Source organism: Sorangium sp. So ce1335 (assembly GCF_051521615.1).
In the GTDB taxonomy this organism is placed as follows: domain Bacteria; phylum Myxococcota_A; class Polyangia; order Polyangiales; family Polyangiaceae; genus Sorangium.
Genome location: NZ_CP150363.1, coordinates 1,957,712 through 2,014,213, shown reverse-complemented (window position 1 = coordinate 2,014,213; position 56,502 = coordinate 1,957,712). Strand labels below are relative to the sequence as shown.

General features: G+C 72.3%; 49 protein-coding genes (2 of these 49 only partly in view). 22 read left to right on the top strand and 27 right to left on the bottom strand.

What is annotated here, in order from left to right; all coding sequences use genetic code 11:
• On the top strand, positions 1–220 hold the 3' end of the coding sequence (locus WMF24_RS07435; RefSeq protein WP_437735665.1) for a YeiH family protein. Its footprint begins 1,115 nt before the window's first position; only the last 220 of its 1,335 coding nucleotides appear in the window; its start codon lies beyond the left edge, outside the window; the stop codon is at positions 218–220.
• 233 nt (positions 221–453) lie between these two features.
• On the opposite strand, the gene WMF24_RS07430 is transcribed toward WMF24_RS07435, so the two are convergent.
• The 6 genes from WMF24_RS07430 to WMF24_RS07405 form a co-directional block, all read right to left on the bottom strand.
• A complete protein-coding gene (locus WMF24_RS07430; RefSeq protein WP_437735664.1) occupies positions 454–1,614 on the bottom strand; it encodes a hypothetical protein in 1,161 nt (386 codons plus the stop codon).
• Positions 1,615–2,005: 391 nt separating this feature from the next.
• Positions 2,006–2,446, bottom strand: a complete 441-nt coding sequence (locus tag WMF24_RS07425; RefSeq protein WP_437735663.1) for a hypothetical protein — start codon at positions 2,444–2,446, stop codon at positions 2,006–2,008.
• 297 nt (positions 2,447–2,743) lie between these two features.
• Entirely contained in the window at positions 2,744–3,211 is a 468-nt protein-coding gene (locus WMF24_RS07420; protein ID WP_437735662.1) for a hypothetical protein, read from the bottom strand.
• Between the two features lie 89 nt (positions 3,212–3,300).
• Positions 3,301–4,500 carry an MFS transporter gene (locus WMF24_RS07415; RefSeq protein WP_437735661.1) on the bottom strand — a complete coding sequence of 400 codons (1,200 nt, stop codon included), beginning with the start codon at positions 4,498–4,500 and terminating at the stop codon, positions 3,301–3,303.
• Positions 4,501–4,573: 73 nt separating this feature from the next.
• Positions 4,574–5,689: a hypothetical protein gene (locus WMF24_RS07410; protein ID WP_437735660.1), complete on the bottom strand. Its 1,116-nt coding sequence runs from the start codon at positions 5,687–5,689 to the stop codon at positions 4,574–4,576.
• A gap of 451 nt (positions 5,690–6,140) precedes the next feature.
• Positions 6,141–6,686: a dihydrofolate reductase family protein gene (locus tag WMF24_RS07405; protein WP_437735659.1), complete on the bottom strand. Its 546-nt coding sequence runs from the start codon at positions 6,684–6,686 to the stop codon at positions 6,141–6,143.
• A 153-nt stretch (positions 6,687–6,839) separates the two neighbouring features.
• Between WMF24_RS07405 and WMF24_RS07400 the strand changes: the two genes are divergently transcribed.
• Positions 6,840–7,865 (top strand): NADP-dependent oxidoreductase, encoded by a 1,026-nt coding sequence (locus WMF24_RS07400; protein WP_437735658.1) that lies wholly within the window; start codon positions 6,840–6,842, stop codon positions 7,863–7,865.
• Positions 7,866–7,881: 16 nt separating this feature from the next.
• Here WMF24_RS07400 and WMF24_RS07395 read toward each other — a convergent pair whose 3' ends face one another.
• From WMF24_RS07395 to WMF24_RS07385, 3 genes are all read right to left on the bottom strand, one after another.
• Complete coding sequence (locus tag WMF24_RS07395) at positions 7,882–9,138, bottom strand: outer membrane protein assembly factor BamB family protein (RefSeq protein ID WP_437735657.1); 1,257 nt, start codon at positions 9,136–9,138, stop codon at positions 7,882–7,884.
• 73 nt (positions 9,139–9,211) lie between these two features.
• A complete protein-coding gene (locus WMF24_RS07390; protein WP_437735656.1) occupies positions 9,212–10,492 on the bottom strand; it encodes a DNA polymerase IV in 1,281 nt (426 codons plus the stop codon).
• A gap of 95 nt (positions 10,493–10,587) precedes the next feature.
• Entirely contained in the window at positions 10,588–11,406 is an 819-nt protein-coding gene (locus tag WMF24_RS07385; RefSeq protein WP_437735655.1) for an alpha/beta hydrolase family esterase, read from the bottom strand.
• Positions 11,407–12,431: 1,025 nt separating this feature from the next.
• On the opposite strand from WMF24_RS07385, the gene WMF24_RS07380 reads away from it, so the two are divergent.
• Positions 12,432–14,678, top strand: a complete 2,247-nt coding sequence (locus WMF24_RS07380; protein WP_437735654.1) for a family 43 glycosylhydrolase — start codon at positions 12,432–12,434, stop codon at positions 14,676–14,678.
• Here WMF24_RS07380 and WMF24_RS07375 read toward each other — a convergent pair.
• Positions 14,606–14,941: a hypothetical protein gene (locus tag WMF24_RS07375; protein ID WP_437735653.1), complete on the bottom strand. Its 336-nt coding sequence runs from the start codon at positions 14,939–14,941 to the stop codon at positions 14,606–14,608. The genes WMF24_RS07380 and WMF24_RS07375 overlap by 73 nt on opposite strands.
• Positions 14,942–15,128: 187 nt before the next feature.
• Here WMF24_RS07375 and WMF24_RS07370 point away from each other — a divergent pair, with 187 nt between their 5' ends.
• Positions 15,129–16,457: an AAA family ATPase gene (locus WMF24_RS07370; protein ID WP_437735652.1), complete on the top strand. Its 1,329-nt coding sequence runs from the start codon at positions 15,129–15,131 to the stop codon at positions 16,455–16,457.
• Between the two features lie 167 nt (positions 16,458–16,624).
• A complete protein-coding gene (locus WMF24_RS07365; RefSeq protein ID WP_437735651.1) occupies positions 16,625–17,242 on the top strand; it encodes a hypothetical protein in 618 nt (205 codons plus the stop codon).
• Between the two features lie 28 nt (positions 17,243–17,270).
• Here the strand turns inward: WMF24_RS07365 and WMF24_RS07360 are convergent, their stop codons facing one another.
• Both WMF24_RS07360 and WMF24_RS07355 read right to left on the bottom strand, forming a co-directional pair.
• On the bottom strand, positions 17,271–17,540 hold the full coding sequence (locus WMF24_RS07360; RefSeq protein ID WP_437735650.1) for a hypothetical protein: 270 nt from the start codon (positions 17,538–17,540) through the stop codon (positions 17,271–17,273).
• A 16-nt stretch (positions 17,541–17,556) separates the two neighbouring features.
• The gene (locus WMF24_RS07355; RefSeq protein ID WP_437735649.1) at positions 17,557–18,270 is read right to left on the bottom strand and encodes a YcnI family copper-binding membrane protein; all 714 of its coding nucleotides are present in this window, start codon (positions 18,268–18,270) and stop codon (positions 17,557–17,559) included.
• Positions 18,271–18,464: 194 nt separating this feature from the next.
• Here WMF24_RS07355 and WMF24_RS07350 point away from each other — a divergent pair, with 194 nt between their 5' ends.
• Entirely contained in the window at positions 18,465–19,565 is a 1,101-nt protein-coding gene (locus tag WMF24_RS07350) for a sulfite oxidase (RefSeq protein ID WP_437735648.1), read from the top strand.
• A 105-nt stretch (positions 19,566–19,670) separates the two neighbouring features.
• On the opposite strand, the gene WMF24_RS07345 is transcribed toward WMF24_RS07350, so the two are convergent.
• From WMF24_RS07345 to WMF24_RS07335, 3 genes are all read right to left on the bottom strand, one after another.
• A complete protein-coding gene (locus tag WMF24_RS07345) occupies positions 19,671–20,747 on the bottom strand; it encodes an FG-GAP repeat domain-containing protein (RefSeq protein WP_437735647.1) in 1,077 nt (358 codons plus the stop codon).
• Between the two features lie 100 nt (positions 20,748–20,847).
• Positions 20,848–21,828, bottom strand: coding sequence for an FG-GAP repeat domain-containing protein (locus tag WMF24_RS07340; RefSeq protein ID WP_437735646.1), 981 nt, complete (start codon positions 21,826–21,828; stop codon positions 20,848–20,850).
• Positions 21,829–21,997: 169 nt separating this feature from the next.
• Positions 21,998–23,074: an FG-GAP repeat domain-containing protein gene (locus tag WMF24_RS07335; protein ID WP_437735645.1), complete on the bottom strand. Its 1,077-nt coding sequence runs from the start codon at positions 23,072–23,074 to the stop codon at positions 21,998–22,000.
• 456 nt (positions 23,075–23,530) lie between these two features.
• Here WMF24_RS07335 and WMF24_RS07330 point away from each other — a divergent pair, with 456 nt between their 5' ends.
• Positions 23,531–24,751, top strand: coding sequence for a hypothetical protein (locus WMF24_RS07330; protein ID WP_437735644.1), 1,221 nt, complete (start codon positions 23,531–23,533; stop codon positions 24,749–24,751).
• 75 nt (positions 24,752–24,826) lie between these two features.
• Here WMF24_RS07330 and WMF24_RS07325 read toward each other — a convergent pair whose 3' ends face one another.
• Positions 24,827–25,453, bottom strand: coding sequence for a hypothetical protein (locus tag WMF24_RS07325; protein WP_437735643.1), 627 nt, complete (start codon positions 25,451–25,453; stop codon positions 24,827–24,829).
• A 251-nt stretch (positions 25,454–25,704) separates the two neighbouring features.
• Here WMF24_RS07325 and WMF24_RS07320 point away from each other — a divergent pair, with 251 nt between their 5' ends.
• Entirely contained in the window at positions 25,705–26,535 is an 831-nt protein-coding gene (locus tag WMF24_RS07320; RefSeq protein ID WP_437735642.1) for a GNAT family N-acetyltransferase, read from the top strand.
• Positions 26,536–26,583: 48 nt separating this feature from the next.
• Here the strand turns inward: WMF24_RS07320 and WMF24_RS07315 are convergent, their stop codons facing one another.
• Positions 26,584–28,272 carry a hypothetical protein gene (locus WMF24_RS07315; protein ID WP_437735641.1) on the bottom strand — a complete coding sequence of 563 codons (1,689 nt, stop codon included), beginning with the start codon at positions 28,270–28,272 and terminating at the stop codon, positions 26,584–26,586.
• A gap of 831 nt (positions 28,273–29,103) precedes the next feature.
• Entirely contained in the window at positions 29,104–30,306 is a 1,203-nt protein-coding gene (locus WMF24_RS07310; protein ID WP_437735640.1) for a hypothetical protein, read from the bottom strand.
• A 202-nt stretch (positions 30,307–30,508) separates the two neighbouring features.
• Here WMF24_RS07310 and WMF24_RS07305 point away from each other — a divergent pair, with 202 nt between their 5' ends.
• Genes WMF24_RS07305 through WMF24_RS07290 form a run of 4 tightly spaced genes read left to right on the top strand, consistent with a single transcriptional unit; the run spans position 30,509 to position 34,381 of the window.
• Complete coding sequence (locus WMF24_RS07305; RefSeq protein WP_437735639.1) at positions 30,509–31,687, top strand: glycoside hydrolase family protein; 1,179 nt, start codon at positions 30,509–30,511, stop codon at positions 31,685–31,687.
• The gene (locus WMF24_RS07300) at positions 31,684–32,310 is read left to right on the top strand and encodes an RNA polymerase sigma factor (RefSeq protein ID WP_437735638.1); all 627 of its coding nucleotides are present in this window, start codon (positions 31,684–31,686) and stop codon (positions 32,308–32,310) included. The genes WMF24_RS07305 and WMF24_RS07300 overlap by 4 nt, the downstream gene beginning before the upstream one ends.
• Positions 32,303–33,262: a hypothetical protein gene (locus WMF24_RS07295; protein ID WP_437735637.1), complete on the top strand. Its 960-nt coding sequence runs from the start codon at positions 32,303–32,305 to the stop codon at positions 33,260–33,262. Before WMF24_RS07300 ends, WMF24_RS07295 begins: the two co-directional genes overlap by 8 nt.
• A 9-nt stretch (positions 33,263–33,271) precedes the next feature.
• The gene (locus WMF24_RS07290; protein WP_437735636.1) at positions 33,272–34,381 is read left to right on the top strand and encodes a hypothetical protein; all 1,110 of its coding nucleotides are present in this window, start codon (positions 33,272–33,274) and stop codon (positions 34,379–34,381) included.
• Positions 34,382–34,384: 3 nt separating this feature from the next.
• Here the strand turns inward: WMF24_RS07290 and WMF24_RS07285 are convergent, their stop codons facing one another.
• Entirely contained in the window at positions 34,385–35,227 is an 843-nt protein-coding gene (locus tag WMF24_RS07285) for a LamG domain-containing protein (protein WP_437738775.1), read from the bottom strand.
• A 126-nt stretch (positions 35,228–35,353) separates the two neighbouring features.
• Between WMF24_RS07285 and WMF24_RS07280 the strand changes: the two genes are divergently transcribed.
• From WMF24_RS07280 to WMF24_RS07270, 3 genes are all read left to right on the top strand, one after another.
• Entirely contained in the window at positions 35,354–36,970 is a 1,617-nt protein-coding gene (locus WMF24_RS07280) for a DUF1592 domain-containing protein (RefSeq protein ID WP_437735635.1), read from the top strand.
• 64 nt (positions 36,971–37,034) lie between these two features.
• Positions 37,035–38,597 (top strand): DUF1552 domain-containing protein, encoded by a 1,563-nt coding sequence (locus WMF24_RS07275; RefSeq protein ID WP_437735634.1) that lies wholly within the window; start codon positions 37,035–37,037, stop codon positions 38,595–38,597.
• A 51-nt stretch (positions 38,598–38,648) separates the two neighbouring features.
• Positions 38,649–40,964, top strand: a complete 2,316-nt coding sequence (locus tag WMF24_RS07270; protein ID WP_437735633.1) for a di-heme oxidoredictase family protein — start codon at positions 38,649–38,651, stop codon at positions 40,962–40,964.
• Positions 40,965–40,996: 32 nt separating this feature from the next.
• Here WMF24_RS07270 and WMF24_RS07265 read toward each other — a convergent pair whose 3' ends face one another.
• Positions 40,997–41,782 carry an SDR family NAD(P)-dependent oxidoreductase gene (locus WMF24_RS07265; RefSeq protein WP_437735632.1) on the bottom strand — a complete coding sequence of 262 codons (786 nt, stop codon included), beginning with the start codon at positions 41,780–41,782 and terminating at the stop codon, positions 40,997–40,999.
• Positions 41,783–41,815: 33 nt separating this feature from the next.
• Here WMF24_RS07265 and WMF24_RS07260 point away from each other — a divergent pair, with 33 nt between their 5' ends.
• From WMF24_RS07260 to WMF24_RS07240, 5 genes are all read left to right on the top strand, one after another.
• Entirely contained in the window at positions 41,816–44,224 is a 2,409-nt protein-coding gene (locus WMF24_RS07260) for a lysyl oxidase family protein (protein ID WP_437735631.1), read from the top strand.
• Positions 44,225–44,333: 109 nt separating this feature from the next.
• A complete protein-coding gene (locus WMF24_RS07255) occupies positions 44,334–46,112 on the top strand; it encodes a M16 family metallopeptidase (protein ID WP_437735630.1) in 1,779 nt (592 codons plus the stop codon).
• A 3-nt stretch (positions 46,113–46,115) separates the two neighbouring features.
• Positions 46,116–47,816, top strand: a complete 1,701-nt coding sequence (locus WMF24_RS07250; protein ID WP_437735629.1) for a M16 family metallopeptidase — start codon at positions 46,116–46,118, stop codon at positions 47,814–47,816.
• Entirely contained in the window at positions 47,813–48,616 is an 804-nt protein-coding gene (locus WMF24_RS07245) for a phosphatase PAP2 family protein (protein ID WP_437735628.1), read from the top strand. Before WMF24_RS07250 ends, WMF24_RS07245 begins: the two co-directional genes overlap by 4 nt.
• A 173-nt stretch (positions 48,617–48,789) precedes the next feature.
• Positions 48,790–49,248, top strand: a complete 459-nt coding sequence (locus WMF24_RS07240) for an SRPBCC family protein (RefSeq protein ID WP_437735627.1) — start codon at positions 48,790–48,792, stop codon at positions 49,246–49,248.
• A 76-nt stretch (positions 49,249–49,324) separates the two neighbouring features.
• On the opposite strand, the gene WMF24_RS07235 is transcribed toward WMF24_RS07240, so the two are convergent.
• The gene (locus tag WMF24_RS07235; protein WP_437735626.1) at positions 49,325–49,585 is read right to left on the bottom strand and encodes a hypothetical protein; all 261 of its coding nucleotides are present in this window, start codon (positions 49,583–49,585) and stop codon (positions 49,325–49,327) included.
• Between the two features lie 115 nt (positions 49,586–49,700).
• Here WMF24_RS07235 and WMF24_RS07230 point away from each other — a divergent pair, with 115 nt between their 5' ends.
• Positions 49,701–50,159: a thioredoxin family protein gene (locus WMF24_RS07230; RefSeq protein WP_437735625.1), complete on the top strand. Its 459-nt coding sequence runs from the start codon at positions 49,701–49,703 to the stop codon at positions 50,157–50,159.
• A 236-nt stretch (positions 50,160–50,395) separates the two neighbouring features.
• Positions 50,396–50,806, top strand: coding sequence for a hypothetical protein (locus tag WMF24_RS07225; protein WP_437735624.1), 411 nt, complete (start codon positions 50,396–50,398; stop codon positions 50,804–50,806).
• 206 nt (positions 50,807–51,012) lie between these two features.
• Here the strand turns inward: WMF24_RS07225 and WMF24_RS07220 are convergent, their stop codons facing one another.
• From WMF24_RS07220 to WMF24_RS07195, 6 genes are all read right to left on the bottom strand, one after another.
• Positions 51,013–52,191: a sigma-54 interaction domain-containing protein gene (locus tag WMF24_RS07220; protein ID WP_437738774.1), complete on the bottom strand. Its 1,179-nt coding sequence runs from the start codon at positions 52,189–52,191 to the stop codon at positions 51,013–51,015.
• 125 nt (positions 52,192–52,316) lie between these two features.
• Complete coding sequence (locus WMF24_RS07215; RefSeq protein ID WP_437735623.1) at positions 52,317–53,072, bottom strand: ABC transporter ATP-binding protein; 756 nt, start codon at positions 53,070–53,072, stop codon at positions 52,317–52,319.
• Between the two features lie 26 nt (positions 53,073–53,098).
• Positions 53,099–53,881 (bottom strand): ABC transporter permease, encoded by a 783-nt coding sequence (locus WMF24_RS07210; RefSeq protein WP_437735622.1) that lies wholly within the window; start codon positions 53,879–53,881, stop codon positions 53,099–53,101.
• A 20-nt stretch (positions 53,882–53,901) separates the two neighbouring features.
• Positions 53,902–54,762 carry an ABC transporter permease gene (locus WMF24_RS07205; RefSeq protein ID WP_437735621.1) on the bottom strand — a complete coding sequence of 287 codons (861 nt, stop codon included), beginning with the start codon at positions 54,760–54,762 and terminating at the stop codon, positions 53,902–53,904.
• Positions 54,763–54,848: 86 nt separating this feature from the next.
• Positions 54,849–55,931 (bottom strand): ABC transporter substrate-binding protein, encoded by a 1,083-nt coding sequence (locus WMF24_RS07200; RefSeq protein WP_437735620.1) that lies wholly within the window; start codon positions 55,929–55,931, stop codon positions 54,849–54,851.
• 24 nt (positions 55,932–55,955) lie between these two features.
• Positions 55,956–56,502, bottom strand: partial view of a hypothetical protein gene (locus WMF24_RS07195; RefSeq protein ID WP_437735619.1) — the 3' portion only. 1,040 nt of this gene lie beyond the right edge of the window; only the last 547 of its 1,587 coding nucleotides appear in the window; its start codon lies beyond the right edge, outside the window; its stop codon occupies positions 55,956–55,958.

Below are 56,502 nucleotides of genomic sequence, written 5' to 3'. Positions count from 1 at the left end.
GGACACGAAGGCGCCCCTCGGCGGCCTGCGCACCGCGTGGTTCGCCCTCGCGTTCACCTCGATCGGCCTGGAGACGCGCTTCGGCTCGCTGCTGAAGATGGACGGCGGCCGCCCGGCGCTCGCCTTCGTGGCCGCGCAGGTGGTCAACCTGATCTGGACGCTGCTGATCGCGTATCTGCTCTTCGGCGGGCTCCTCTTCGAGCCGCCGCCGATCCGCTAGAACAGCGATCACGTTGAGCGAGCGAGAAATGAACCGCCAAGACGCCGAGGACGCCAAGAAGACGACAATATCTTGGCGTCCTTGGCGCCTTGGCGGTTCGAAATTCTGCTCGTTTCAGGCGGGTTCAACCCGTTTGTCGCTCTGGCCAGTCGCCGCCGCGCGCGGGCCCGACGGCGGGCCGGGCGCTCGCTCCGCGCAGCCGCGCGAGAACGAGCGCCGCAGGCCCTCCTGGCTCACTCGCCGAGGTGATCCAGCCGCGATCCCACCACCGGCAGGTAGTCGCCGAGCAGGAATCCATCCAGGCCGTCCGTGAACAGGAACGGGCCGACCACATGGTCCACCTCGCCGCTCGCGCCGCCGGCGCCGCCCTCGCCGCCGCTCGTGCCGCCCGCGCCGCCCTCGCCGCCGCTCGTGCCGCCCGCGCCGCCGTCGCCGCTCGTGCCGCCCGCGCCGCCCGTGCCGGTCGCGCCGCCCTCGCCGCTCGTGCCGCCAGCGCCGCCCTCGCCGGTGGCGCCGCCCGTGCCGGTCGCGCCGCCCTCGCCGCTCGCGCCGCCGGCGCCGCCCTCACCGGTGGCGCCGCCCGTGCCGGTCGCGCCGCCCTCGCCGCTCGCGCCACCGGCTCCGCCGTCACCGGGCGCGCCGCCCGTGCCGGTCGCGCCGCCCGCGCCGCCCTCGCCGCTCGTGCCGCCGGACCTCGTGACGGTGATGGAGTCGACGTAGACGACGGTCGGGTTGGCCCAGGGCCCCGCCGTACCAGCGTCGACCTTGATGCCGATGCGCCTCACCGCCGAGCTCACGAACGCCGCGTCCCCCGCAGCGGCGGTGTCGACGTCGATGGTGAGGTCCGTCCACTTGCCGAGTTCGCTGAGGTCCGTCCACGCCCAGGGGACGCCGACCCAGTTCTGATCACCGCCGTTCTGCACGTACGTCTGCACGCCACCGCCGGTGGCAGCGTGAGCCTTCACACGGAACGTGACGGTGGCGCCGGTCAGGTCGACGAGCTCCGGGAAGTCGAACTGGAACAGCGTCCCTGTGCCGGCCTCGGTGAGCGGCACGGCCAGCCGGGCGCAACCGGAGCAGCTCTCGTCCTCGCCGGGGCCGATGTCCGGCGGGGTCGTATCGCCCCCGCCGCCGCCTTCGTTCGTGCTGCCGCCGCCGCCCAGGCCGCCCTCGCCGCCCTGGCCGCCCTCGCCGCCTTGACCGCCCTCGCCGCCGGACCCCGTGGTGGCCGAGCTGGTCGTCGAGCTCGGCGACGTGCTGGAGCTGGAGGAGGTGCTCCCGCCGCCGGTTCCACCGGCGCCGCCGCTGCCGCCGCCGTCGTCGTCGCCGCAACCCGCCATGGCGAACGCGCCGACCAGCAATCCATACATCGCCAAAGAAAGAACTGATCTCATCGCATCCTCTCTATCTGTCCCACGAAGGGTCGCGCGGCTGAGATTGCCGTTCGCCGTACCTGCTCTTGTCGTACCGGAGCTCTCTCCGAACCCGCCGCGCGGGCGCGACGTTATCCCGAAGCCGGAACTTTCTCAACGGTGCAGGTGAATGTTTCCACGAGGCGCCCGGCGCACCGGGCGATCATCGTTCGTCGGCCCCGCTGCCAGCGTGGGAGAGCGGCTGAAGCACCGGCGCAGGAGGACAGATCGGGATTCAGGGCCCGGGCGTCGCGCGGCAGGGCGCGCAGGTCGAGCTGCGCGGGAGAGCGAGCGCGCAGACCTGCGCGGGAGAGCGAGCGCGCAGACCTGCGCGGGAGAGCGAGCGCGCAGGCCTGCGCAAGGGGGCGAGCGCTCAGAGCTGCTCGACGTTCTGCATCGGGCCGCCGGCGGGACCGGCCCCGACGTCGACGGCCCCGGCGATCCCGGCGGCGGGCGCGGAGAAGGCGCCGCGCTGCGCGGCGGGCTGGCCGGGCGGCGCCGCGCCGATGTCCCCGCCGACAACGCCGATCTCCGCGTCGAGCGCGGCGTCCCGCTGCGCCTCCCGCTGCCGATCGCGCGAGACGACCACCTCCGCGACCGTCCCGACCAGGGTGCCGATCACCGAGCCGGCGACGGCCCCGGGCGGGCCGGCGATCGCGCCCACCGCCGCGCCCGCCGCGGCCCCTGCGAGGGCTCCCGCAGCGGCCTTGGCGAGGCCGGAGGCGTGCGGGGGGACGCCCGCGGGCAGCGGCGCGTCGCCACGGCGGCGCGGATGGAGGTCGTTCTCGACAGCATCAAAACCGATGTCGTGCATGGCAATCACCCTCGCTGAGACCGAAGCCTCCCGCGCGGCGGGGGCGGCTCGCGGTTGTCCATCAACTCAGTGGCTCACGGTCTCATCGAATCAAAGCACGCACCGTGCCGGCTGGACCTCGCCGGGAACCGCGCGCCCCGCGCGGTGCGTCCTGCGCCCATCGCGCCGCCGCGGGGCGCGCGCGTGGCGCATTTCGCCTCAGGCAAGCGCCTGCCCGAGAGGCTGTTCCGCCGAGGCCGACGCGGCCGCCGAAGCCGGCGCCGTGCCGTGCGTCGGGCCTCGATCGCGGTCCCCAGCTCAGCGGCCGCCGGACGACGGCGCCGCCGTGGGGTCGAGCAGCATCATGGCGATCGCGACAACATAGAACGACAGGCCCACCAGCAAGAACGCGATGGCGACGCGGTAAATCGTGGTCTTGCGGTCGCGGTAGGCGAGCGAGACGAGGAGCCATTCCCGCATGTCGCCGCCCGGCTGCTGGGTGAGCCAGCGGATATGCTGCACCCCCCACACGATCAAGGTGGCGGAGAATAGCACGATCGCGACGCCGGCGATGATCAACCCCTGCGCGGCGCGGCTGGTGCCCGCGATGAGGCGGCCCGAGAAGCCGGTCGTCGTGATGACGATGCCGCAGAGGCCAATCAGCACCTGAGCGCGGTTATGGAGGACGGCGAACTGCCGCTCCAGGACGCCGTGCATGACATCCCAGGATCCGCCGACGAACTGGAGGATCCGGTCCGCCTCTTCCTCCCGCGCAACCTTCTTCATGGCCGACGCCGTAGCATTCCGCCCCGCCCCGCGCGATGCACGACGGCCCCGCAGGCCGCCCGGTGCGCCCGGCCCGCGGCCGGCCCCGGTCATGCCGTGTCGGCCTGGGTCGACGCGCGCGCCGCGTGGGCGCGGAAGAGGCCGAGCGAGAGGAGCGTGAGCGCCACCATGAGCGCGCCGGCGACCCACAGCACGGGGCGGTGCCCGTGGCGGTCGACGCCCATGCCCACCACCGGCCCGAGCAGCACGAAGGCGATGCGGAACAGGAAGCTGCGCAGCGAGACGCAGCTCGCGCGGTCGTCGTCGGGCGCGAGGCGCTGCTCCTCGTGGTGGAGCAGCGGCATGTGCAGCCCCCGCACGAACGTGAGCAGGAAATAGAACGCGAACCCGAGCGCGTGATGGGAGAGCGCGAGGCCGAGGTATCCGGCCGCCACGAGGGCGAGGCACGCGACGAGCGTCCCCGTCATGCCGAGGCGGCGGCCGGCGGCCTCGCTCACCATGGCGCCGAGCGCGGTGGTGATGCTCGCGATCGCCCACATGGGGCCGATCCACGCGACGTCGGCGCCGGCCTCTGTCGCGTACAGCGCCATGAGCCAGGTCGGCAGGTACGCCGCGAGCGCGAACGCCACGCCGAGCAGCAGGACGGCGCGCAGGTCGGCGCGCCGGAGCAGCGCGTCGCGCACGATGGCGCGCATGCGGCCGAGGTGGTCGTCGACCCGCGGCGGCGCGCGCCGGGTCTCGCCGAAGCGCAGGGCGATCCCGAGCGCGATCGCCCAGCAGCCGATCTCCATCACGAACGGCAGGCGCGACCAGCGCGCGTAGAGAAAGCCCGCGAGCAGCGCGGCGGCCGCCGAGGAGATCTGCGCCGCGGACCGCATGCGGCCGTACCAGCGGGCGAACTCGTCCTCCCTGCCCTGCTCGCGCAGCGAGTCGTAGAGCAGCGCGGCGTCCGCCCCCGAGATGAGCGAGTACCCCACGCCGAGCACGAGCTCCGCCGCCAGCACCGACAAGAGCCCGCGCGCGAGCGCGTAGAGAACCCAGCCGACCAGGATGGCGCCGCTGCCGAGCACGAGCGCGCGGCGATGGCCGAGGCGATCGGCGATGTAGCCCGAGGGGAACTCGAACAGCGCGATGCTCAGGCTGAAGAACGCCTGAACGCTCATCATCGTGGCCACGCTCATCCCGATGTCCCTCGTCCAGAACAGCGGGAAGACCGCCGTCGGGAACATCGTCGAGTGCACGCCGTAGTAGGCGCAGATGAGCCAGGGATTCCGCTTGACCGACGACATGACGAGGGCGCGCGAGTCTACGCGATCCCGGGTCGACGCGAGCCCGGGCGCAGCATCCTCGCGCGCCCCGGGATCACTCGGGGATGTGGAGCAGCGTCGAGCCTGACACGGGCATGTAGAAGATGTTGATCACCATCGGCTCCACGCTGGTGGTGAACTCGAACGGTCCCACCACGTCAACCACGTCGACGCTGGAGCCGCCGCCTTCGCCGCCGCCCGCGCCGCCGTCGCCGCCGCCCGCGCCGCCTCCGCCGGTCGCGTCGCCGCCCGCGCCGCCTCCGCCGGTCGCGTCGCCGCCCGCGCCGCCTCCGCCGGTCGCGTCGCCGCCCGCGCCGCCTCCGCCGGTCGCGTCGCCGCCCGCGCCGCCTCCGCCGGTCGCGTCGCCGCCCGCGCCGCCTCCGGTGCCATCGCCGCCTGTTCCTCCGGCGCCGCCTGCGCCGCCCTCGCCGCTCGTTCCCCCGGCGCCGCCCGCGCCGCCTGTTCCTCCGGCGCCGCCCGCGCCGCCTTCGCCGCTCGTGCCGCCGGCGCCGCCGTCTCCGAAGTTGCTGGTCGTGCCCCCGGCCTTGCGAGCGCCGCTCGCGCCGGCGGGCCTCGTGACGGTGATGGAGTCGACGTGGATGACGGTCGGGTTGGTCCAGGGCCCCGTCTCACCCGCCGTGACCTGAACCCCGATGAACTTCACCACCGTGCGGTCGAAGTTGGGAGACGCCGCGGCCGCGGTATCGACGTCGATCGTGAGGTCCGTCCACCCGTCGAGGTCGGCGATCGGATTCCGTGTGAAACCGATGTTCGCCCACGTCAGCTCGGCCCCGTTTTGCACGAACGGCTCGACGTTGCCGCCCGTGCCGGCGTAGTTCCTCACGCGGAACGTGACGGTGGCGCCGGTCAGGTCGACCGGCTCGGCGAACTCGATGAAGTACTGCGTCAACTGGCCCGCTGTCGTGAACGGGATGGAGAGCCGCGCGCAACCAGGGCACGTCTCGCCCGGGTCCACGACGCCTCCGCCCGTGCCGCCGCCGGCAGACCCCGTGCTCGTCGAGCTTCCGGTCCCGCCTGCCAAGCCCGACGACGTGCTGGAGCTGGAGGCGCCCCCGCCGCCGCTGCCGGAGCTGTCATCGCCACCACAACCCGTCAGGGCGAACACGCCGGTCAAGAGCCCGTACACCGCCAGTGAATGAACTGTTCTCATGCCAGCCCCTCCTTCGATAAGCTCCGCGGGGCCGCGCACCGCAGCCGCCGTTCGCCGTGGCGGCGCCCACCGTGCCCGAGTTCCTCGGCGCCAGCCCCACACGCACGACGTTATCCTGGACAGAGGAGCTTCTCAACAGCCTGGGCACGCGAATCTGTCTTCAGTAGCTCAGCGCACCTGGCGAACACCGACGCTGGCGCCACTACACGTGCACCAGCCACATCGGACCACCTGTGGAGATGAGCCGGGTGCGGCGCGCCTGCCGGCGCCAGCGCCCGAGCGTCAGGGAGGCTCGATCATGGCGCGATGACGCCGCGACCGCGGCGGCGTCGTTCAACGAGATCGCGCGGCGGCGCGGGGCTCAGCGCCCGCCGACGAGGGCGCCGTGGTGGGGTCGAGTCGCATCAAGGGCGGGTCGAGCTCGCCCTCGAACACCACGGCGTGCGGTCGCTCACGCCGCGCCCCCGTACTTCACGTCATACTTGAGGAGGACCACGCCGTTCGCGTAGGGCCTCGACTCCAGGAGCGCGAGCGCGACCTTCCTGGTGCTGCCGCCGAAGAGCCGCACCCCATGGCCGAAGACGATGGGGTTCAGCTTGAGGACGACCTGGTCGACGAGCCCGTTGTCAAGGAGGAAGCCGGCGAGCGCGCCGCCCCCGCAGAGATAGATGTCCGCCCCGTCGCGCTCCTTGAGCTGCTTGACGACCGCGAGCTCGTCGCGATCGACGACGTGGACCTCCGCGCCCTCGTCGAAGCGAAGGCTCCGCGAGAAGATGTGGTGTTCCATGTGCGGGTACGCTCGCTTCCCCGCGACGAGGCCGTGGTCATAGCCCCACGTGTACGTCTTTCTCCCCATCAAGACGGTGTCGTAGCCCTTGAGGCGCTCGACGTAGTCCGTGGCGTGATCACCTTGCATCATGAAGCCGTCCACCGAGCCGTCCTCATGCGATATGAAGTTGTCGAGCGTCACGGCGACTTCATAGACGATCTTTCTCATACGAACCGCTTCAGCGAGGCGTGCTCAGGGGCGACGCGGGTGAGGTGTCGGGTTCGACCCTAGCACGCGCCCGCGCGCTTGCCTACGGCCTCGGCAGGTTGCCCTGCTCGGTATGCGCTGGTACCGTCGTCGCCCCCCCGAGGAGAAGACATCATGAAGAGCGACGTGAATCGGTGCTGGCGGCTTGCCAGTCGGCCTGTCGGCCTGATCAAGGACAGCGATTTCACGTTCGGCGAGGAGCCCATCCCGGAGCCGAAGGCGGATGGCGAGATCCTCGTCCGCACGCTGTACCTGTCGGTCGATCCAACGCAGCGGATCTGGCTCGACCGTGACTCGTACATGCCGGCGATCCCGATCGGCGATGTCGTCCGCGCCTTCGGTGTCGGCAAGGTGGTGCGCTCGAACAACCCCGAGTTCGCCCCGGGCGACCTCGTCCAGGGCATGCTCGGCTGGCAGGACCACGCGGTGGTGGCGTCGGGCAAGGCCGCCCTGGTCCCGGCGGTGAAGCTGCCGCCCGGCCTCTCGCCCGAGCTGGCGCTCAGCGTCTTCGGCGTCACGGGGCTGACCGCCTACTTCGGCCTTCTCGACGTCGGCCGCGTCCAGCAGGGAGAGACGGTCGTCGTCTCCGGCGCCGCCGGGGCGACCGGGATGATGGTGGGTCAGATCGCGAAGCTCAAGGGCTGCCGGACGATCGGGATCGCGGGCGGCCCCGAGAAGTGCGCGTGGCTGACGCGTGAGCTCGGCTTCGACGCCGCCATCGACTACCGGTCGGAGGACGTCGCGGCCCGGCTCCACGCGCTCTGCCCTTCGGCCATCGACGTCTACTTCGATAACGTGGGCGGCGCGATCCTGGACGCCGCGCTCGCCGAGCTCGCGATGCGCGGGAGGGTCGTCCTCTGCGGCGCCATCGGCGACTACAACGCATCCGAGCTGCCGGCGGGCCCAAGGAACTACCTGAACCTGCTCGTCCGGCGCGGCCGGATGGAGGGGTTCATCGTCAGCGATTACTTCGATCGCCTCGGCGGGGCGATCTCCGATCTCGGCGCCTGGGTGAGCTCGGGCAAGATCAAGAATCGCGTCGATGTCCAGGAGGGCCTCGAGAAGGCGCCGGCGACGCTCAACCGCCTGTTCACCAGCGCCAACGTGGGCAAGCAGCTCCTGAAGGTCGCCGACCCGTGAGCGCGCCGCGCGGCGCTCAGAACTCGGTGCCGATCATGTACCTGAGCTCCCCCGTCCTCAGCGAGAACACGTAGAGCGCCGTCCACGTGGCGTAGAAGACGTCGTTCGCCGACGTCGATATCCCGTGCGAGACCTGCGATCGCTTGTGGATCTGCACGTCCCAGAGCCGCTTGCCGGTGGCGCCGTCGAAGCAGGCGAGGCGCGTGCCTTCGCCGTGGTCCTTCATGTCGTAAGGGACGACGAGGTGCCCGCCCTCGTAGGCGGCCTCGTCGACACCCGAGGTGCTCGTCGTGAGCGGGTCGACGCCGGGCACCACCGTCTTCCACAGGACCTTTGTCTTCTCCACCGCGGCCGCCATGCCGACCTGGCTGCCCTTGCTGCGGCTGCCGAGCAGGAACCGCGGCCCGGGCCCGTTCGGGACGAGCGCGTGGTGCGCCGTCATGCCCTCGACCCCCCCGTACACGCGGGGCAGCCCGAGCGCGTCGAACCTGGACGAGTTGACGAGCTGATAGCCGGGCGCTTCCCCCTCGTTCGAGCTCGGGACCGGCTTGCACGCCGCGTCCTTCGCGAGCGCGCGCCGCGCGCCGCTCGCCGGGTCCAGCCCGTGCTTCGCGTCGTCGACCGTCTCGACGACGACGACGCCGTCGCCCTGGCACACCCGCTTTGCCTTCTCCCCGAGCGGCACCGACCACGACGGCTTCCCGGTGCGCAGATCGTAGGCCTGCGCCTTGCCCAGCGCGTCGACCGAGACCACCCGGTCGAGGACCACCGCGCGCCGCGCCTCGGGCGTCGTCGCGTCCTTGGCGAGGGCCGCCGTCTTCCAGATGGGCTTCCCATCGCGGCCGTCGTAGGCCCCGATCCACGCCTCGCGCCCGGGTATGCTGCTCTTGCCGATCACGTCCGGCGCCCCGTCGCCGTTCACGTCCGCGATCATCGGCCGATCGTCGAAGTACGTGCCGGGTCCCGCGCCGAGGAGCGGCCGAGCCCCGGCGCCGGAGGCGCCCGACGGGCCAAACGCGAGGAAGCCGGCGATCGCGGAGGCCGTGACCATGCCGGCGACGGCCGCCATCACGGTGACCACCGCGGCGTTGCCGGACGGCGGGGCGACCCGGACGACGTGCATCCCCTGCGGGACCTGCGCGGTGGTCGGCTTCCTGCCGCGGTCGATCAGCGATCGCGCGCCGCAGTACTGGCAGGTGACGGTGTCCATCCCCGGCTGGACCGGCAGCGGGGCGCCGCATCGAGGGCATCGGGGGTCGACGATCCTTGCCATCGTTCCACTCTACACGAGCGCTCCGCAGGATCCGCAACGCGCTCGCGCGGGCGCGCCGCGGCCCGCGCGTCGATCACTTCCTCTCCCGCGCGCCGCCGCGCGGTCCCGTGACGGCGCCGCCGCGCGGTCCTGTGAGCGCGCCGCCGTCGCGCGAGAGCTCGTGCGAGCGCGGCTGTCGCGCCGGTTCCAGCAGGGCCGCGCGCGTCAGCCCTTTTCCGCCGAAGCGCTCGGCCACGTCCGCCACGACGCCCTCCAGGCGGCGGCGGCGCTCGGAAGCGACAGGGAAGAGGCTGAGGGTCGGGCTCTCGGTCTGGCCTGTCAGGTCGCCCGCGGCGACGCCGACGAGCCGCACGGGCCGCGACAGGTCGAAGCGCGAGAGGAGCCCCTTCGCCGTTGCGTAGATCGAGTCGGTGTCGCCGACCGGCTCGGTCAGCTTCGTCTGGCGGGTCCGCAGCGTGAAGTCCGCGTACTTGAGCTTCACCGTCACCGCGCGGCACGACAGCCCCGCCTTGAGCAGGCGCCGCGCCACGCGGGCCGACAGCTCGAGCAGCCAGCGCTCGATCGGCGCCCTGCCGAGGAGGTCCTCCTCGACCGTCTCCTCCGCGCCGACCGACTCGGCCTTGCGGCCCGGGACGACCTCGCGCTCGTCGACCCCGGCGGCGAGGAGCCGCACGTGCTCGCCCCACGCGGGGCCGAGGAGCTCGTGCAGGCGCGGCGCCGCGCAGCGCGCGAGGTCGCCGATGGTCGCGAGCCCCGCGTCGCGGAGGCGCTCGGCCGCGCGCGGGCCCACGCCCCACATGCGCTCGAGCGGCAGCGGCGCGAGGAAGGCGGCGACGTCGCCGGGGACGACGACGAGGCCGTCGGGCTTCCGCAGGTCGCTCGCGATCTTCGCGGCGAACTTGCAGGGCGCGACCCCGGCCGAGGCGGTGAGGCCGAGCTCGCCCTGGATGGCGCGCTTGATCTGCGCCGCGATCGCCTCGCCGTCGCCGAAGAGCGCGCGGCTCGCGGTCACGTCGAGGAACGCCTCGTCGAGCGACAGCCCCTCCACGAGCGGCGTGAACCGGCGGAAGATCGCGAAGACCTGCGCGCTCACCTCGGCGTAGCGGGCGTGCCGCACCGGCACGACGACCGCCTCGGGGCAGCGGCGGATCGCCTCGGCCATCGGCATCGCCGAGCGGGCGCCGTACGGGCGCGCCTCGTACGAGGCGGCCGCGACGACGCCGCGCCGCGAGGCCCCGCCGACGAGGACGGGGCGGCCCCGCAGCGACGGGTCGTCGAGCTGCTCGACCGACGCGAAGAACGCGTCCATGTCGATGTGGAGGATCTGGCGCATCGCGGGGGGGCGCGATTGCACCCCGGGCTCGCGCCGGGATCAACCGGCCGCGACGCGGCCTGCGGGGCTGGCCGCGACGCGGCCTGCGGGGCTGGCCGCGACGCGGCCTGCGGGGCTCACTTGAGCGACTGGAAGAACCGCCAGGCTCGCCCGCCCGTGCCGGACGGCACGGAGTGACCGCCGGGGTGCGTGCAGTACACGAGCGGCAGGCCGTCGGTGCAGCCTTGATACTCGACGCACCCATCGCCGAAGCTCGACGGCGTCGTCGTCGCCTGGCAGCCGTTCCGGCCGCGCCAGAAGTCGCGGGTGGACTGTCCGAGCGCGGGGGTCACCGTCCCGTCGGTGGTGCCTTGCGTCTGGATCAGCGCGTGCGCCGCGCTCGCGTCGCTGCACGTGGGCTGGGATCCGTTGGGGCCCCACCCGGCGACCGGGGCGAGCCCGCGGAACACGGAAGAGCGCTCGCAGCCCAGCGTGTTCGTCATGAAGCCCCCCTGGCTGAACCCGACAGCGAAGATGCGCTTCGTATCCACGCAGTAGTTCGTCTTGGCGTGCTCGAGCATGGCATCGAAGAACGCCAGGTCGGCCGACATGCGCGCCGCGTTGGCGTTCGGCGGCGGACCGCCCCAGTTGGAGTCTGCGTCACCCCACTGCGACTGGTTGCTCGGGGGCCTGGATTGCCCGTTCGCCGGCAACCCCTGCGGATAGATGAGCAACGCCTGGTTGTTCGTCTCCCGGATGAGCTGGAATCCGCTGTCGTCGTGCGCGGCCCACACGTTGTTCATGTTCAGGCCGTGGATGCCGAAGATCAGCGGCAGCGGCGTGCTCGGGTCGTAGTTCTCCGGCACGTACATCAGGAAGTAGCGCGTCACGCCGCCGACCGTCAGCGTCTGCTGGGCGCGCGGGTCGGGGCGCGTCGCGGCGTTGCCGCAGCCCATCGAGCCGGCGTCGCCGGCCCCCGTCGAACCGCCGCCACCGGCCGAGTCGCCGCCCGTGCCCGCGCCCCCGCCCCCATCGGCTCCTCCGCCCGACGTCGATCCCGCGGACGTCGATCCCGCGGACGTCGATCCCGCAGACGTCGATCCCGCAGACGTCGATCCCGCAGACGTCGATCCCGAGGTGGAGCCGCCGCTCGTGGAGGTGCCAGAAGACCCACCAGCGCCGGGGTCGACGGGATCCGGCTCCGACGAGCAAGCCGACAGCCCCACGGCCACGCCCAAAGTGAAGAGAACTCTCAGGCCCAATGCAATTTGACTCATCGCGACACCACCTCGCTAGCTGCTGATCGCGGCGGCCCCGCTCGTTCCGGCTTGAGGATCGCTGTCCGACAGGCCCGTGCCGCCGCCGCTGCGAGCCGGGAGAGCGAACGAACCGACCCGGGCACGGCGTGCTTCGAGCGGAAGCAGATTTGTCTGTCGTCCGAATACCCAGGAGCGGCTTCACCCCCACCGCCAGCGTTCCACGAGGCGCGTCCTCCGCGTGAGGCAGACACTGTGAACGTTCACACAGACGATGTCAACTCCTGTCGACGGGACCGCGGGGCCCTCGAGCCAGGAGAGAAGCCGCGGGCAAGGCTCATCCGGAGCGGCGCGTCAAGAGCGCTCAGCGCCGAACCGCGGTCATTGGCTTCTGGCAGCAGGCTCCCGGCCCCTGCCCGCCGCTCGGGCGCGAGGGCGCACGCGTGGACGAGCGAGAGCTCGGACTTCCACGCCGGCAGCCATCCCATTGACATCTACAGTGTGAGCGTTCACAGTCGACGGCGGTCTCATCCTTCCCTGCTCTATCTTCAACGCTTCATCGTGTACACCCATGACGGCAAGCGGCGCGCACGAGGCCAGAGCCTGCACCATGGCGTACCTGAAGCGCATCGACCGGGGTGAGGCCGGGGCGACGCAAGACGCTCCCGAGCACGAACCGGCTCAGCGCCGATTAGGACGTGACAATGAAGAGACATCTCCTTTCCATGACAGCTGTGTTCCTCACAGGCGCCCTGCCCGTCTCCTGCGGAGTCGACGAGCAGCCGGCCACGCCCCCCGATGCGTCCGACGCTGCGTTCAGCCCGACGACGTACCAGAACCCGGTGCTGGCCGGCGATCACCCGGACATGAACCTCTACCGGGAAGGCGACGCCTTCTACCTGGTCGGGTCGAACTTCCACATGATGCCCGCGTTCGAGATCCTGCGCTCGACGGATCTCCTGCACTGGGAGCGCGTGACCCGGGTGGTCGACTCGACCGCGGCCGCGCTGGACGAGCAGACCGGGCCTGGCCAGGGCACGTGGGGCGGCTTCATCGTCAAGGCCGGCGATACGTACCGGGTCTACTACGCGATCGACGCCACGCAGTATTTCTCCTCGGCGCCGAGCCTCGAGGGCCCCTGGTCGGAGCCCACGAAGGTCGATATCTTCCCCTACACGCCGCCGGGGAGCGACATGGCGTACGAGCGGAACACCGGCTCCGACAACTCGGTGTTCGTCGATCCCGAGAGCGGCAAGACGTTCATGATCGTCAAGAACGGCCTGTGCAAGTGGGACGCCGATCACCCGAACGACTTCGGCATCAACCTCATCACGGAGATCAATCCCGAGACCGGCATGCTGCTGCCGGAGACGAGCATCGACATGAGCTTCGTCAACTGGGACCAGGAGACCGGAGGCTGCGGCGACTTCAGCGATCCTGACTGGAGCAAGTGGGGCGAGGGGCCGACGATGGCCAAGCGCGGCGACTGGTACTACTACTTCATATCGACCCACACGGCCTGCGGCGGCCAGCTCCACGCCTGGGCGTCGAAGAAGCTCGTCGGCAGCACCTCCGAGGACTGGCACTGGCTCGGCTATGTCCTGACAGGCGAGGAGCCGTACGCCGGCGTGCAGCACACGACCGCTCCGGTCGAGCTCGATGACGGCACCTGGTGGGCGTTCGCCCACTCGTACGACTGCACCGGCGTGGACACCCAGGACTGGAAGAACGGCGAGTGGATGGGGCTCGGCCGCGAAGGGCTGCTCCTGCAGGTGACCTGGGAGGATCAGGAGGTGGATGGGGAGACCATCCCGGTCCCGAGATACGCGCTCGAGGGGCGCGCTCTGCCGGCGCCCAAGCTGCCGCCGAGCGACGTGCCCCTCCTGCTGCCCGTGAACGACGAGTTCTCGTCGGAGGCGCTCAACCCGGCCTGGACCACCTTCGGCCGGTCGGAGGACAAGTACTCTGTGGCCGACCGCGCCGGCTGGCTGCGGATCAAGCCGGAAGCCGGCGAGACGACGTATGTCGTGCAGAAGGACGCGCTGCACTCCAGCAGCATGACGGTGAAGCTGGAGTTCAAGCCCGAAGCGGAGGGCGACGCGGCCGGCGTCCGCGTGGGCAACGGCTACTGGCAGGACGAGCAGGTGCTCGGGGCGCCGACGTGGATGGCGAGCGACGAGGGCTTCATGCTCCCGGCCATCATGGACGTCTCCGTGGCGCGGGTCATGGAGGACGAGGCGGACAAGATCCGGTTCTCCTTCCGCACGCGCTCGGTGATGCCTCCGACCGAGGAGGGGGGCGCGTACACCGAGCTCGCCGAGCCCGTCGTGGTGGGCGAATCGGTCCCGGCCCCCGAGGGCGATACGATCTGGCTGAAGCTCGTCCGCACCGGCCACAAGGCAACGGGCTGGTTCAGCGCCGATGGGCTCGAGTGGACGCAGGTGGGCCCCGAGATCGACGTCTCCACGCTCGACCACTTCTACGCCATGGCCCACACCTGGATCGGCAACCAGGCTGGCATGTTCGCGACGAACAAGAGCGCTGATTTCGATCTGTTCGCGTACCGCGACGGGTTCACCGCGATCCCGGCGGCTGAGGCGAACCAGCAGTCGGGCGCCGACGTCGCGTCGAGCGAGTCGGCGGGTCCGGTGCTGGCCGGGCTGGAGGACGGCGACTGGGCCGCATACGGCAGCGTCGACCTGGGCAGCGGCGGCCTCCAGGCGAAGGCGATCGAGGTGAAGGCCTCGAGCGCCGGCCAGGGCGGCGCCGTGGAGGTCTGGATCGATCCGCTGGCCGGCGGCTCGGCCATCGGCACCTGCGCCATCCCCGGCACGGGCGGCTGGGAGGCGTGGGAGACGATCACGTGCGACGTGGAGCCCACCGCGGGCACCCACGAGGTCTATCTGAGGGCGACCGGCGGCGCGGGCGAGCTGGTGCGCCTCGCGTCCCTGCGATTCGTGCCCTCGAAGTGACCTGTCGGCCACGGGTGGCAAGGCGGCGCGCGCCCCGCGCGCCGCGCGACGAGCGGGCGCTGCCCGGGCCAGCGCCCTTCCGAAACCAGGGACAGGCTCGGTCGGCGCGGCGCTAGCATCGGCATCGCCGAGCGGGCGTCGTAGCGGCGCGCCTCGTACGAGGCGGCCGCTACGACGCGGCGCCGCGAGGCCCCGTCCTGGTCGGCGGGGCCTCGCGGCGCGGCGTCGTCGAGTTGCTCGACCGGCGCGAGGAACGCGTCCATGTCGATGGGAGGATCTCGCGCATCGCGGCCGAGCGATCGCGCTCGAGATGCGCGCCGGACTCCACCGAGACAGAGGCATCGGCGCGCCGCCCGAGCGCTCTCGTCCGCGGCCGCGCGCCCTCGTCGAGGGGCGCGCGTCAGGCCGAGCTTGCCCGGGCGCGCGGGCGCGCGGTAGATGACGGGACGCATGGCAAAGCTGAAGCGGCTGCGGATCGAGCGGTTCCGGGGCGTAACGCCGGGGACGGAGCTCGTCTTCAACGACACGTTCAACGTGCTCCTCGGCCAGAATGGGACCGGTAAAACGACGCTGCTGAGGCTCATCGCGATGGCGCTGGCGTCGAACTTCGGAGCGCTCGAGCGAGAGGACTTCGCGCTGGAGTACGAAATTGAATCCGTGGGGATGAGCCTTATCGTCTCCGTTCGAAACGACCTTTCGGACGAATCCATGGCGGATGCGCGCATCACACGAGGCCGGCCCTCGAAACGCTCTCCGGAGAGCGCAACCCCGGCCTGGTCATACGAAGCGCGCATTCGATTCCATCATCACATGCCAGAGCAGCGGGTCTCAGTGACTCCTGTGGGAGCCGAACACTTCATCAACGACGTTCCCGATACTGACATGGAGATTCCGGTATCCGACCCCTTCGAACAAGACTTCTTGCTATGGGTCCTCAATGACATATTCCGCGAAGCAGCCACGGAGCTCGGCCCTGAGTGGTACGACGCCGCTGTTGACGACGTCCTTGTCCCCCGCGGCAGAGGAAGGTTCGACGAGGCGTCACACGCCTTCGAGGAAATGACGGGGGAGTCCTTATCAGAACATCAGGGTGACTGCATCGAGTCCCCCATGCTCATTGCCCTTAGAACAAGCGACGGGAATGTCAGCGCCACGCAGTCGACGCGTGTCCCCCCTGAGGTCGTTCGCCTCATCGAGAGCAACCCCACGTCGCTCGAGGCCAAGAGCCCCAGCCTCCCACACACCGAGTTACCCTTTCTACGTGACGCGGTCTCGCTGTTCCACTACGCCGGCTCCGACCTGATCTTGCGCCTTCATTCGAAGAAGGTCACACCTGCTGGCGAGGAGCTGTTTTATACAGGCCTCGCCTTCACATTCACTCTGGAGGACGGCTCTGTCATCACCCATGACGCGCTCAGCTACGGGCAGAAGCGGCTGCTCTCGTTCTTCCACTACCTCGCGGTGAGCGAGGACATCGTCATCGCCGACGAGCTGGTGAACGGCCTCCACTATGACTGGATCGAGGCCTGCCTCAAGCGGCTCGTCGATCGGCAGTCCTTCCTGACGAGCCAGAACCCGCTCCTGCTCGACTTCCTCCCCTTCTCGTCGGCCGAGGATGTAAGGCGGTGCTTCATCCTGTGCCGCCGCGAGCGCCACGAAGGGCGCCCTCGGACGGTCTGGGCCAACATGGATGAGGAGAGCGCGAGCGGGTTCTTCCGTGCATACCGGACCGAGGCGCTCCAGGTGAGCGAGATCCTGAGGACGAAGGGCCTGTGGTGACCCGGGAGCAGGCCTGCCTCTCCATCTTGGTCCTCACGGAGGACAGCGCCGAAAACAGCAGCGAGGCCATCGCAGCGCTCGTGAAGAAGATGGTGCTCCTCGTGGATCCGGCGTGCCGGACCCACCTCATCGCGTTCGAGCCCCAGGGCGAGCACGAGCAGCGCGCGATGCGCGGCAACCTGTGGAAGAGCAGGAACCCGTTCGACCGGCAGAAGATCGTCCTCCTCGGGAGGGCCATCGCCGCGAAGCTGATCGAGGACCCGATCGGTTTTGTCGCGTTCCATGTGGACGGCGACCGCCGGTGGGCCGATCGGGCATCGAGCGAGAACGTCGTCAAGTTCGCCGAGTTCGTGAGCACCTACGTGCAGCCCGGCGTCCACAACGCGCTGCGCCGACAGCGCGCCCGGCATGCGCTGCCGGCAACGGACGAGGACATCGCCCAGGCCGGAGCCGCGGCGCTCACGCGTCTGCTGCGCCTCACGCCCTTCCGCAGCATCGAGGCCTGGCTCTACCAGAACACCGCCGAGGCACGCAGGCTTTGCCAGGCCACGTGCGGGCGACACGTCGAGAAGATCGACCGGTGGGCATCTGACCGCGGCGCGCTCGACGAGCTGGACGACCCGAAGGCCGAGCTCTGCCTCGGTTCCGAGCATCACCTGGACCTGGCACAGCGAGCATTTCCTGCGGATGAGGTCTTCCGAGCCAACAAATCCTATGCTGCCGCGGTGATCGGCCTTCTGGACTGCTCGGACCTGTGCGCAGCGCTGGCGCGCACGCACGTCTGAAGCAGCGCAAGGGAGGGCCAGGGCTGGGCTAGCGGACCGGCGGCTTCAGGTCATCCGGCAGCCGGCTGCCCGGCGGCCGCGGCAGCTCGCCGGGGCGGTCGAGCAGCGACGGCGGCGCCGCTGCGTCGGGCCCGATGCCCGCGTCGAGCGGGCCGCTCGTGTCGGGCGGCCCGCTCGTGTCGGGTGGGCCGCCGGTCCCGGACGTGCCGCTGCCGCTCGCGCCGTTGCCGGGGCTGCGTGTGTCGTCGGTGCATGCGCAGAGCGCGCAGGCGGCGATCAGGAGGAGCCACGCTCGCATGGTCGGACTCCTCGGCTCAGTACTTGACCCAGATCTCGGTGCCGGGATGGATCATCGTCAGCACCTCGGTATCCGGCTCCGTCTCGATCAGGCTCTGGGTGCTCGGGTTGGGGCTGTACGCCGCCTTCCCCGCCCAGACGATGAGCGCGTCCTTGAAGACCGAGAGGTCGTGGACGTGCTCGTTCACCGTGTACTTGTTCCACCCGGGCGCGCGCGGCGGCAGGACCGTCAGCGCCGGCGCCGGGAGCGACTCCGCGCCGCCCGGGTCCTCGCCGTGGCTGCCGTGATCGCCGGAGGTGTCCACCCACTCCGCGATCGTCTCCGTGCCGTCGGCGGTGCGACAGGTCTGGACGGTGGGGAAGTACAGCGTCTTGAACGGCGTCTCCGGGACCTTGAACCGCAAGCTCAGCTTGTAGTAGCTGGTGTCCTCCGGGAGCACGTCCGCGATCGGCTTCGTCCAGACGACCGCCGTGACGTTGCCCTCCGCGTCCTTCTCCAGGACCGCCTTGCCGAACGTGCTGTCCATCGGCCGCACCGACGTCACCCCGGCCGGGATCTGGACCTTCACCCGGTAGGTGTCCGCGCCGTCGCAGCCGTGGCCCACGCCGAAGCTGGCCTCATGGGTGGCGCCGGCGAACGCGGGACCCGACACCGAGATGTGCGCCTGTGCGACCGTCGCCGCGAACAGCGAGCCTGCAACGATCAGGCAGCCTTGTAACGCCCTCTTCATCCAAGACCTCCGTCGAGAAAGTTCGAGCAGTCTAGTGAGGTCTCCATCCCCTGGAAATGCGACCTGTTGTCGCAGCGCCCCCCGACAGCGCCGCGCGCGATGGCGGCCGACGAGGCCGGGCGCCCTCGGCACGCCCGTTGAACCATCCCCGCTCGCTCGATCACCGGGCACGATCTGCACGGAAGGACATGCTCATGACGGACGAGGAGCGCGAGCGCGGAGCGGCGGCGACGGCCGTGCCGGGGCTCATCACCCGGCAGAGGGCCCCGGAGAACCTGGAGATGCCCTTCTCGGACGTGCGCGACTTCCTCACGCCGGTCGAGCAACTCTATGTCCGCAGCCATTTCGACGTGCCGCACACCGACGCGGCGACATGGCGTATCTCGATCGAGGGAGCGGTGCAGCGTCCCTTCGAGATCGCGCACGACGAGCTCTGCGGGCTCCCCTCGCGGACGCTCGTCGCGCTCCTCGAGTGCTCGGGGAACGGACGCCTCTTCCTCTCGCCGCCCGAGGCCGGCCTCCAGTGGGAGCTGGGCGCCGTGGGCAACATCGAATGGACGGGCACGCCGCTCTGGCCTCTCCTGGAGCGCGCCGGCGTCGAGGCCTCCGCGCGCGAGGTGGTGCTCGTGGGCGCGGATCAGGGCGAGCCGCGCGATCCGGAGCCGAGCACGCCGGGGCCGATCGCCTTCGCGCGCAGCCTGCCTCTGGAGAAGGCCTCGCGCCCCGAGGTGCTGCTCGCTCATCGCATGAACGGGCAGCCCCTGACGCCCAGGCACGGATTCCCGGTGCGCGCGGTGGTGGCCGGCTGGTACGCGATGGCCTCGGTGAAATGGCTGCGGCGCATCGTGGTCGTGGATCGCCCGTTCCAGGGCTATTTCCAGACGCTCACCTACTCGCGCTGGGAGCGCCGGCACGGGCTCCCCAGCCTGGCCGCCGTGGGCGAGCTCCAGGTGAAGGCGCAGATCGCGCGGCCCGCGCCGCACGAGCGCGTGCGCGCGGGATCGCCGGTGCGCGTGCACGGCACGGCCTGGTCGGGCGACGCGGCGGTCACGCGGGTGGAGCTCAGCACGAATGGGGGCGCGAGCTGGCTCGAGGCGCGGCTGCTCGACGAGCCGGCGCCGTACACCTGGCGAAGGTGGGAGATCACATGGCAGGCGCCCTCGCAGCCCGGCCAGCGCACGCTCATGGCGAGGGCGACCGACGCGCGCGGTCGCACACAGCCGATGCAGCGCGACCGGGATCGGCGGGACGGGATGATCAGCCATGTGCTGCCGGTCGAGGTCGAGGTCGGCTGAATCGACGCCTTGTCCGGCGCGTGAAGCGCCCGGACCGCAAACCGTCCCTCAGCGCCGCGCGGGCCCGCTCCCGCACACCTGTCCTGTGCAGGGGCAGGATCGCGGTCAGTCGCCGTCGTGAGGCCCCGCGATCACCGGCCCGGGCGCGAGCAGCCGGCTTCCGTCCATCAACCACACGGCCATCTCGCTCGCCCCGTCGCGCTGCCAGACGATGTCCGCCATGCCGTCGCGGTTGGCGTCGCCCGCTGCGTGCGCTGACCAGCCTTCGGCCGGCCCCTGGAAGATCGGCCCAGGCGCGAGCAGCTCGGCGCCGTTCATCAGCCACACGGCCGCCAGGCCCTTTTCCTCGTTGGTCCAGAGCACATCCGCGTTTCCATCCAGATTGAAATCATTCGCCCTGATGGTGATCCACCCCTCGCCGGCCGGCCCTGGGATCACCGGCCCCTGCGCGATCGGCCGGGTGCCGTTCATCAGCCACACCGACATCAGGTTCCGCTCGGCGTCGTTCCAGACCACATCCGCCATGCCGTCACCGTCGACGTCGGCCCCGCCGCCGACTTTCCATCGGCCGCCGGTCGGCCCCGGGAGGATCGGCCCCGGCGCGAGCAGCTCGCTGCCGTTCATCAGCCATACCGTGATCAGATGCTGCTCCGGTTGATTCCACAGCACGTCCGACATGCCATCTCCGTTGAAATCGAAGGCTCTCGCCGTCCAGCCTTCGCCGGGCGGTCCCGGGAGGATCGGGCCCGGCGCGAGCGGCTGGCCTCCGTGCATCAGCCACACCGAGATCAGCGGCCGTCCGGCGTGGCGCCAGAGCACGTCGCCCATGCCATCGAAGTTGAAGTCGTTCGCCCTGGCGATCCACGCTCCGCCCCTCGGCCCAGCGATGGCCGGTCCCGGCGCGAGCAGCCGGGTCCCGTCCATGAACCAGACCGCCATCCGGCTCCGCGCGCTGTCGTTCCACAGCACATCCGCCATGCCGTCGAGGTTGAAGTCGAACGCCTGGACGACCTCCCACCCATCGCTGTCGGATCGCTGCGCCGCGCCCTCGAAGGACGGTGGAGGCGCGAGGAACCGCGCCTCGTCGAGAGGATCGGCGCCGCACGCGCTGGCCAGGACCGCGAGGACCGCGGCGACGGCGCGCCGGGCCTTCACCGCTGTCGCCGCAGACCTCCTCACCATCGCCTCCCTTGCTCCTCGCGCGTCGCGCCGCGCCCCTGCGCCCCGCGCGGCCGACCTGGCCGCGCCCCTGCACGGCGCGCCGGCCGCGGCGGTGCTCCGTTCACCCACCGTCATGGGGCCCCGGGATCACCGGCCCTGGCGCGAGCAGCCGGCTGCCCTCCATCAGCCAGATGGCCATCAGGTTCGTTCCGTCGGCCTGCCACATCGCGTCCGCCATGCCGTCGAAGTTGGCGTCGCCGGCGGTGCGCACGGCCCAGCCGTCGCCGGGCGGCCCCGGGATCACAGGCCCTGACGCGAGCAGCCGGCTGCCCTCCATCAGCCAGATGGCCGTGAGCCCCCGCTCGGCATTCGTCCAGAGCACGTCCGCCTCGCCATCGCCGCTGAAGTCGTTCGCCGTGACGACGATCCAGCCGTCGCCGATCGGCCCCGGGATGAGCGGGCCCGGCGCGAGCAGCTGGCTTCCCTCCATCAGCCAGACGGCCATCAGGTTCTGCTCCGGGTTGTTCCAGACCACATCCCCCATCCCGTCGAAGTTGGTGTCCCCCACCGCGACCGCCTTCCAGCCCTCTCCGGGCGGCCCCGGGATGAGCGGCCCCGGCGCGAGGAGCTGGCTCCCCTCCATCAGCCAGACGGCCATCAGGTTCTGCTCCGGGTTGTTCCAGACCACATCGGCCATGTTGTCGCGATTGAGGTCGAACAGGTTCTGGACGGCGACCCAGCCCTCGCCGATCGGCCCGGGGATCAGCGGCCCCGGCGAGAGCAGCCGGCTGCCGTCCATCAGCCAGATCGCCATCCGGTTCAGCTCGGGGCTGTTCCAGAGCACATCCGCCATGCCGTCATGGTTGAAGTCGGCCGCAGAGGCGGCCACCCAGCCCTCGCCGATCGGCCCCGGGATGAGCGGGCCCGGCGCGAGCAGCCGGCTGCCGTCCATCAGCCACACCGCCGCCAGGTTGTGCTCCGCATCGTTCCAGAGCACATCCGCCATGCCGTCGAGGTTGAAGTCGGCCCCCTGCATGACCTTCCACGCGGCCCCGTTCGCGCGCGGGACCACGGCCCCGAGGGACGCCTCCGGGAGCTCCATCGCGGGCCCTCCTCGCCCTCGCAGCTCGGCATCCGCCGCGCAGCTCGACGGCGCGACGCACCCCACGGCGACGGCACACAGGCCCTTCAACAGCTCCACGCCCCCTCTTCTGCACGTCGTCGACACGTCTCCTGCCCCCCGGCGCAGGCGCCGCGGTCCCCCGCCGTCGTCATCCGCCGTCGAGGGGCCCCGGGATCACCGGCCCGGGTGCGAGCAGCGCGCTCCCCTCCATCAGCCACACCGCCATCAGGCTCGTCTCGCCTTGTTGCCAGACCACATCCGCCATGCCGTCGAAGTTCAGATCGCCGGCGGTGCGCGCCACCCAGCCGTCGCCGAGGGGCCCCGGGATGAACGGCCCCGGCGCGAGGAGCTGGCTTCCCTCCATCAGCCACACCGCCATCAGGTTCTGCTCGGGGTTGTTCCAGAGCACGTCGGCCATGCCATCGCCGTTGAAGTCGGCGCCCCAGGCGATCACCCAGCCGTCGCCGAGCGGCCCCGGGATGAGCGGCCCCGGCGCGAGGAGCTGGCTTCCCTCCATCAGCCACACCGCCATCAGGTTCTGCTCGGCATGGCGCCAGACCGCGTCGGACATGCCGTCGGCGTTGAAGTCCCCCACGGCGGCGACGTCCCAGCCGTCGCCGAGCGGCCCCGGGATGAACGGCCCGGGCGCGAGCAGGCGGGTCCCCTCCATCAGCCACACCGTCATCACCCCCTGCTCACCGTGGCTCCAGAGCACGTCGGCCATGTTGTCGGCGTTGAAGTCGATCGCCCTCGTGAACCAGCCGCCGCCGCCCGGTCCGGGGAGGATGGGCCCCGGCGCGAGCAGGTGGGTTCCCTCCATCAACCACACGGCCATCGTGCCCTGCTCCTCGTGACGCCAGAGCACATCCGCCATGCCGTCGAAGTTGAAATCGCTCGTCTTGGCGAACCAGCGACCGCCGGGCGGCCCCGGGACGAACGGTCCGGGCGCGAGGAGGCGAGTTCCCTCCATCAGCCACACGGCGACGAGGCCTTGCTCGGGGTCGTTCCAGAGCACATCCGCCATGCCGTCGGCGTTGAAGTCGAGCGCCTGGGTGATCAACCATCGTTGCTCGCCCAATCGCTGTCCCGCGGCGCCGAACGTGGGGCCCGGAGGCTCCATGGACCACGCCTCGCGCTGCGGGTCGACGCCCTGGGCGCAGGCGGCGACGGCGAGCATCGCACACGTGGCGCTCGCGTCCCTCACGACGGTGGCAGGCTTTCTCATCTTCGCCTCGCTCGCGCGTTCATGAACGGCCGCTCCCGCGGCGCGGATCCGCGCCCGTGAGCGCGCCGATCCGCGCCCGTGAAGCGCGCCGGTCACGCGCTCGGCGTGAGCGCGCCGGTCACGCGCGCGGGGGGATTGGCAAGCGCCAGTCCATCGACTTCATCCTTTGCGCCGGATCTCGGCGCGGCGCCCACATGCGCGCTAAGCCGGTCATTCCCCGCTTCTTGCATGCAGGATCATCGAACAGGCCTCCTGTGCTCACCGAGCGGATCGCTCTCCAGAGATCCGGACGCACGCCGCGTTGCAGGGGCTGGCATCTGGCCCCCGATCGCCGGTTTCCCGGGAGGGAGGCATCCCAGGAACCCCGAACATCGCGGGAGACGATCCTTCCCCCGGAGCGCTCGACGCCTGGCAGCTCAGCTCATGGCGGCTCTGACCGTAACCCGAGGTTCATCGATGTTTGCACCCGACATAAAGATCGCGCCTGGCATGGCGATGGTGCTCGTTTCATCGCTCACCTGCGTGGGCCCGCGCGAGGCGCCGGAGCTCGCGGACAGCGGCGGTGTGCACGCCGGGACCGGCGAGGCGCGCGGAGCCCTGTGTCACGGTCAGATGATCACGAACGTCGTCGTCTCCCCGGAGACGTTCCACTGGGAGGATCCCGCCCACGTGCTCAGCGTGGCGGAGGGGTTCGGCCCGCGGACGCTGGACATCGCCGTGTCGGCGAGCGTCCAGCCCACCGTGAGCTTCACGGGGACGGCCACGGGCACCGTCCCGCCCGCGGGCGCGCAGCCAGCGGTAGGCGCGACGGGCATCCCTGGCCTACCGCCTCTCTTCGGGATACCGGGCATCCCCCCGTTCTTCGGGGCGCCGGGTGCGGGCCCTGGCATGGGGATCCTGGGGACGCCTGGCGTGTCGCCCTTTCCCAGCACGCCGGGCGCGCCGGGCAGCCGCGCGCCGACGGACTGCCAGCCCCCGTGGACCATGTCCGAGGACTGCATGCCCGCGAGCGGCCAGCCCTGGTGGAGCGCGCCCTGGAACGGCCAGCCATCGAACGGCCAGCCATCGAACGGCCAGCCGTCGAACGGCCAGCCATCGAACGGCCAGCCGTCGAACGGCGCGGTGCCGGGGAGCTCCGCGCTCTTCGGGGCGGGCAACTGCGGGCTGACTCTCTCGGATGTCTCCGCGGCGCTCGGGTTCAGCGTGAGCGAGACCATCACGCTTCAGGCCAGCTCGACCTACTTCGTCCCCACGGCGGCCTATGCCCGGATCTCGGCCTATCCCGTCTTCCAGACGATCACCTGGGACATCGTCAGCCTCGGCGGCTTGAGCTGGGGAGCCGGCCCGGCGGGCGTCGTCGTGGGCTCCGGCGTCGTACAGAAGCCGATCGGCGTCTATTTTGCGACATACCGCGCCTATGACTATGCCTTGATGGGAGGGGGAGTCGTCAGCCCAGGCCCCATCCTGGACCCCCCGGGCGCCGGCGGCTCTGGCGCGGGCGGCGACCCTGGCGCGGGCGGCGACCCTGGCGCGGGCGGCGACCCTGGCGCGGGCGGCGCGGGCGGCGGCCCTGGCGTGGGCGGCAACTCGGGCATCAGCAACCAGGGCAACGGCAGCGCGGGAACCAGCGGCGGAGGCTGGTGGATCAGCGGCGGAACGGGCGGCGCAGGCCCGTGAGGCGCGCCCTCCGCAGCGCGGCGCGCCTCGACGGCCGGCCAGCGTCGCGGCGGCGCCGCCGCTCGGGCGCCCCGATCAAGGGGTGACCGGATCGAGCGGAGGCAGGGACTCGCACGCCGTCTGGCCGAGGACGCTGACGTCGGCGCCGCGCACGGCGAGGGCCACGCAGCGCACGTGGGCGTAACGGCCTGAACCCAGGCTTCGCCCGATCGTGACCTTGTAGCGCGCGGTGTAGCCGCGCCCGGGGAGCGGCATCGCTTCCTCGATCGCCATCACATCCATTCGGTATCGCCAGCCCACGAACTCCACGATGCGCCGGAAGCGATCCAAGCCGAAGCGCGGCGCATCTCCGAACACGATCCCCTCGGGGTCCAGAAAGTAGTCGTGCCGATCGTTGTTGTCCCAGTATTCGCGCCCCGCGGCGAGCACCTGGATCGCGAACCGCGCCGGCTCCGGGTAGTCGGCAGGATAGATGATCCCGGAGAACACCCACCGCTCGGGGGAGCCCCACGGCGGCGCGGAGTCGTACCGCGCCGGGGCGACGCGCCACGTGCCCTCGGCGTCCCGATAATGGATGAGCACCTGCTTTTCATGGGCGATGTTGTCGACAAGCACAACGCCGGAGACCTCGGACACCGCGGGATCGCCGACATGCTTGCGCGTCGCATGGTCGAGGCGCACGACGTGATCCGTACGTGTCATGACACCTCCGCGCAGCACCCGCCGGGCCGGCCGGGAGGTGGGCACCGCTGGCACAAGGACCGGCCCGTCCGCGCTGCACGATCCCGAGGGCGACACGCGCGGCGCCGTCATGAGCGCTTCACCAGGAGCCGCCATGCTCGGCGTGCTGTCAGCTCGGAACCAGGCGCCGCGTCATGGCCGCGCGGGGAGCTGGCGTGGCAGCTGGCGTGGCGATGGCGCGGACGCATCGATCCGTGGCAGAAAGCGGCCTCATGAGCACGACCTCCATCGCGGGCATCCCGGCGCGCCAGCTCGCGACCGCCGCGGACGACAACCTGGCTGTCCACGCGAGCTGGGCGCAGGAGCGGCTCCCCGGCGCCCGCGTCGTGCGCGACGCCGGCCTCGTCCTCGTCGACTCCGGGCTCCCCTGCGACACCTTCAACTTTGTCCTCCGGTCCCGCCTCGACGCTGCCGCGGCGCCGGCCCGCGTGCAGGAGGCCATCGACAGCTTCCGCCGCGCCGGCCGCCCCTTCTCGTGGTGGGTCGGCCCCGCGGACGAGCCGGAGAACCTCGGCGATCTCCTCCGCGCCGCGGGGCTCGAGGCCGCGGAGTCCGAGGTGGCCATGGCCGCGGATCTCCACGCCATCCGCGCCGACGGCGAGCCGCCGCGCGGCCTCGAGATCGCGCGCGTCACGACCGCCGCGCAGGTGCGGGACTTCGCGCGCCTGCTCGCGGGCAACTGGACGCCGCCCGATCCCGACGTGGTGCGGTTCTACGAGAGGGCGACCCCGGCGCTCCTGTCGGGCGACGCGCCGCTGTGGCTCTACGTCGGCTACCTCGAGGGGACGCCCGTCGCGACCTCGGAGCTCGCCGTGGGGGGCGGCGTCGCCGGGCTGTACAACATCTCGACGATCCCGTCGTACCGGCGACGGGGGATCGGCCGCGCGCTGACGCTGCGGCCCTTGCTGGACGCGCGCGCGGCGGGGCTCCGGGTGGCCATTCTCCAGGCGTCGGCGGACGGGCTGAGGCTCTATGAGCAGATGGGCTTCGTCGCGACCGGGCGGATCACGGAGTACAAGCCGGCCGGCGAGGGCGCTCGCTGAGCGCGGCTCGCCGGGTGCTCCGCCTGCTGCGGCTCAGCCGCTTGCGGCTCAGCGCGCCGCCCGCGCGACCTCGTCCGCCGCGCGCGCCCGCTCCTCCGCGGCCTGCGCCAGCGGCCCCGTCAGGAGCGCCTGCGCCTCGCGGAACCGCGCCGCCACGTCGGCCCAGTAGCTCGCGTCCGCGCCCTGCGGGGCCGCGATCTGCTTGATCAGCGCCGCGTCGTAGGCCGCGATGCCCGCGTGGGGCGACGCCGGCTTCGCGCGGGCCACCCAGTCGAGCGCCGCGAGGTCGCCGAGGCCGAGCCCCGCGAGCGGCGCGCGCCGCATCATGAGCGCCGCGTCCTCGGGGCCGTTGCGCAGGCCGAGCGCCAGCGCGAGCAGCATCGTCGCCTCGGGCGGGCGCGGCGTGCCCTCGGGCCACGCCGTGAGCAGCGCCGCCGCCTGATCGAAGTCCACGGCCCGCCAGTACAGCCGGCCGAGCTCGATGCGCGCCCGCGCGTAGAGGAGCCGCGCCTCGGGCGAGAGCTGGGCGGTGCGCAGCGCCGCGCGGTGCTGCAGCGGGACGCCCCGATCGAGCAGCGCGCGCAGGAGCTCCGGCCGCGCCGCCGCGTCGGCCGGGAGCAGGCGGCCCGCGTAGTACGTCGGCAGCCTCGCCGCGAGCCGCTCGGCGGCGGTCGACGGCGTCGCCGCCGGCAGGGGCGGCAGCTCCAGCGCGTCCAGCGCGTCGACGCGCCGGCCGCCGTAGAGGCGGGAGAGCATCGCGCGCGCGCCGTCGACGCGGGCGTCGCGGAGCACGCCGACCGACGAGAGCTCGCGAAGGCCGACGAGCGCGGCGTCGCGGCCGCGGGCCTTCCAGGGCTCCAGGAGCTGGTCGAGCTCGCCGTAGTAGACGTTGCTGAGCTCCGCGTCCTTCCGCATGGCGTCGGGGAGCGGCGCCGACCGGACCGCCTCGACGAGCCGCATGTCGGCGCGCCCGGCCTCCACGGCGACGATGCCCTTCGCGTAGAACGGCAGCGCGATCCCGAGCCGCCCGAGGTCCTCGATCGCGCGGGCCTGGTCCGTCACCCACGTGAGCAGCGGCCCCTTCGTGAACGCGACGACGCGCTGGACGTCGTACGGCGGCCGGAGCGTGGGCGGCTCTGTCGCCGTGCGCGCGAGCCGCGCGGAGAGCGTGAGGCCGAGCAGCACCTGGTAGAGGTCGCCCTTGAGGGTCGCCGGCGGCGCCTCGAGGAACGGCGCGGCGATCGCGTCGCCGCACGCGACGGGCGCGAGCTCGGCCCGGAGCGCGCGCGCGAGGCCCGCGTCGAGGCCAGCGCACGTCTCGACCCCCGCGAGCCGCGCGTCGCGCCTGGCGGGGTCGTCCTCGGCGAGCGCGGCGTCGAGCGCATCGAGGGCGCCCTGCGCGTCGCCGCAGGCCTTCGCGGGCGCGACGGGGGCGCGCCGGGCGAACGCCTCGCAGGCGGCCGGCGGGGCGGGCACGCCGGCCGGGGTCGGGGGGACCAGCGCGGACTTCGGATCGAACGGCGTCTGCTTGAGGAGCGGCAGGAACTCGTCCTTGAGCGTGCCGTGGACGGCGAACGCCTCGCTCTCGGGGAGCGGCGGCGGCGGGGTCGCCGCGCGGCCGTCGCCCGGCGGGGCCGGCGCTTGCGCCGCGGGCGGAGGCGCCGCGGCGCAGGCCATGAGGGAGAGGCCCATGGCGGCGAGGAGGGCGGAGAAGACGGAGCGGGGGATCGAGCGCATCAGGGTTCCTTGGACACGGGCGGCCCGCGAAGGTTTCGCGGGCCGGCGGTGAGCGCCGTCAGGACGCGAGCGGGGCCGTCGTGGATACCACCGGAGGGGCGGGCGCGGGGGGACGGCGCTCGCGAGGGGCCGAGGCGGAGGTCGCGAACCGGGAATCGGTGCAATTTTACAGCGATGTCGAGGTCGCGACCTCGACGTCCCGTACCGAGCGGGCGGCTGGAGAGGTCGCGACCTGGGCGCGCTGTACCGAGCGGGCGGCTGGAGAGGTCTCGACCAAAGCGGGGGCCTGGATCGACCGCCCGGGTTGGTCGAGACCAAAGCGGGGGCATGAATCGACCCCCCGGATTGGTCGAGACCTGCGCGCGCGCACGAAATCGACCGCTCCGGTTGATTGCGACCTGCGCGGGGGCATCAATCGACCGCCCGGGTTGGTCGCGATCAACGCGGGGGCATGAATCGCCCCCCCGGATTGGTCGCGACCTACGCGCGCGCACGAAATCGACCGCTCGGGTTCATCGCGACCTACGCGCGCGCACGAAATCGACCGCTCGGGTTCATCGCGACCTACGCGGGGGCATGACGCGCTGTGCACCGCCCCCCTCCGACATCCCGGATTGCCGCGCGTCCGGCGTGCTCGTGTCTTCACGTCCCTCGGCGCTGCTGCGCCGCGATGGTCTTCGTGATGAGAAGTGCGGTGTCTGGGGAACCGCCAAGGCGCCAGGGACGCCAAGAAATCTCAATAACTTGGCGTTCTTGGCGGTTCGATCCTCTGCGGCGCTGTCTACAGTAAGTACCGCACCACCAGCGCCTGACGCACGCGGCTCGCGCTCGTCAATACCACTCTCCGCCGAGCCCTATCGTGAACGTGAACGTCGTGGCCTCCGGCATGAACACCGGGTGGAGCTCCGCGGCGAGCGCAAACCCGCTGCGCCGCGGGCCGTCGCCGGACACGCCGCCCAGGATGAGCGCGCCGCGCGCGTGCGCGCCGAAATACCAGGCCGAGGTGCTGGCGCAGCCGGCGTCCGACTCGATGCCCGCGTACTCCGCGGAGCAGCTCGCGACCGCCACGTAGTCCATCGACGGCCCTGCCGCGAAATCGAGGACGTGGAACAGGGTGAGGCTCGCGAGCAGCGAGTTGTAATCGATGAACCCCGCGTCGAACCCGGCGCTGTTGGCCGTGCTCTCGGGCGTGAGCGTCAGCATCGGGGTGTTCTGGTAGTAGAGCCCGAACGTGTGGTTGATCTGGAGGCCGACCCGGCCCGTCCACGCGAAGACACCGCCGGTGCCCGTCGGCGACTTGATGACCCCGCCGCCCAGCGTGCTGCCGTACCGGAGCCGGACGCCGTCGTTGTCCTCGTCCTCGGGCTCCTCCGGCTCCTTCGCGGGCTCGGCCGGCTCGGACGACGGCTCCGGCTCGACCGTCGTGTCCAGCGGGCCCCCGATCGGCGGCGGCGGCGCAGCGCTCCGCGGCGCAGGCTGGCTGCGCGACGGAGGCGCCGAGGACGGCGCGCCCGGCGAAGGCCGCGCGGGCGATGCCGGCGGCGCAGGCGCGTACGGCGGCGCGGGTGATGCCGGCGGCGCGGGCGCGTACGGCGGCGCGGGCGAGACCGGCGGCGCGGGCGCGTACGGCGGCGCGGGCGGGTACGGCTGCGCAGGCGCATACGGCGGCGCAGGCGGGTACGGCTGCGCAGGCGCCACAGGCGCCGCGGGCGGCAGCGGGGGCGGCGCGGGCGCGGGCGGCACGGGCGTGGGCGCCGGCGCCGGCGCGGGAGGCACAGGCGTGGGCGCCGGTGCCGGCGCGGGAGGCACAGGCGTCGGGGCAGGCGTGGGCGCGGGCGCGGGCGGCACCGGCGGCGGGGCAGGCGCCGGCGTGGGCGCAGGCGCAGGCGGCGGCGGGGGCTGCGCCGAGGCCGACGGAAACGGCTCGGGGGACGGCGGCGGGAGCGGCGCGCCGTCCTGCGCCAGGCCCGTCGCCGGGACAGCAAGGGGAACCGTGATCGCTGCCAGCGCGGCAAGCCAACGAAGTGTCGTCATCGGGTTTTCCTCGGCGCGCTCGTCGCGGCCGTCAAGCGCGCGGCGGTGCGAGCTGTCGGCCACGGTGCGACCCTAGCAGATGATCCGCTGCCGCGAGCCGCGGAACGCCAGCCCACCGGCAACCACACGATGCGCCACGCATCCCCCTCCCTCACTTTCCGTCACGGAATGCGAGGGCTCCGGTCACCAGACCCCTCGAGCCATGCGTCGAGACCTCAAGACCCGTCTGTGCGGCATCAGCCCCCTGCTCTGGGTCCTCCTGTCCGTCGCCTGCGTGGGAGAAAGTCCCCACGGTGGTGCGGTTGGGGACGGCGGCGCTGGAAACGTCCAAGGGCCCACCGGCGCGGGCGACAGCGACACCACCGGTGACGGCGGCATCAACACTGCTGGGGGCAGTGCGGGCAACGGCGGCAGCGCCGGCAGCGGCAGCGCGGGCGACGGCGGCAGCGCGGGCGACGGCGGCAGCGCGGGCGACGGCGGCAGCGCGGGCGACGGCGGCAGCGCGGGCGACGGCGGCAGCGCGGGCGACGGCGGCAGCGCGGGCGACGGCGGCAGCGCGGGCGACGGCGGCAGCAACGGTGACGGCGGCAGCAACGGTGACGGCGGCAGCGCCGCCGCGGGGCGCGCGTGCAAGCGCGGCATCGCGTACGGCCATCACTCGCGCGCCGACCTCGCGGCGCTCTCGGCCAGCGTCGGCTGGTGGTACAACTGGGCGAGCGTCCCCGACGAGGAGCTCCGGGGAGGCGACCACATAGCCCTCGGCGTCGAGTTCGTACCGATGGTGTGGGGCGGCCGCTTCGACGCCGACCAGGTGAAGGCGGCGATCCCGGCCGGGGCAAAGTACCTGCTCGCGTTCAACGAGCCGAACTTCTTCTCTCAGGCCAACCTCTCCGCCGCGGAGGCCGCGGCGCTGTGGCCGCAGATCGAGGCGATCGCCGACGAGAAGGGGCTCCAGATCGTCTCGCCCGCCGTGAACTTCTGCGGCGGCGGCTGCCACGAGACCGACCCCTTCGCGTACCTCGACGCCTTCTTCGCCGCGTGCGACGGCTGCCGCGTCGATTTCATTGCGGCGCACTGGTACGCTTGCGACAGGCCCGCGCTCGAGTGGTACCTCGGCGAGCTCAAACGCTACCGGCGCCCGATCTGGTTGACCGAGTTCTCGTGCGGAGACGGCGCGGATCGGTCGCTCGAAGCGCAGGCGGCCTACATGCGAGAAGCGGTGCCCCTCCTCGAGTCCGACCCCGACGTCTTCCGGTACGCGTGGTTCTCCGGGCGGACCGACGCGATCCCCAACGTGGACCTGCTCGGCGCGAGCGGGGAGCTCACGGAGCTCGGCGCGCTCTACGTCTCGCTCCCCCACGCGGAGAGGTGCAGCCCGTGACCGCCCGCGCGGCGGTCGCACCGCCTTCGCCTCCGCCCGCCGGCGCGGTCTCCGCCGCCCCGGCGGCCGGCATCCAGGCCGCGCCGCTCGACTTCGCCGAGGTGTACGAGGAGATCTTCCCCTTCGTCTGGCGGACCGTGCGCCGCTTCGGCGTGGACGCCTCGGCGCACGAGGACGTGTGCCAGGAGGTGTTCGTCGTCGTGCACCGGCGGCTCCCGGAGTTCGGGGGGCGCTCGTCGCTGAAGACATGGGTCTTCGGGATCGTCGTCAACGTCGTGCAGGCGCACCGGAGATCGCTGCGCCGCAAGAGCCCGGCCCACCGCGGGACGGGAGAGACCGTGGATCCGGAGCTGCTCGCCGGGCCGAGCGACCTCGGCCCCTACGAGGCCATGACAAGGGCGGAGGCCGCGCGCGTGGCGCACGACCTCCTCGCGTCGCTCGACGAGGAGAAGCGCGTCGTGCTCCTGCTCGCCGAGCTGGAAGAGATGCCGGCGACGGAGATTGCGCAGGGGATCGGGGTGAACATCAACACCGTGTATTCGCGGCTGAGGGCCGCCCGACAGGCATTTTCCGACGCGGTGCAACGCCACCACGCCAGGATCCGAGGAGGCCGCAATGGATGAGCTGGGACCTGGCGAGCGGGCGCTCCTGAACGCCCTCCGCGACGCGGACGAGCCGACCGACGACGACAGGCGCCGTATGCGCGCGGCCGTGTGGGCGAGGATCGGCCTCGCCGGGGCGGCGGCCACCGCCGTGACGGCGAGCGCAGCGAGCGCCGCGGGAGCCGCGAGCACCGGGGCCGCGAGCGCCGGGGCCGCGAGCGCCGGAAGCGCCGGGGCCGCGGGCGCCGGGGCCGCGGGCGCCGGGGCCGCGGGCGCCGGGGCCGCGGGCGCGGCGAGCGCGGCGCTCGCGAAAGGGACGGCCGTCACGCTGCTCGGCGCCCCACTCAAGATCGGGCTCGCGACGCTGGTCGTCGGGCTCGCGACGGGCGCAGCGGTCTACCTCCCCGCCTCGGGCGACCCGCCCGAGGCGCCGCGGGCGGTGGAAGCGGCGAGGATCGCAGACCCGACCCCCCATGCGCCGCACGCCGCCGCGCCCCCCAGCGCGCCGAGCGACGGAGCGCCTCCGCCCGCCGAGGCCAGCGCCCCCGCCGAGGCCAGCGCCCCCGCCGAGGCCAGCGCCCCCGCCGAGGCCAGCGCCCCCGCCGAGGCCAGCGCCGCGCCCGCGACGGGCGCCGCGCCGCGCGCGCCTGCACCGCGCACGCCCGCGCCCGCGGCGGCCGCCGCCGCGAGGCCGGGCGCCGAGGGGCTCGACGCGGAGATCGCGCTGCTGCGCGACGCGCAGCAGGCGCTGCAGGCGGGCCAGTTCGCGCAGGCGCTCGCGAAGCTGAACGAACACGCAACCCGGTACCCGAGGGGCGTGCTCTCGACCGAGCGCGAGGCGTCGCGCGCCATCGCGCTCTGCCGCTCCGGCCGCGCGGCGTCCGGCAGGGCGATCGCGGCGAGGCTGCTCGCGAAGAGCCCGGGCTCGCCGCTCGCGACGCGCGTGCGCGCCGCGTGCGGGAAGGAGGAGTAGAGTGCCCGGGTGCACGTCTCCAGGTGGGCCAGGGCCCCGTCGGCCCTCCAGGCGCTGATCGTCGCGGCAGGGCTCCTGCCCGCGCGCGCCCTCGCGGCGCCCGCCGAGCCGCGCCCCCTCGCGGCGCCCGCCGAGCCGCGCCCCCTCGCGGCGCCCGCCGAGCCGCGCCCCCTCGCGGCGCCCGCCGAGCCGCGCGCCATCGACCTCCGCTGGGAAGCGCCGGACGGGTGCCCGCCGGTCGACGAGGTCCGGAGCGAGATCGCCCGGCTCCTGGGCGCGTCGGAGCAGCACCAGCCGATCGAGGTCGAGATCGCCGTCGCCCGCGCGGGCGGCGCGCGCCTCCGGCTCGATCTGCGCATCCGCGCGCCGTCGCCCGGCGAGCGCGTGCTCCGCGGCGACGACTGCGCGTCGATGTCGCGGGCGGCGGCGCTGATCGTCGCGATGTCGATCGATCCCGACGCGGTCGCGCGGAACGCCGCCGCCGAGCCCGCCGCCCAGCCCGCGCCGCCCTCGGCGGTCGCCGCCCCCGTCGCCGCCGCGCCGCGTCCGCCGCCTCCCGCGCCTCCCGCGCCTCCCGCGGCGGCCCGGCCTCCGGCGGCAGCCGAGCGCGACCTCCGGGCGGCGATCTGGCTGAGCGCGCACATCGAGCAGGCGCTGGTCCCGGCGGTCGGCGTCGGGCTCGCCGCAGGCGGCGGGATCCGCAGCGGCTGGCTCCGCGCCGACGGGGCGGCCGGCGTTGTGCCGTCGAGCTCGAGCCGCATCGCCGGGATGGCTGCCGGCGCCGAGTTCCGGCTCTGGTTCCTCGAGGTCGACGCGTGCGCGCGCGCCCTCGAGCGCCCCCTTTCCGTGTACGTCTGCGCGCTCGGCCGCCAGCACTGGCTCCTCGCCCGGGGACGCGAGGTCGACGAGGCCTTCTCCCGCACGGCGCCGATCTTCGCGGCCGGGCTCGGGGCGCTCGTCGAGTGGCGCATCGCCGGGCCCCTGAGGGGCGAGGGGGCGCTGCACGCCGTCGTCCCGCTGCGGCGGCCCCGCTTCGTCGTCGAGAACGTCGAGGGGGACGTCTATCGCCCTCCGGCCGCAGGCCTCAGCTCCCGCCTCGGCGTGGCGCTGGCCTTCTGAGCCTCAGGGCCGATCCGGGCCGGCGTTCCACGCGGCCTCGATCGCGCAGCCGGCCAGCGCCTCGCGGTAGATCCGCAGCTCGTCGTAGCGCCCACCGAAGTACGGGTCCGCATCGAACTGCGACCGCCCGAGCCAGTTGTTCACGTCCTGGATCCCCGAGAGCGGAAAGCCGACAGCATCGCTGCCGAGGAGCGCGCCATCCAGGTAGAGGGCCAGGGTCGCCGCCGCGCCGTCGAAGACGACGGCGACCTGATGGACCTCGCCGTCCTCGAGCGTCGGCTCGGCGTGGATCGCCACCTCGCCCCGCACGCCGCTGTCGCTCGCGAGCGCGGAGACACCCTGCACCTCGAAGCCCGTCGAGGGGGTGATCACCAGGTAGGACGTTCCCACACCCCCCTCGCCTTCGACGGGATCTTCGCCTCCGGTGGCGAGGCCGAAATCGACGATGCGCAGGTAGGCGCCTCCGCGGTCGCGGACGACCCAGACCATGACGGTGACATCGCTCAATCCCGCCAGGAGCCCCGCCGGCAAATCGACGTAATCGTCCTCGCCGTCGAGGGTGAGCCCCCCTCCGCCGTCGAGGCTCGCGCCGCCGAGGATCGCGCCGTCAGCACCTCCGACGAGATCGGCGACGACATCTCCCACACCATCGAACGTGTACCGATGTATCGGCGACGGCAATACGTCGCAGGCGATCGTGCCATCGCCCCCTCCACCGCCGCTGCCCCCTCCACCACCGCTGCCCCCTCCACCGCCGCTGCCGCTCGCCGCTGGCGCCGGATTCATGCGGCCCACCGCGATCTCCACGTCTGCCCCGCACCCGGACAGCCCGAGGAGCAACACCATCACCGCAGTTTTCTGCGCACAGGGCACGATCTGATCTTATCGCGGCCCCGTGGTCGATTTGATCACGAAATCGACGCGCTCCGGTCACGAGGGGCTCACTGCCGAATCCACACGCGGGAGACGACGATGACGTTCAGACGTGACCGAGTGTTCGCGAGTCCGTGGCTCGCCGCCGGGGGATGTCTCCTGGGCATCTCGTGCACTGGCATCCTCGGAAGCCAGGACGAGGGACGCCAGGACGATCCGGAGCAAGACGCCTCCGTCGCGCCAGACGGAATGCCCCTGCACCACATGACAGCGTCGGAGTACAACAACACCGTCGCCCACCTCCTGGGAACGCGCCTGAGGCCCGCGGACGGCTTCCCCGCCTTCGGCGCGAAGGGCTTCGACGCGAACGTCAGCGCGCTCTCCAACCTCTCGCAGGTCCTCGTCCAGGGGTATTACGACGCCGCCAGGACGCTCGCCGCGGACGCCTTCTCGAACGAGGCGCAGCGCGCCGCGATCCTCGTGTGCGACCCGGCGGAGGGCGCCGGCGACGGGTGCGCGCGCGAGATCATCGAGCGCTTCGGGCTGCGCGCCTTCCGCCGCCCGCTCGAGGCCGCGGAGGTCGACCGGTACGCGGCGCAGTACGCCCACGCGCAGACCACCCTCGAGATGTCTCCCGTCGAGGCGGTGCAGCACGTCGTCCGGACCCTGCTGACGTCGCCCAATTTCCTCCTGAGGATCGAGGTGGGGCCCGACTCCGAGAGAGCGCCGGGCGCCCTCAACGGCCACGAGATCGCGTCGCGCCTCTCGTACCTGCTCTGGAGCTCGCTGCCGGACGAGGCGCTCTTCGACGCGGCGGAGAGCGACGCCCTCGCCACCGAGGACGAGCTCCGGCAGCAGGTCGACCGCATGCTGGCCGACCCGAAGAGCGCCGCCTTCTTCCAGAACTTCTTCGGGCAGTGGCTCGGCACGCGCACGCTCCCCAGCCACAACGCCGACGCGACCCGGTTCCCGATCTGGAACGACGAGGTGAAGGGCGCGATGCTCGACCAGGTCAACGCCTACTTCGCGCGCTTCACGACGGGCGGGCGGCCCTGGTCCGAGTTCCTCACGGCGCCCCACCCGGAGAGCCGGCTGCTCGAGCCGCTCTACGCGAACGACCCCGAGGGCGTGCGCGAGGGGTTCCTCACGCTGCCAGCGTTCCTGACGCTGTCGTCCCGCGCGGACCGGACCTCTCCCACGTCCCGCGCGAAGACGATCCTGGAGCAGCTCTTCTGCGTGCCGATGGTGCCGCCCGCCAACGTGGACATCCCGGAGCTCGGCGCCGCGGGCGGGGACGAGGGCCCCGTCGAGAACGTGCGCCAGGAGCTCGAGAAGCACCGCGCGTCGCCCGACTGCGCGAGCTGCCACGACGTGCTCGACCCGATCGGGCTGAGCCTGGAGAACTTCGACCCGATCGGCGCCTACCGGACCGCGTACCCGAACGGCGACCCGATCGACGCGACGGGGGTGTACGAGGGCGCGGCGTTCGAGGACATCTCCGGCCTCGTGCCGGCGCTCGTGGAGGCGGCCCGGCCGGGGACGTGCCCCACCGAGCAGTTCTTCAGCTACGCCCTGCGCCGGCGCCCGAGCGGCGGGGACCGGACCAGGATCAAGGAGATCGCCGCGCGCTGGGACGGCGGGACGGTCGCGGATCTGGTGAAGCACGTGGTGACCAGCGAGGCGTTCCGCCTTCGAGCGAAGGACAAGGCACGGTGAGGCCGCGCGGGCTGTCTCTGCACAGGACGAGGCACGAAGGAGCGATGCGCACATGAAACGCTTGATGACACGCAGAAACTTGTTGCGCGGCGCGGGCGTCTGCCTGGCGCTGCCGTGGCTCGAGAGCCTCGCGCCGCGCGGGGCGCGCGCCGGGGAGCCCGGCACCCCGAAGCGCTTCCTGCTCTGCACCTTCCCGAACGGGGCGCCCCATCACTGGTGGGAGACGGCCCCCGCGTTCGGAAAGACGCTGAAGGGCGCCGACTTCAAGCTGCCGCGGGTGCTCGAGCACTTCGCGCCGGTGAAGTCGAAGATGCTCATGATAAGCCGCCTCGGCAACTACACGTGGAGCACGGAGCAGCACCCCTACATCGAGCCCTCCCACTCGCGCCTCGGCGCGGCGCTCTCGACCTGCGTGGACGCCGATCAGCTGGGGAGGGAGGCGCGCCAGGACCTCGGCGAGTGGGTGGGCAACGGCGTCTCGGTCGACCAGCTCATCGTCCAGAAGGCAGGCCCGGAGCAGGCGACCCGCATCCCGTCGCTGCAGACGGGGCTCGGGGTCAAGCCCGGCTTCTTCGACCAGCGCAGCTACGCCTACAACCAGGTCCTCTCCTGGAAGAGCCCGCGCGAGCCGCTGAAGCGCTCGGTCAACCCGAAGGCGGTGTTCGACGCGCTCGTCGGCGCGGGCGCGGGGTCCGCCGTGCCCGGGCAGAGCGACGAGGAGGCCAGGATCGAGGCGGAGCGCCGCGCGGCGACCGAGAAGAGCGTCATCGACGGCGTGCTCGCGGACGCGAACTCGCTCATGAACCGGGTCGGCTCCGGGGATCGCAAGATCGTCCAGCAGTACCTCGACTCGCTGCGCGAGATCGAGAAGAACGCGACCCGCGTGCAGTCGACGATGACCCCGCCGGCGGGCCTGGGCTGCAGCCCGATCAGCCAGCCCGGGGTGGTCCCCGAGCCGCCGGGCCAGGCGGAGGGGCTCAACGAGAACGACAACACGGGAGCCGGCCCGTACAAGCACGAAGATCACGCGAAGGTCATGATGGACCTCATCGTCATGGCCCTTCAATGCGACGTGACGCGCGTGATCACCCACATGCTCGACGACATGCGCTCCGAGTTCGAGTATCGGTGCATCCCGGAGGACGTCCGCGCCCAGGTGGGGCTCGCGTACAGGAGAGAGAGCAGCCTGCACTTCCACTCCTCCCAGCACGGCGCCGGCAACCTGGACCGCGTGACCCAGGACGGCCAGTACAAGATCATCCAGCAGAGCAACCTCGACTACGCGGCGATCAACTGCTGGCTCAACCAGAAGAGCGCGCAGCTCGCGCAGCGGCTCGACGCGATCCCCGAGGGCGACGGCACGGTGCTCGATCACTGCGTCATGGTGCACATGAGCGAGATGCGCTCGCACGATCACGACGGGTACGACCTGCCCATCGTGCTCCTCGGCGGCGACGGCGTCTTCTTGAACGACGCGCACGTCGCCTACGGCGCCCTCGGCAGCGATCGCCAGCTCCGCGATCTGTGGTTCACCATCATGAACCAGTACTACGGGCTCGGCATCTCGTCGTTCGGCGAAGATCGCCGCGGCGAGCCGAACGCGTTGCTCGAGGAGATCCTGCGGTAGCGCGGTGAACCCGTGGCTTGATGGATGGGCTCACATCGGAGGTAAGACGCGATGTTCGAACGTCGCTCACGCCGGCTCTTGTCCAGGGGTGTCCACGTCGCGCTCGGGCTGCTCGCGACGAGCGCAGCAGCGTTCGGGTGCTCGGGCGGCCCGTCGCCGGCGTCTCCCCCGCCGGCCTCTTCCCCGCCGGGGGGTGGGGGCGAAGGGCCCGGCGCGCCCTGCGCGGAGGCGGGCGACGGGCCGGCGCTGCCGCAGGCGTTCGCGCTCCACTGCGGCGGATGCCATGACGCCCACGGCGCGCCGACCGGCGGGTTTCCCGATCTCTTCGCCTTCGACGGCTCCCTGGAGGAGTTCACCGAGCAGGTGCGCACAGGCACGGACCGCATGCCGGCCTTCGACGAGCAGAAGCTCACGGCAGGCGACATCGAGGCCATCCATGCGTATTTCGCCTCGGGAGCGCCGCCCCCCGCGACATGCGGCGGCGGCGAGGTCGCTCCCGGCGCGTGCTCCGGCGTGAGCGGCGACATCTCCCCGCTGTTCCCCGCCGCGGCGGGAGGCAAGGCGATCACCACGAGGGCGGCGGACGGGACGATCACGCTCGAGGCGGCAGGGCGCGTGCGCGGCCGCCACGAGCGAGAGAAGGAGTTCAGCCCGTTCCAGCCGCTCTACTTCGAGAACCGCAGCTACAAGTTCATCGTCGAGGACACGATCCCGGCGGGCGGCAGGACGATCAAGTTCACCTGGCTCCCGAACGCGAACGCGTCGAGCGACCAGATCATCAACTTCCGCTGCTGGTACACGGGCGAAGGCAACGTGTTCCACGCGAACCACGGCATGGAGCGCGTCACGAGCACCCACTGGGAGTTCGTCGTGGACCGCAACGCCAGGGAAGGCCGGGAGATCCGCGAGGGCGATCGGCTCGAGTTCGAGTTCGGGGTGTTCCTCGATCCGGAGACCGTCGAGGGGAGGACGAGCTATTACAGCGACACGTTCCGTTACCGCGTCGGCAGCGGCGAGCTGACGCCCTTCGACGAGCCGAACGAGGCGGCGCTGTCGGGAGGAGACGGGACGATCCCGTACATTTACGAGGAGCCCCACCTCTATTACGAGCAGATGGCGCTGAACATCCAGGAGGGCTCGATCCAGCGCTTCCTCGAGGGGCGCCGCCTGTTCCATACGGATTTCGCCACCGGCGAGCACACCGAGGGCGGCAACCCCGCCTTCGAGGAGCACGCTGGCAAGGCGGGGCCGCTCGCGAACCAGACGACGTGCGCGGGGTGCCACATCCACAACGGCCGCGGCGCCCCACCCGAGCCGGGCGAGGCGATGGCGACAGCGGTCGTGAAGCTGTTCGGCGCCGGGGCGAGCGCGGACGGCAGGCCCACGGTAGATCCGCGCTATGGCCGGCAGCTCCAGAACATCAGGGCGCTCGACGGGAGCTCCGGCGAGGGCACGGCCACCGTCGCCTACGCGGAGCAGGCCGGGCAGTTCCCCGACGGCACGCCGTATGTCCTGCGCAAACCCACGTTCCGCTTCAGCGGGCTCGAAGCGGGGGAGATCGCGAGCTACTCGGTCCGCGTCGCCCGGCCTGTCGTGGGCATGGGCCTCCTCGAGGCGATCGCCGAGGAAGCGGTGCTCGAGCGCGCGGACGGCATGGACTGCGATCAGGATGGCATCTCGGGCCGTCCGAACCTGATCCCGGACCCGGTCTCAGGGGCGCTGCGGATGGGGCGCTTCGGCTGGAAGGCGGGCAAGGTGAGCGTGCCCCACCAGGTCGCCGACGCGCTCGTCGCGGACATGGGCGTGACGACAGGTCTGTTTCCCATCGAGGAGTGCGGAGCGATGCAGGCGGGCTGCGAGCAGAGCTCGCGCGGGACCCCGGAGCTCTCCGACGAGGATCTCGACAGGATGGCGGCCTACATGCGCGTGCTCGGCGTGCCGCCGCGCCGCGACACGGCGGACCCGGCGGTCCAGCGCGGCGAGGTGCTGTTCAGCCAGGCAGGGTGCGCGAGCTGCCATGTCCCCACGATGAAGACGGGCAGCCATCACCCGTTCGTCGAGCTGCGCGATCAGATCATCCACCCCTACAGCGACCTGCTCCTCCACGACATGGGAGAAGAGCTCGCGGACACGTCGACGAGCGATCACCTGGCGGGGCCGCGCGAGTGGCGAACGCCGCCGCTGTGGGGCATCGGGCTGCTCGAGGCGGTGAACGGCCACACGCAGCTCTTGCACGACGGCCGCGCGCGGGATCTCGTCGAGGCGATCCTGTGGCACGGCGGCGAGGCGGACGCCGCGAAGCGACGCTTCATGGCGATGCCCAGGGAGGACCGCGACGCGCTCGTCGCCTTCCTGCGCTCGCTCTGAGCGCCCGCCTCGCGCGCTCCGACGTCCGCCGCTCAGAGCCCCGAGCGGCGCGCCATGCGCTTCGAGAGCCACCGCACGGGGCCCGGCGCCACGCGGGCCGCGAGGCTCGCCGCCTTCACGAACACGCTCGTCTCCAGCACCTCGCGGCCCGACTCGACGGCGCGCACCGTGTCCTCGGCGACCTCCTCGGGGCTCTGCGGCTTGTGGCCCGGGGGGCGGTAGCCGACGTTGTCGTCCGTCACCACGGCGTTCGCGCGGAACGGCGTCGCCACCGGGCCCGGCCGCACGACGAGCACGCGCACGCCGCGCGCCGAGACCTCCGCGCGGAGCGCCATCGAGAGCGCCTCCAGCGCGAACTTCGACGACGCGTACGGGCCCATCCGCGGCGTGGAGACGAGCCCCGCGACCGACGAGACCATCACGATGGTGCCCTTCGCGGCCGAGAGCGGCTCGATCGCGAGCTGCGCGAGGCGCACCGGGGCGACGGCGTTGAGCCGGTAGATCGCCTCGAGCTCGGCAGGGTCGATCTCCAGCGCGGGCGCGTAGTAGCCGCGCCCCGCGTTGTTCACGAGGACGTCGATCCGGCCGTGGGCGGCGAGCGTCCGGTCGCAGAGCGCCTTGCGGTCCTCCTCGACCGTCACGTCCCCGGCCACGACGAGCGCGTCGCCGCCCGCGGCGCGCACCTCCGAGGCGACGCCCTCGAGCGCCTCCTGGCTGCGCGCGCTCAGCGCCACGCGCGCGCCGCGGCGCGCCCAGGAGAGCGCGAGCGCTCGACCGATCCCGCTGGATGCACCGGTGATGACGACGACGGGGGCCATGTGGGCGAGAGTATACGCTCCTCGGAGGTGCACATGAAGAAGCTCGTCGGAACGCTGTGCATGGGCTCCCTGCTCCTCGCGGGCGCCGCCTGCGTTGGCGCGCCGGTCGATCCCGCGGGAGAGGGCGGGCGCGGTGGCGGCGGGCCTGGCGCGGGGGGCAGCGGCGCAGGAGCCGCCCCGTGCGAGGGCCCGGACCTCGCGTGTCCCGAGGGCGCGCGGTGCCAGATCGACGTCGAGGGCGAGCCCTCGGGCTGCACCGCCGCGTGCGACGAGGGGCGCGCCTGCGGCGACGCGGCGTGCTGCAGCCCGGGCGCCGCGTGCGTGAACCGCGGCTGCAGCGCGGCCGACCTCGTGCTCGAGCCGACGGCGCGCGCGGAGGCCGTCACGTTCGACTGGATCACCTTCGACGAGGACACGTGCGAGGTGCGCCGCGGTTGCGTGGGCGGGAGCGGCCGGCGGGCGCTCCTGCGCTTCCACGTGTCGCTGAGGAACGCCGGCGACGTGCCGCTCGATCTGGGCGCGCCCTCCGAGGGCGGCGTGTTCGAGCCGAACTTCTGCGAGGGCAGCTACGTCGTGCCGCGCCTCTTCCGCGCCGTCCTCCGGCAGGGCGACGCGGCGGTCGCCGCAGCCGAGCTCGACGCGCGCTGCGTCGCGACCCGGGGAGGCCGGTACGACTGCGACGCGCAGGGGCTCGACCCCGGCGAGCGCGTCGAGCAGCCCGGCACCGTCGCGTGCAACGCGCTCGACGTGACCGGGGTGGGCGCGGGGCGCTACGCGCTCGAGATCACCGTCAACCCGGGGAGGACCCTCGCCGAGGCGCGCTTCGACAACAACACGATCCTCCTCCCGGTCGACTACCCCGCCTGCGACGGCACGATGTGCGGCGGCGCGTGCTGCCCGACCGGCCACGCGTGCAGGGCCGGCGTCTGCATGGTGCCCGACCTGCGCCCGAGCGAGGCGCGCATCGCCGACACGCTCCAGTTCTCGTACCAGACGTTCGCCGCGGACGCGTGCGAGATCCTGGAGGGGTGCGTCGGGGGCCCCGGCCGGCGGCACCTCCTCCAGTTCGAGGCGCGCATCGAGAACACCGGGCCCGGCCACCTCGACCCCGGCCCGGAGTTCGACAGCCCGCTCTTCGAGTACGCGCAGTGCCACCAGCACTTCCACTTCCTCGACTTCACCGAGTACCGGCTGCTCGACGCGCGCGGCGCGCTCGCCGCGCAGGGGCACAAGCAGGCGTTCTGCCTCGTCGACACGGATCCGCTCGATCCCGCGGCCCCGGCGCCGCGGGGCTTGCCCAGCGCGGGCGGCGCGGGGTGCAACTTCCTGAGCGCGGGGTGGGCCGACGTCTACCGCGTCGGCACCGCGTGCCAGTGGGTCGACGTGACGGACGTGCCCGAGGGGGACTATCTCCTCCGCGTCGCGGTCAACCCGGACGGCGCCCTCGCGGAGCGGTCCATCGAGGACAACGTCGTCGAGGTGCCGATCCACGTGCCGGCCTACGCGCCCTGCGTGCCCGAGCCGGAGATCTGCGGGGATCGCGTCGACCAGGACTGCGACGAGATCCCCGACGACGGCTGCCCGGGCGCGAGGTGCACCGCCCCGTCGAGCGAGCGCTGCGGGAACGATCTCGACGAGAACTGCAACGGGGTCGCGGACGACGGGTGCGCGCCGATCCCGGGCGCCGACGGCTGCGCGACGCCGGGGGAGCTCACGGAATCGATGGACTACGCCGCGGAGATCACCGCGGAGAACACCTCCGACGTGGCGCTGCCGTGCGGCGGAGAGGGCGGCGAGGTGTTCTTCCGGTTCACGCTCCCGTCCGAGGAGGTCGTGTACCTCGGCACCCTGGACTCGGAGATCGACACGGTGCTCGCGGTGCTCGAGGGCGACGGCTGCGGCGGCGCCCCCGTCGGCTGCGCGGCCCGGAGCTGCGGCGAGCGCACGCCGGGCGCGAACTTCGCGGCCCGGCTCCCGGCGGGGACCTACACGGCGGTGGTCAAGGCCGTGAGCCCCGGGGCCTCCGGCAGGGTGCGCCTCACGTTCCAGCGCGCGTCGTGCCTCGGCGCGGGGGCCGAGGTCGTCACGGGCAGCGGCCTCGTCCGCGGCGACACGACGGGCGCGGCGATCCCCCCGAGGTCCGCGTGCGGCGCGAGCAGCCCTGAGCAGACGTTCTATGTGCCCGTGTGCCCCGGGAGAGCCGTCACGGTGTCCTCGTGCGGCCTGACGGGCTTCCCGATGACGCTCAGGACGGCGGACGACGCGTGCGATCCGACGACCGTCCAGTGCTCCAGGCCGATCAACGCGTGCGCGGGTGATCCCGACGGGGCCAATGCGGCGCTCGTCGCGACGCGGCCGGGAGGGGGCCTGGGGGCGATCACCGTGAGTGGGCGGACGCCGGTGGATTTCGGGCCGTACGAGATTTTCGTCACGCCGTTCTGAGGAGAGGCAGGAGCGCGCCGCGCGGACGTGATCCGCGGCGCGGCGATCCCGCCTGTCCAGCGGCGAAGTTTGCGCTCCGCCTCGGGCGATCTGCGCTAGAACCGCGCGCATGCGAGCCAACCATCCGTCCCAGCCGAGGCGCCGCAGGGCGCTCTCGTGCCTGTCCAGCGCGATCGTCGCCGCGCTCGGCCTGACGTCGCCCACCTACGCCGCGCCACCGGCCGCCGCGGCGGCGCAGCCCGCGGCCGCAGCGCAACCCGCCGCCACGCCGGCAGCGGCGCAGCCCGCGACGGCGAAGCCCGCGACGGCGGCGCAGCCCGCGAAGTCAGCGCAGCCCGCGACCGCGGCGCCGGCCGGAGCAACGCCGGGCGCCGCGGCAGCGCCGCCGTCGGCCAGCGTGAGCGTCATGCTCCCGGTCGAGAAGTACACCCTTCAGAACGGGCTCGAGGTGATCCTGCACGAGGATCACCGCACGCCCGTCGTGGCCGTCAACGTCTGGTACCACGTGGGATCCAAGGACGAGCCCAAGGGGAAGAACGGGTTCGCGCACCTCTTCGAGCACCTCATGTTCCAGGGCTCGAAGAACGTCGGCGAGGACATGTTCTTCAAGTACCTGGAGCGGGCCGGCGCGAGCGAGCGCAACGGGACGACGAACGCCGACCGGACCAACTACTTCGAGACCGTCCCGGCCAACGAGCTCCCGCTCGTGCTCTGGCTGGAGAGCGACCGGATGGGGTGGCTGCTCGACCATGCGAACGAGGAGACGTTCGCGAGCCAGCGCAACGTCGTGAAGAACGAGCGCCGCCAGAACTACGAGAACGCGCCCTACGGGCTCGTGCCGCAGTTCATCCGCGCGGCCCTGTTCCCGGAGAACCACCCCTACCACCTGCTGACCATCGGCACGCCCGAGGACCTCGACGCCGCCCGGATGGACGACGTGCGGGCCTTCTTCAAGACCTTTTACGCGCCGAACAACGCGACGCTGGTCATCGCGGGCGACATCGACAGGGACAGGGCGAAAGAGCTCGTCCAGAGGTACTTCAGCCCGATCCCGAAGGGCGCGCCGGCGCCCGTGGCGACGAAGCCCGACCCCGGCGACCTCGCGACCGAGAAGCGCCTCGAGATCGAGGCGGACGTGGAGCTGCCCCGCGTGACGATCAGCTGGGTCACGCCCCCGATGTTCGCGCCCGGCGACGCCGAGCTCGACCTCGTCGCCAACGTCCTCTCGTCGGGCAAGACGAGCCGGCTCTACAAGCGGCTCGTCTACGACCTCCAGATCGCGCAGGACGTGTTCGCGGGGCAGGCGTCCAGCCAGCTCGCCAGCACGTTCCAGATCACCGCCACCCTGAAGAAGGGCAAGTCGCCGGAGCAGGCCCTCAAGCTGATCGACGCCGAGCTCGAGAAGCTGCGCAAGGCGCCGCCGACGCAGGACGAGCACGAGCGGGCGCGGGCGAAGCTCTTGTCGGACCTCGTCTTCAGCATGGAGCAGGTGACCGCCCGCGCGAACGCGATCAACAACTACAACCAGCTCGCCGGCGATCCGGGGTACTTCCCGAAGGACGTGGCGAGGTACGAGACGGCCACGGCCGCCGACCTGCAGAAGGCGACCGCGGACTTCCTGCCCCAGAGCAGGCGCGTGGTCGCCCTCGTCACGCCGAAGCCGGGCGCCCCGAAGGCCGGGCGCCTCGTGAAGCAGACCGAGTCGGCGGCGCCGGCCGCGGCGAAGCCCGCGGCGGCGAAGCCCTCCGCAGCAGCGCCAGCGGCGGCGAGGCCCGCGGCGGCGCCGGCCGCCGGCAAGCCCGCGACAGCACCGGCAGTCAAGGATCCCGCGGTCAAGCCCGCGGTCGACAAGCCCGCGGCCGGCACGCCCGCGCCGAAGGGGGATTGAGCCATGCGCATGAAACGAATCCTCTCCGTCTCCCTCACCGCCGCGGCGCTCGCCGCCTGCGCCTCGAACCCGTCGACGCCGCCCGCCGCGAAGGCGCCGGCGCCGGCCGCGCCGCCGGCCCCGGCCGCGCCGCCCCCCGAGGCGGCGGACGCGTTCCGCAAGTCGCCGCCGCCCCCAGGGCCCGAGGTGGTCTTCGTACCGCCGCGGATCGAGGAGGCGAAGCTCGCGAACGGCATCCGCGTCCTCGTCGTGGAGCGGCACGAGCTGCCGATCGTCGCGGTGTCGGTGACCACCGTCCGCGGCGCCGACCAGGCCGCGCCGGGCGTCGGCGCGTTCGCGGGCGCGATGCTCACGCAGGGCACGAAGACCCGCAGCGCGCTCCAGTTCAGCGACGCGCTCGGCAAGCTCGGCGCGGACTTTTCATCCGGCGTCAACTTCGACGGCGGCGGCGTGCAGGGCCAGAGCCTTTCGCCGCGGTTCGGCGAGATGCTCACGCTGCTCGGCGACGCGTACATGAACCCGGCGTTCTCGCCGGCGGAGATCGAGCGCGAGCGGTCGCGCCGCATCACCCAGCTCGCCGAGATGAACGACAGGCCCGCGTCGCTCCTCTCCATCGCCCAGGGCATGACGCTCTACCCCGAAGGCCACCCGTACAGCGCGCCGCTGCTCGGCACCGAGGCGGCGCTCAAGAAGATCACGGCGGGCGCCCTCGCGAGGTTCCACGCCGCGCAGTTCCGGCCGGAGCTGACGACGGTCGCCATCGCCGGGAACATCACGAAGGCCGACGCGGTGAAGGAGGTGGAGCGGGTCTTCGGCGCCTGGAAGGGCCCGAGGGGCGCGCCGCCGGTCCCGGCGAAGGCCGAGGACCCCGCGGAGCCGCCGGCGCTCGCCGCGGGCGCGCCGCGCGTCGTGATCGTCGACCGGCCCGGGCTCACGCAGTCGACCGTGACGGTGACGCTGCCCGGCGTGCCGCGCGCGACGAAGGACTACGACGCGCTGCTCGTGATGAACACCCTCCTCGGCGGGCAGTTCTCGAGCCGGCTCAACCTGAACCTGCGCGAGAAGCACGCCTACACCTACGGCGCGCGCTCCGGCTTCGACATGCGCCACGGGCCCGGCCCGTTCTCCGCTGGCGGCGCCGTGGTGCGCGAGAACACCGGCCCGGCGGTGCGGGAGATCCTCGCGGAGATCGAGCGGATGCGGCGGGAGCCCGTCACCCTCGAGGAGCTCGCGGACGCCAAGGCGAACCTCGTCCGCCAGCTCCCGGCCCGCTTCGAGACGGCGGGCGCGACGGCATCGACGGTCGCGAGCCTGGCCGTCTACGATCTGCCGCTCGACGAGTTCGGGACGCGGCCGGCGCGGATCCAGGCGATCACGCCCGCGGACGTGCAGCGGGTGGCGCAGAAGTACCTCGTGCCCGAGCAGCTCCGGGTCGTGCTGGTGGGCGACGCCGGCGCGGTCGGAGAGCAGCTCTCGGCGCTGCAGCTCGGCCCGGTCACCGTCCAGAAGGCGCCCGGCGTGACGGCTGGACAGCCGGCAGCCGGCAAGCCCGCCCAGCCGGCGCAGGCCGGCAAGCCCGCCGCGCCCGCCCAGCCGGCGCAGGCCGGCAAGCCCGCGGCGCCCACGCAGCCCGCCGCGCCCGCGCAGCCCAGCAAGCCCGCCGCGCCCGCCCAGCCCGCCGCGCCCGCGACGAAGAGGCCGTGAAGACCGCCGCGCCGCTCGCCTGCGTGTGCGCGCTGGCGTGGAGCGCCCCCGCCGCCGCGCAGGCGGGCGCGGCGGCCCCGGACTGGGCGTTCGGCACGCCGGCCGGCGAGGTGGCCGTCGTCGCGGCCTGCACCGCCTCGCTCGCGACGTACCTGCTGCCCCAGCGCCGCTCGGCGTGGGGCGCGGCCTCCAGCGTGGAGCGCAACGAGACCCTCGGCCTCGCCAGCGACATCACCGGCGCCACCGGGGGCACCCTGCTCCTCCTCGGCAGCGGGTACGCGCTCGAGGGCAGCTACCTCGCGGGCGCCGACGTCCCCCACCCCTTCTCGAGGGCGCTCAGGACGTCGCTGATCGAGCTCGAGGCGGCGGCGCTGTCGACCGGCCTCTCGAACATGATCAAGCGGCTGTCGGGGCGCTGCCGACCGCGCTCGTGGCGGACGGATCGATGCGGGGACACCGACCTCGACTTCGACGCCTTCCCCTCGGGTCACACGACCCCGGTGGCGGCCATCGCGGGCGTGCGCCTCAACCTCGCGCTGCGCACGACCGGCGACGCCACGCCGCGCCTCGGCGCGCTCGCCCTCGCCGAGGTGGCCACCGTGGTGACGATGGCGCTGCGGATCGGCTCGGGCGCGCACTCATGGCAGGACGTCGGCGCCGGCATGATCCTGGGCCACGTGACGGGCTTCGCGCTCGCGGCGATCCACCCGATCGCGCCGAGCGAGGGGCGGTTCGCGGCAGGCCCGCTGCCCGGCCCGGCGCCGGAGCCCGCCACGGTCACCTGGTCGTGGACGTTCTGATCTCGCCGGTGCGGGGCCGCCGGGCCTCGGCGCGGCGCTCGACGACCGAGCCCGCGCCGCCGGGCCCCGACCGCTCGCCTCACAGGCCCATGCAGCTCGCGTGATACGTCACGGGGGCAGACGTGCGCCGGCGCGCGCGGGCGCGCCGGCGGGCCGCGATCCATGCTGGCGCCATGCCGGTCTTCGAGAAGCGCACGCGCATCGCCGCGCCGCCCGAGCGGGTCTTCGCCTTCCACGAGGAGCCCGACGCCCTCGAGCGCCTCACGCCCCCCTGGGAGCGGGCGCGTGTCCTGGAGAAGACCGGCGGCATCCTCGTCGGCGCGCGCGTGGTCCTCGAGGCGCGCGTCGGCCCCGTCCCGGTGCGCTGGGTCGCCGAGCACACGCAGTACGAGCGGGGCCGCATGTTCCAGGACACGCAGCGCAGCGGGCCCTTCAAGCGCTGGGTTCACACCCACCGCACGGATCCCGACGGCTCAGGCGGCTGCTATCTGACCGACCACGTGGAGTACGAGCTCCCCTTCGGCGCCATCGGTCGGCTCGGCGGCGCCCGCTTCGTGCGGCGAAAGCTGGAGCGGATGTTCGATTACCGCCACGAGGTGACGCGGCGGGCCTGTGAAGCCCCGCCGCAGTAGGCGGTTCGCCCGATCGCCGCAGCCATCGCGCACGCCATCGCTCCGCGCCCGGCTGCCTCAGCCCCCGCCCTCCGCGTCAGCGGCGCGGATCGCCCTCGGGGCGCCCGCCCGGGTGCTCCGGATCGTCGAACTGCGCCGGCCGGTCGTTCTGCGGTCCGTCTGCCGTGTATCCCCGTTGTGACGCCCCCTGCTGGCGGGCGATATGCTCGACGTCGCTCAAGCCCTCTGTGGTCTCGTCGTTCAATTGCCGCGTCGGCGCCCCCGGCTCCTGCTGCTCGCCGCCGACTTGCGGCTCGGCCTGCTCGCTCGGTCCTGTGTGCTCTTTCGTGGCTTCCATGATCTGACCCTGGAGCCCGATCGCTGACTGTAAAGCCCCCCGTTGCCAGGACGGGCGCCGGACCCAATTTCTTCGCCATGCCGCGGCACGCGGCGACGCCGGAAGGAGAAGGAGCATGGCTATCTACCGTTGCGGCCGCTGCGGCTCGATCAACCGGGTCGCGGACCAGCGGGTCAAGGATCGTCCCGTCTGCGGCCGCTGCAAGGATCGTCTCGACACGACGGGCGCGCCGCAATCCGTGGACGGGGCCGCGCTGGAGCAGGTGATCGCGAGCTCTCCGATCCCCGTGCTTGTCGACTACTGGGCGACGTGGTGCGGCCCGTGCCGGGTCGCGGCGCCGATCCTCGACGAGCTGGGCCGCAGGAACGCGGGCCAGGTGCTGGTCCTGAAGGTCGACACCGACGCCGATCCGGTGGAGGCCGGGCGCCGGCGCATCCAGGGGGTGCCGACGTTCGTGCTCTTCCACGGCGGGCGAGAGCTCGACCGCCGCAGCGGCGTGGCCTCGCGCGCCGATCTGGAGCGCTGGATCGCGAGCCAGACCGGCCAGCCCTCCATGCGCGCGAGCCACGCCTGAGCCCCGGCGACTGGTCGACTCCGCGCCGGTCGACTCCGCATCGATCGATTGCACATTGTCATCTTACGAGTAGGCCGACTCGCCCATTTCGAATTCCACATCGCCACGAGGCATTCGTCACATCGGCGTCCACGGGCGTTCGGAACTTGGCGCGCGCCGTCGTCGAGCGGGCGTTCGAGCTGACCGAGCGGCTGCCGCGCGCGTTGCGACGGGCCCAGCAGCGTGCGATCCTTTCCGTGCTCAGCGAGCGAATGCTGGAGCTCCTCAGGGAGGCCTCGATGAACCCCGACAAGATCCCGGAAACACCCGCCGCCAGAAAGCTGCGCCTCTTCCTCGAAGCGCAGGGGCGGAAGAAGGGGCGCGCCGAGGGAGAGGCCAAGGGGCGCGCCGAGGGGCGCGCCGAGGGCGAGGCCAACGGGCGGCAGGACGCGCTGCTCACGCTGCTGCGGGCGCGCGGGCTCTCGCCCTCGCAGGACGACGAGGCGCGCATCCGGGCCTGCGCCGACACCGCGAAGCTCGACCGGTGGATCGCGCGCGCCGCCACGGCCACGACCGTGCGCGAGGCCCTCGGGGCGCGCCCCCCTGGCTCGCGGGCTCGCCCGCGCGCGCCGGGTCGCTCCCGGCCGGCTTCCGCCTCGCGCTCCTGACTGCGCCGCGCCGGCCTCACCGCACCGGCCTCACCGCCGCCCCTCACCGCGGGGCCGCGCAGCCCCACCGCCGCGCAGCCCCACCGCCGCGCAGCCCCACCGCCGCGCAGCCCCACCGCCGCGCAGCCCCACCGCCGCGCAGCCCCACCGCCGCGCAGCCCCACCGCCGCGCAGCCCCACCGCCGCGGCCGCGCAGCCGCGCCCCCTCAGCTCGTCCCCGGGACGCGCGACGCCGCGGCCGGCTCCCCCCGCCCGAACGCCGCCGCCGCGGCCGCCCCGCCGCGCGCCGCGCGGTAGCGCGCCAGCTCGCCGAACTGCGCGAGCCGGGCGCGCACGATGTTCCTGCTGATGCCCAGCAGCCTCGCCGTCTGGAGCTGATTGCGATCGCAATACCGGTACGCCGTCCGGATGATCGTCTCCTCGATCTGCTCGTGCAGGTTCGGCAGGTTCTGCTCGAACAGCGCGAGCAACGCCCCCTCCAGCGACGTCGCCCGCGGCGCCGGCCCGGCCTGGAACGGCACGTCGACCGCCCCCCGGTCGCCCCCCCGCTCCGAAGGCGGCGGGCTCGTCGCCGCCTTCGGCTGGAGCGCCGTGAGCCGCAGATCCGACACGGTGATCTGATGGCTTTTGCAGACGAGGAGCGCGTGGTGCATGGCGTTCTCGAGCTCCCGGATGTTCCCCGGCCACGGGTGCTCCAGGAGCCGCGCCGCCGCCTCCGCCGTGAGCGCGGCCGGCCCCGAGCCGAGCCGGTGCGCGTAGAGATCGAGGAAGTAGCGCGCCAGCGGGAGGATGTCCCCCGGCCGCTCGCGGAGCGGCGGGAGCGCCAAGGTCGCCACGTTGAGCCGGTAGAACAGGTCCTCGCGGAACTTCCGCGCGGTCACCGCCTCCTCCAGATCCACGTTCGTCGCCGCGATGAGCCGCACGTCGATCGGGATCGGCTGGCGCGACCCGAGCCGCACCACCTCGCGCTCCTGCAGCACGCGGAGCAGCTTCACCTGCAGCGGCAGCGAGAGATCCCCGATCTCGTCGAGGAACAGCGTGCCGCCGTCCGCGGCCTCGAACCACCCGGCCTTCGCCGTCGTCGCCCCGGTGAAGGCGCCCTTCTCGTGGCCGAACAGCTCGCTCTCGACGAGCGACTCCGACCAGGCACCGCAGTTGACCGCCACGAACGGCCGGCCCCGACGGTGGCTGAGCGCGTGAATGTGACGCGCGACAAGCTCCTTGCCCGTGCCGGTCTCCCCCGTCACGAGCAGCGTCGCGTCGCTCGGCGCGAGCTGCCGGATCCGATCGAGGATCGCCTGCGACCGGGGATCCTCGAAGACGAGCGCCTTCGCCCGCAGAGAGAGGGCCAGCGCGCCAGGGTTGGGAAGCGTGAGCAAGGGCATCGTCATCGGGCGTCACTCACCATGATAGCGGATGGTTCGTCCATTATAACGGACATACCCGGCGTGCGCCAGGAACTTGTGCGGGCGGGGCCTCAGGGCGGCCCCCCCGGGTCCTCGCGGGCGCGCTACGCCTCGAGGAGGTAGCCGCGCACCTCGTCGGTGAGGGCCTTCAGGTCGTCATCGGTGCGGGACCTGGGGCGCGGCACGCCGACGGGGACGATGCGCTTGATCCGCCCGGGCCGCGGCTCGAGCACGACCACCCGATCCCCCAGGAACACGGCCTCCTCGACGTCGTGCGTGACGAGGACCATCGTGATCTGCTCCTGCTGCCAGATGCGCTGGAGCTCCTGCTGCAGCCTGGTGCGGGTCAGCGCGTCGAGCGCGCCGAACGGCTCGTCGAGGAGCAGGATGCCCGGCCGGTTGACGAGCCCGCGCGCGATCGCCGCCCGCTGCGCCATCCCGCCGGAGAGCTGGTGCGGGTAGGCCCGCTTGAACGCCGACAGACCGACGAGATCGAGGTGCTCGTCGACGGCGCGCGCCTTCTCGGCCGCCGTCCAGCTCGAGTTCTCGAGGCCGAGCGCGACGTTCTGCTCGATGGTGAGCCAGGGGAAGAGCCGGTGCTCCTGGAAGACGATGCCCCGATCGAGGCTCGTCCCCTCGACGCGCGCGCCGCCGACGAGGATGTCGCCCTGATAGTCGCTGTCCAGCCCGACGAGGAGCCGGAGGAGCGTCGATTTGCCGCAACCGCTCGTGCCCACGACGCTGATGAACTCGCCGGGCTGGATCGTCAGGCCGATCCCCTGGAGGACCTGCAGGGACTCATCCTTGACAACGTACTTCTTGCTGACATCGCGAATGTTGATGACTCCGGGCGAGCTCATGCTCTCTCCTTTCAGGATTCCAGGGTTCACACGCCGCGGACGCGCCATCGCAGCAGGCGCTCTTCCGCGGCCGTGGCCAGCGCGTTGAGGCCGAAGCCCACGAGGCCGGACACGATCAGCCCGACCAGCACGACATCCATGGCGAAGCGCTCGCGGCCGTCGACCATCAGGCTGCCGATGCCCGGGGCGGGCTCGAGCAGGTACTCGGCCCCGAGGGTGCCCAGCCATGCGTAGATGAGCCCCTGATGGAAGCCGGCGAAGAGCGACGGCGCGGCCGACGGCAGCACGACCTTGCGGAGGACCTGCCACCGCGAGAAGCGGAGGACGCGCGCCACCTCGATGTGCTCGACACCGACGCTCCGCACGCCCTCGTAGGTGTTCACGACGACCGGGTAGAAGGCCGAGAGCGCGATGAACGCGACCTTCGCCTGCTCGCCCACGCCGAGCCACACCGACATGAGCGGGATCCACGCGAACAGCGCGACCTGCTTCGCGGCGTGGAAGCTCGGCGACAGCAGCCGATCGGCGACGCGCGACAGGGCGAGGAGGCCGCCGACGGCCGTGCCCGCCAGGGCCCCGAGCGAGAGCCCAAGGAGATCCCGGACGAGGCTCGCCCGGAGGTGGTCCCAGAGCTCCCCGCTCTCGTGCAGCGCCCTCGCGGCCTCCCAGACGGCGAGCGGCGGGACGAGGATGCGGGTGTTCGTGAGCTCGTAGCGGCAGACGACGATCCAGGCGACGACGAAGAAGATGGGCAGGACGACGCCGCGCCGCAGCCGCGGCGCCGTCAGGGCATGGGTGATGGCGCTCATCGTTGTTGTTCCTGTCGACGTCAGAGGGCGGCGCGCCGCCAGCGGAGGAGGCGGGCCTCGATCTTCTCGAGCCCCTTGTCGAGCGCGAGCCCGAGGATCCCCACGACGAGGATCGCCGCGAGCACCACGTCGAGCTGGAAGAGCTGGCGGCCCCACACGATCAGGAACCCGACGCCCTCGGAGGACGCCAGGAGCTCGACCGTGACGAGCGACAGCCACGCTTGCGTGAGGCCGTAGCGGATCCCGACGGCGATCGAGGGCACCGCCGACGGGAGCACGACCTTCCGGAGGAGCTGGACGCTGCTGAACCGGAAGACCCGGGCGACCTCGATGTACGACCGGGGGACGTTCTTGATGCCCTGCAGCGTGTTCAGCGCCACAGGGATGAGGCTGGCCTGCGCGATGAGGACCAGCTTGAGCGACTCGCCGATGCCCAGCACCATCATGAACAGCGGCAGCCACGCGAGGACGGGGACCTGCGCGAGCGCGCGGAAGAGCGGGTGAACGTGATCCTCGATCCGCCGCGAGAGGCCCATGGCGACGCCGAGCAGCAGGCCGGCCGCGCCGCCGAGGGCGAAGCCGCCGAAGACGCGCCCGAGGCTGATGGCGATGTTCGCGTGCAGATCTCCCGAGCTCGCGAGCTCGGTGAGCGTCTGCGCGACGAGCCCCGGCGCCGGCAGGATCTGCGGCGGGATCAGCTCGCGCTGCGAGGCGTAGCCCCACGCGAGGAGCAGCGCCGCCGGGAAGATGAGCCCCACGGCGACGTTGCCCACCCGCCGCGACACGAGCCGCGCGGCGCCGCCCGCGGGCAGCGCCACCTGGGGCGCCGCGAGCTCGTAGGCGGCCTGGGTCTGGCTTTCTTGAATTCCCTGCTGCGTCATCTTGATTGCCTTTCGATCATGGTCGGCTCATCGGCTGCGCTGTCCCGCGCGCGGCGCGCGTCGACGCCGCGCGCCGCGCGCCGCCCTCATGGCCTGCCGGGGTGTTTGACCTTCCCGCTCGCGTCGAACTCGGGCCAGTAGCCCTCGAGGCTCAGCTCCTTGAGCGCCGCGTTCAGGAACCTCGGATCGAGCCACGAGTCGACGTCGAACGTGTTCCTGATGAGGCCGAACCGCTTCGCGTCGGCGACGGCCGCCTTGTAGCGGGAGATCAGGTACTCATCGAACAGGGGGCTCGCGCGCACCTTGAGCGAGTCGCCCGTCTGGTCCGCCTTGAAGTTCGCGTACGGCACGCCCGACTTGGACCAGAGCTGGTAGATGGGCGCCGGATTCCCCTCGTTCTGCGCGATCCAGTGGGCGGCCTGCACGACGACCTTGACGACGCGCCTCGTGATGTCCGGGTACCTGTTCGCGAAATCCTCGGTGACGATCAGGTGGGCGTGGCGCAGGTACGCCGGAGAGTCGTTCTTCGTCGAGTAGACGATCTTCGCGATCCCCTGGTCCTGGAGCGTGAGGAGGTCGTACCCGCCGAACGCCGCGTCGATGTCCCGGGTGGCCAGCGCCGCCTTGGCGGTCGCGGTATCCATGTTGAGGATCCGGAGGTCGCGCTCGGACAGCCCGCTCCCCGCGAGGATCTTGTTGACGGCGAGCTGGAGGTTCGTGCCCTTGAAGAGGGCGACCTTCTTCCCCTTGAGGTCCGCGAGCGACGAGATCGACGAGTCCGCGGGCACGGCCAGGTAGGTGTGCTGGCGCGTCGACACCCCGGCGAGGAGCTTCGTCTTGAGCCCCCCTGCCCTGCCGATGCTCGACGGGAGGTCTCCCTGGAGCGCGAAATCGAGCAGGCCGTTCGCGTACGCCTCGTTGACGGCCGGGCCGGCGCCCTTGAAGAAGGACCACGCGATCTTGATGTTGTCCTTCTTGAACTCCTCCTCCAGGAGCCCGCGCGCGTGCACGACGCTGAGGCTGCTGCCGCCCACGAAGGGCCTGTTACCGATGCCCACCCCGGCGAACGCCACGCGGATGACGCTCGGCGCGTCCGCCCGCGCGACGTGCGACGAGAACGTCAGGAGCGCCGCGATGAATATCTGCAAGATAAAAACAGCTCGTCTCATGATTTCCTCTCTCGATTCGTTGCTCTAGAAGCCGCCCTGGAGCTGGGCGAGGAGCTCGTGCTGGGCGCCTCGCGTGTTCGTGCGGTCGTCGCGGCGGTTGAAATTGAGCTGGAACTTCGTCGTCTCCGCGAAGAAGACGTTGAAGCCGAGCGTGTAGACGTCGACCCGGTTCTCCAGCACCTCGGTGCTCGGATCGAAGAGGTCGACGCGGATGAACGGCTGGTAGGTCTTCGGCCACCAGTCGTCGTATCGACCCTGGTTCCGGTAGCCCCTCAGGAACTGCTCGCCCCAGTTGTAGAAGAAGGTCGCCACGTGCGACAGGCTCGATAGCCTCGTCTTCTGCGGATCTTCCGGCGTGGTCCCGAGCGTCACGTCGTCCTGGCCATAGATGAACTCGTAGGTGACGCCGATCGGGTAGTGATTGTAATAGACGTCGCCGCCGTAGCGGCGCTTCGCGCCCTTTCCGGACAGCGTCTTCTTCTCGTCCTTCAGGAACGTGTTCTGCCAGCCGATGTACACGCTCCCGCCCAGCGTGATCTGCCGGAGGATGGAGTTGTAATCGGACGGCACG

Bases quoted from the DNA above. Each gene is read 5' to 3' on its own strand.
- WMF24_RS07430 (WP_437735664.1), bottom strand. From the start codon at position 1,614: ATGAGATCAGTTCTTTCTTTGGCGATGTATGGATTGCTGGTCGGCGCG.
- WMF24_RS07425 (WP_437735663.1), bottom strand. From the start codon at position 2,446: ATGCACGACATCGGTTTTGATGCTGTCGAGAACGACCTCCATCCGCGC.
- WMF24_RS07420 (WP_437735662.1), bottom strand. From the start codon at position 3,211: ATGAAGAAGGTTGCGCGGGAGGAAGAGGCGGACCGGATCCTCCAGTTC.
- WMF24_RS07415 (WP_437735661.1), bottom strand. From the start codon at position 4,500: ATGTCGTCGGTCAAGCGGAATCCCTGGCTCATCTGCGCCTACTACGGC.
- WMF24_RS07410 (WP_437735660.1), bottom strand. From the start codon at position 5,689: ATGAGAACAGTTCATTCACTGGCGGTGTACGGGCTCTTGACCGGCGTG.
- WMF24_RS07405 (WP_437735659.1), bottom strand. From the start codon at position 6,686: ATGAGAAAGATCGTCTATGAAGTCGCCGTGACGCTCGACAACTTCATA.
- WMF24_RS07400 (WP_437735658.1), top strand. From the start codon at position 6,840: ATGAAGAGCGACGTGAATCGGTGCTGGCGGCTTGCCAGTCGGCCTGTC.
- WMF24_RS07395 (WP_437735657.1), bottom strand. From the start codon at position 9,138: ATGGCAAGGATCGTCGACCCCCGATGCCCTCGATGCGGCGCCCCGCTG.
- WMF24_RS07385 (WP_437735655.1), bottom strand. From the start codon at position 11,406: ATGGGCTGCGGCAACGCCGCGACGCGCCCCGACCCGCGCGCCCAGCAG.
- WMF24_RS07380 (WP_437735654.1), top strand. From the start codon at position 12,432: ATGACAGCTGTGTTCCTCACAGGCGCCCTGCCCGTCTCCTGCGGAGTC.
- WMF24_RS07375 (WP_437735653.1), bottom strand. From the start codon at position 14,941: ATGGACGCGTTCCTCGCGCCGGTCGAGCAACTCGACGACGCCGCGCCG.
- WMF24_RS07370 (WP_437735652.1), top strand. From the start codon at position 15,129: ATGGCAAAGCTGAAGCGGCTGCGGATCGAGCGGTTCCGGGGCGTAACG.
- WMF24_RS07365 (WP_437735651.1), top strand. From the start codon at position 16,625: ATGCGCGGCAACCTGTGGAAGAGCAGGAACCCGTTCGACCGGCAGAAG.
- WMF24_RS07360 (WP_437735650.1), bottom strand. From the start codon at position 17,540: ATGCGAGCGTGGCTCCTCCTGATCGCCGCCTGCGCGCTCTGCGCATGC.
- WMF24_RS07355 (WP_437735649.1), bottom strand. From the start codon at position 18,270: ATGAAGAGGGCGTTACAAGGCTGCCTGATCGTTGCAGGCTCGCTGTTC.
- WMF24_RS07350 (WP_437735648.1), top strand. From the start codon at position 18,465: ATGACGGACGAGGAGCGCGAGCGCGGAGCGGCGGCGACGGCCGTGCCG.
- WMF24_RS07345 (WP_437735647.1), bottom strand. From the start codon at position 20,747: ATGGTGAGGAGGTCTGCGGCGACAGCGGTGAAGGCCCGGCGCGCCGTC.
- WMF24_RS07340 (WP_437735646.1), bottom strand. From the start codon at position 21,828: ATGGAGCTCCCGGAGGCGTCCCTCGGGGCCGTGGTCCCGCGCGCGAAC.
- WMF24_RS07335 (WP_437735645.1), bottom strand. From the start codon at position 23,074: ATGAGAAAGCCTGCCACCGTCGTGAGGGACGCGAGCGCCACGTGTGCG.
- WMF24_RS07330 (WP_437735644.1), top strand. From the start codon at position 23,531: ATGTTTGCACCCGACATAAAGATCGCGCCTGGCATGGCGATGGTGCTC.
- WMF24_RS07325 (WP_437735643.1), bottom strand. From the start codon at position 25,453: ATGACACGTACGGATCACGTCGTGCGCCTCGACCATGCGACGCGCAAG.
- WMF24_RS07320 (WP_437735642.1), top strand. From the start codon at position 25,705: ATGAGCACGACCTCCATCGCGGGCATCCCGGCGCGCCAGCTCGCGACC.
- WMF24_RS07315 (WP_437735641.1), bottom strand. From the start codon at position 28,272: ATGCGCTCGATCCCCCGCTCCGTCTTCTCCGCCCTCCTCGCCGCCATG.
- WMF24_RS07310 (WP_437735640.1), bottom strand. From the start codon at position 30,306: ATGACGACACTTCGTTGGCTTGCCGCGCTGGCAGCGATCACGGTTCCC.
- WMF24_RS07305 (WP_437735639.1), top strand. From the start codon at position 30,509: ATGCGTCGAGACCTCAAGACCCGTCTGTGCGGCATCAGCCCCCTGCTC.
- WMF24_RS07295 (WP_437735637.1), top strand. From the start codon at position 32,303: ATGGATGAGCTGGGACCTGGCGAGCGGGCGCTCCTGAACGCCCTCCGC.
- WMF24_RS07285 (WP_437738775.1), bottom strand. From the start codon at position 35,227: ATGGTGTTGCTCCTCGGGCTGTCCGGGTGCGGGGCAGACGTGGAGATC.
- WMF24_RS07280 (WP_437735635.1), top strand. From the start codon at position 35,354: ATGACGTTCAGACGTGACCGAGTGTTCGCGAGTCCGTGGCTCGCCGCC.
- WMF24_RS07275 (WP_437735634.1), top strand. From the start codon at position 37,035: ATGACACGCAGAAACTTGTTGCGCGGCGCGGGCGTCTGCCTGGCGCTG.
- WMF24_RS07270 (WP_437735633.1), top strand. From the start codon at position 38,649: ATGTTCGAACGTCGCTCACGCCGGCTCTTGTCCAGGGGTGTCCACGTC.
- WMF24_RS07265 (WP_437735632.1), bottom strand. From the start codon at position 41,782: ATGGCCCCCGTCGTCGTCATCACCGGTGCATCCAGCGGGATCGGTCGA.
- WMF24_RS07260 (WP_437735631.1), top strand. From the start codon at position 41,816: ATGAAGAAGCTCGTCGGAACGCTGTGCATGGGCTCCCTGCTCCTCGCG.
- WMF24_RS07255 (WP_437735630.1), top strand. From the start codon at position 44,334: ATGCGAGCCAACCATCCGTCCCAGCCGAGGCGCCGCAGGGCGCTCTCG.
- WMF24_RS07250 (WP_437735629.1), top strand. From the start codon at position 46,116: ATGCGCATGAAACGAATCCTCTCCGTCTCCCTCACCGCCGCGGCGCTC.
- WMF24_RS07240 (WP_437735627.1), top strand. From the start codon at position 48,790: ATGCCGGTCTTCGAGAAGCGCACGCGCATCGCCGCGCCGCCCGAGCGG.
- WMF24_RS07235 (WP_437735626.1), bottom strand. From the start codon at position 49,585: ATGGAAGCCACGAAAGAGCACACAGGACCGAGCGAGCAGGCCGAGCCG.
- WMF24_RS07230 (WP_437735625.1), top strand. From the start codon at position 49,701: ATGGCTATCTACCGTTGCGGCCGCTGCGGCTCGATCAACCGGGTCGCG.
- WMF24_RS07220 (WP_437738774.1), bottom strand. From the start codon at position 52,191: ATGCCCTTGCTCACGCTTCCCAACCCTGGCGCGCTGGCCCTCTCTCTG.
- WMF24_RS07215 (WP_437735623.1), bottom strand. From the start codon at position 53,072: ATGAGCTCGCCCGGAGTCATCAACATTCGCGATGTCAGCAAGAAGTAC.
- WMF24_RS07210 (WP_437735622.1), bottom strand. From the start codon at position 53,881: ATGAGCGCCATCACCCATGCCCTGACGGCGCCGCGGCTGCGGCGCGGC.
- WMF24_RS07205 (WP_437735621.1), bottom strand. From the start codon at position 54,762: ATGACGCAGCAGGGAATTCAAGAAAGCCAGACCCAGGCCGCCTACGAG.
- WMF24_RS07200 (WP_437735620.1), bottom strand. From the start codon at position 55,931: ATGAGACGAGCTGTTTTTATCTTGCAGATATTCATCGCGGCGCTCCTG.